Raw genomic sequence first — 57,671 nt, forward strand, 5'->3', positions numbered from 1 at the left:
CTCGCTCGGCCTGTCGATGCTCGGCTTCGCGCTGGCGCGTCTGGCCTGGCGCCTCGCCGATCCGCCGCCGGTGCCCGAAGCGACCAGGTTCGGGACCTGGACCGTGCACGCAGGCGAGATCGTGCATCTCCTGATCTACGGCATCATGTTCGCGATTCCGGTCCTCGGCATCCTCACCCAGTTCGCGAGCGGCGAGGCGCTGCCGGTGTTCGGCCTCGTCGAGATCGCCTCACCCTGGTCCGCCGACCGGGGCTTCGCCCATGACCTGAAGGAGATGCACGAGGCGCTCGCCAACGGCCTGATGATTCTGATCGGGCTGCATGCCGCCGCTGCCCTGCTGCATCATTACTGGCTGCACGACCGGACCTTGAAACGGATGGTGCCGGGACTGCGATGAGGAGGGTTGCGGTGATGATTGCTGCGGTCATGATTCATGTCATCGAGACGGTGGCCGACTCCGCCTAAAGGGACTCCATCAGCGATCCCATCGGAGGTCCCATGCCGGCCACGCCTCATGTCGAGAAGCACTTCACCGCCTCCGAGAGCGTCCGCGACGTCGTGATCGGCATGGCCGACGGCCTTACCGTGCCGTTCGCGCTTGCCGCCGGCCTGTCGGCGGCGGTCACCACGACCGACGTGATCGTCACCGCCGGCCTCGCCGAGGTCGTGGCCGGCGCGATCGCGATGGGGCTCGGCGGCTATCTCGCCGCCCGCACCGATGCCGAGCATTATGCCGCGGAGGAGAAGCGCGAGCATGACGAGGTCGAGCGCCTGCGTGGCCGCGAGATCGAGGAGGTCGCGGAGATCTTGCGCGGCTACGGCCTCGAAGGCCAGGCCCTGACGACGGTGGTCGAGTCCATCGCGGCCGACCGCAAGCGCTGGGTCGATTTCATGATGCGCTTCGAGCTCGGCCTCGAGCGCCCGGATCCGAAGCGCGCGCCGGTCAGCGCCGTGACGATCGGCGGCTCCTATGTGATCGGCGGCCTGATCCCGCTTGTGCCCTACATGCTGGTCCACGACATCGCGCCGGCGATGCGCATCTCGGTGGTCGCGACCGGCATCGCGCTCCTGATCTTCGGCGCCATCAAGGGCCACTTCACCGGCGTCAGCAAGATCAAGTCCGCCCTGCAGACCGCCCTCGTCGGCGGCCTCGCCGCCGGCGCGGCGTTCTGGCTGGCGCATCTGTTCGGGTAGGGCGGATGCATCTGAGTGCCGGGCAGCTTCGCCGCGTGCCCAGCGCGCGCGTCGGGCAATGGGCGGGTCCTGGACTCGTCAACGGGACGTGTCGGGATTGTTCCCTGAAGCAGAAGGACGAGTCAGATGATGGCCCGCACCACGACCATCGCGGCCGCAAACATGCTCAGAAAGAGCAGGGCAACACCGGGCGTGTCCCACTTCGGAAAGCGCTCGAAGATGCCGCTCTCCCGGTAGCGAATGAGTTCATTGATATTCATTGTCAGGATCAGGAGCAGCAGCAGCAGCGTGGTCAGCAGGATCGCGACGGGGGCGAAGCGGCGGAACACGTAAAGCGCGAAGCTTGGGTTCAGAAGAGGGATGCCGAAGAGAAGGGCCAACCATACGCTCGCGACGATGCCGTGATCGAAATCATGGGTTGTCAGGGCATCCCTATGGATCGTGAGCGTGATGCAAAGCAGGTTGGCGACCGCCGCGCCGGGCGGAAGTTCTGAGATGGGCCAGGAGGCACATCGCCCGCGACGGGAGCGACCTCAATTTTTGATGAAGGGCGGCCGTGAGAGTTGCCCTTGTGCTACTGTTCCATTGGACGTCGGAGAATGCCAATGGCTTGGTGGATTTTCGTAATCGTCTCGATTGGGTCTATACCGCTCGCGGGTGCCATGGCGCGCGAACGCAACAGATCATCCTGGCGATGGCTTTGGGCGGCCGTCGTGGTGGGACCGTTAGCGCCGTTAGCGATGCTAATACTCGGGGACGCGCATCGTCCGGCTCAAGTCAACTGAACCAAGTTGTTACGAGTAGTCCGGTTCGGGTCACAAGCGGCCCTCGAGCAGTCAAGCAAGGCTGGTCGGCTTCATACAGGAGGCAGACCTCAGCGGAGGCCCTGAGGCCGTCGGCGGGCTTATCCACCGGAGCAAGAGATGGTCACCTGACGGTGGGGATACCGAACCCGCCGCACCGGCAGATCAAGCCCGCACGGACATGGCCGCGCCAGCGGGCCTTTCGGATCGGTTAGCCTCGTGCCAAGATGTGCCATGATGCGCACGCTCCTCGTCACGGCTTCGATCACCTTGTTCGCGACCGTTCCAGCCGCGGCTCAACAGTTCGACGGCAAAGATCCCGTATGCCTGCAGATCTGGGAGTGGGGCGGCTCCACCACGATCTCATGCCAGTACCGGTCGTGGGAGGCGTGCAAGGTGGCGGCTGCAAGCCTGTCTGCCATGTGCCTGCTGAACCCTTATGTGCAACGCCCCACGGAGCAAAGTCCATCCGAGCGGCACCGTCGTTTGCCGCCCCGATAGGTGCAGTAGGGTGGGCAAAGAAGCGCACGCGGCACCGCCGCGTCGCATCGTGCCCACCGCGCGTTTCGGGCGAATGACGATGGTGGGGCCGCACGGGTCTTGCGCTCGCCGTGTCCCGACCCGGCGACCGACCTCGCCCAACTACGCACGGTGTGCAATACAGCGCCCTCTCCCCTTGCGGGAGAGGGCATGTACGGCCCACCCGCGCATGCGGTCGGGTGAGGGGTCTCTTTCCACGAGTGACGTCGTAGAGACAAACCCCTCGCCCAACCGAGCTTGTTGAGCCGTCCTACATGCCCTCTCCCACCCTGGCGAAGCTTCGCTTCGCCTTGGGGGAGAGGGCGCATTCACTGGCACCGCGGGGCGCATTCGCTGGTACCGCGCAACGGAATGACGGCACAGAGAGGCGGGCAGGCGCTTCTTTGAAAAATAAATATCTTGCTATTTTTCAGAATTCATGTTTTACTCCCGCCATCCCGTGCTCCTCGAGAGGGGCGCTTCGCGATCGTCACGGAACGTTGGGCGCGGGATGCGGTGGCTGCAGGCCTGTCGCAGCGTGGGGAGACCCGCGCGGACGAACGGCTAGCTTGCGGACGCAAAATCGCGTGGTCCTGGCGCCCCGATGCTGGCGTCAAGTCCGGGGGCGATGATCTCCGGGCGACAGTGGCTAGAAGCCGGACACTGGGGAGAGCGCGACATAAGCGTGAAAACCATCGCGCGGGGAATGCCGGGATGTCTCGGCTGAACCTGTGGTGACTGCCGCCTGCTTATTTTTCTGCAGGCGGGCCATGGGGCGGCCAGCTCCCGGCATTCCCTGCGCCCTCTGCTCGATCTCTGCTCGATCGGGGGCAACATCGCCAACATCACTCGGGCGGATGCCGCCGCGAGATCGACCTCGCACATCCGCAAAAGCTCGCCATGTCTGTTAAGCCCGCTCTCTGCAGCTCGCGTCCGCTTTGTCGCAGTGCGGCTTCCCATGGGAACCAAATTCCAGAGCGGCGGTTGACCTCTTGCAGGAGGAGCCCCATGCGCCGTCCCAAAATCCAGCCCATCCGCAACAAGCTCGATCTGACCGACAAGGTCCAGGTGCGCATCGTCACGCGCCGGCTTCGCGTCACCCAGGCTGAGCTCGCCGAAATCGTGGGCCGCATCGGCAACTCCATCGCCGCGATCTCGAAGGAAGTGCATCTGCAGCGGACCAAGACGTCCGTGCCGGCCGATGTGCCTCCCGCCGAAATCATTGCCTCCGTGGCAACGGAGAGCGCTGCCGAGACCGTTGCAACATCCGAAACACACTAGCCGGCTCGACCGGGCAGGGGGCATCCATGGATCAACTCACTGACAGGGCCGACGCCCTGACGCAGGCCGCTTTCAATTTGCGCAAGGCCAAGATCAGCGAGGGGCGGCCGTTTCCGCTCGGCGCGACCTGGGATGGCCTCGGCGTCAACTTTGCCATTTTTTCCGCGCACGCCACCAAGGTCGAGCTCTGTCTATTCGACGAAACCGGCGAGACCGAGCTCGAGCGCATCGAGCTGCCGGAATACACAGACGAGGTCTGGCACGGCTACCTGCCGACTGCGCGCCCCGGCACCGTCTATGGCTATCGCGTGCACGGACCCTACGAGCCTGATGCGGGCCACCGCTTCAATCCCAACAAGCTGGTCATCGACCCCTATGCCAAGCAGCTCGTCGGCCAGCTGCGCTGGGGCCCCGAGCTGTTCGGCTATCAGCTCGACCATGCCGACAAGGATCTCTCCTTTGACGACCGCGACAGCGCGCCGTTGATGCTGAAGTGCCGGGTGATTGATCCCGCCTTCACCTGGGGCACCTCGCGCAAGCCGGAGATTCCGTGGGAGCGGACCATCTTCTACGAGATGCACGTCAAGGGATTTACCAAGCTGCATCCGCTGGTGCCGGAGGCCGATCGCGGCACCTTCGCCGGCCTCGCGCATCACGACATTCCGGCCTACCTGCGCTCGCTCGGCATCACCTCGGCCGAGCTGCTGCCGATCCACGCCTTCATCGACGACAGCTATCTGGTCGAGAAGGGCCTGCGCAATTATTGGGGCTACAACTCGATCGCCTTCTTTGCGCCGGAGCCGCGCTACCTCAAGACGCCGCTCGCGACCGAATTCAAGACCATGGTCAACCAGTTCCACGCCAACGGCATCGAGGTCATTCTCGACGTGGTCTACAACCACACCGCCGAGGGTAACGAGCTCGGTCCGACCCTGTCGTTCAAGGGAATCGACAACGCCAGCTACTATCGCCTGCTGCCGGACAAGAAGCGCTACTACATCAACGACACCGGCACCGGCAACACGGTGAACCTGTCGCATCAGCGCGTGCTCCAGCTCGTCGCGGACTCCTTGCGCTACTGGGCGACCGAGATGCGGGTCGACGGCTTCCGCTTCGACCTCGCCACCATCCTGGCGCGTGAGCCCTATGGCTTCGACGAGGGCGGCGGCTTCCTCGATGCCTGCCGCCAGGACCCCGTGCTGTCGGGTGTCAAGCTGATCGCCGAGCCCTGGGACATCGGTCCGGGCGGCTATCAGGTCGGCCAGTTTCCGCCGGGATGGGCGGAGTGGAACGACAAGTTCCGCGACACCACCCGCGCGTTCTGGAAGGGCGATGGCGGCACCATCGCCGATTTCGCCAAGCGCATCTCCGGCTCCGGCGACCTGTTCAACAAGCGCGGCCGCCGCCCGTGGGCCAGCGTGAACTTCATCACCGCGCATGACGGTTTCAACCTCAACGACCTCGTCTCCTACAATGACAAGCACAATGAGGCGAACGGCGAGGACAATCGCGACGGCCATAGCAACAACCATTCGTGGAATTGCGGCGTCGAGGGGCCGACCGACGATCCCGAGATCGTAGGTCTACGAGAACGGCAGAAGCGCAACATGCTGGCGACGATGCTGCTGTCGCACGGCACGCCGATGCTGCTCGCCGGCGACGAGTTCGGGCACACCCAGAACGGCAACAACAACGCCTATGCCCAGGATAACGAGATCAGCTGGCTCGACTGGATGGGCATCACCGCGCCGGGGCGGCAATTGCGGGAGTTCACGCGAAAACTGATCGCGATGCGCAAGGCGTTTCCGATCCTGTATCGCTCGCGCTTCCTGGTCGGCTCGCTCAACGAGGAGCTCGACGTCAAGGACGTGACCTGGCTGGCGCCCTCGGGCGAGGAGATGGCGACGGAGCAGTGGACCGATGGCAATGCGCGCTGCTTCGGCATGCTGCTCGATGGCCGCGCCCAGGAGACCGGCGTCAAGCGGCGCGGCTCGGATGCGACCTTGCTGCTGATCTACAACGCGCATTTCGACGTGGTGAACTTCACCTTGCCGGCGGTGCCCGAAGGTCACAACTGGCTGGCGCTGCTCGACACCAACCAGCCGGATGCCCAGGTGCAGTCGCTGCCGTTCGGCCATGTCTACGAGGTCACGGGACGTTCGATGCTGGCGCTCGGCCTATCCTCCGAGCAGCAGCCGATGCGCGGCCTCCGTCACGGCCTCGGCGCGCTGCTCGACATCGCGGAGTCGCCGCTGGGCTAAGGGTTTTGGGTTGCATTCAGCCGTCGCTGAATTAAGATTGTGGAGTTGGAATTGCACAACTTGAATGACATTCAGATGATTTGAGGCCGGAGGCCGTCATCGACGTCCTCCGGCAGGAATTGCCAGGAGGAATCGATGGTTGCGAACGGCAATGGGCCGCGCGGACGCGCGGCCGCTGGCTTCTCAATGGTGACGTCGACGCTTTCCGGATCAGCTTCATCCCCGTCATCCTCACGCGCCGCGTCTGCGCGCGTGTTGGCGATGGCTGCGCTGATCGCGGGCAGCCTCGCTCCCGGATCGGCGGCGGCGCAGTCGGCGCCGGAGATTGCCAATCCGCAGCTGTTGCCGGCGCGCCCGCCGGCAAACCGTCTTCAGACCCTGATGACGTTCGCCGCGCCACCGCCGACCGCGTCGCGGGCTGATCAGCGCGATATCGTCTACGATCTGCGCGTGACCTTCACGGACTCGCAGCTCTGGAATCCGGCCGAGAGCCGCTTCGACAAGGTAAGGCTGCGCAGCTATCAGGGGCCGGGCGTCAATCCGAATGCGCCCTATGTCGCGCCGCAGATCGAGGTCTATCCTGGCCAGACCGTGCGCATGACGCTGCACAACGAGCTGCCGGCAGATACGACCTGTCCGACCCGCGGCGGCAGCGTCAATACTCCGCACTGCTTCAACGGGACCAACCTCCACACCCACGGCCTGTGGGTCAACCCGAACGGCAACGGCGACAACGTCCTGATCTCGATCAATCCCGGCGTCTCGTTTCAATATGAGTACAACATCCCGCCCGATCATCCCGCGGGGACGCTCTGGTACCATTCGCACCGTCACGGCTCGACCGCGCTGCAAGTGTCGAGCGGCATGGCCGGCGCATTGATCGTGCGCGGCACCCGTCCGCCGACACCGCAGGGACATGGCGATCTCGATACGTTGCTGCGGCCGACCAGCGCCCAGCCCTTTCCCGAGCGGGTGATGGTGTTCCAGCAGATCCAGTATGCCTGTCGCGACAAGAACAACGCGATCGAGCGCAACGCCGACGGCACCTATGCCTGCAAGCCGGACGAGGTCGGGGGTGTCGACGATTACGACCAGTTCGGCCCGGGAAGCTGGCCTGCGTCCGGCCGGTTCACCAGCATCAACGGCGCCGTGCTCGGACGTCTTCCGGGCGCCGAGGCCGGGCGCGTCGAGCGTTGGCGCATGATTCACGGCGGCGTGCGCGATACGATCGCGCTACAGTTCCGCAAGCGCGCCGCCGGGGCGCCGGAGCCGGCAGGCGTACGCGCCGCGGCCGCGCAGCAGTATGTCGATACGAACTGTACCGGCGATCCGGTGCCCTATCATCTCGTGGCGGCGGACGGGCTGACCATGGCAGCAGCGACACGCACGCCGATCGCGGTGTTCCAGCCGGGCTATCGCTGGGATGCGCTGGTCGTCTTTCCGTCGGCCGGCGATTACTGCGTCATCAATGTCGACACCAGTGCGTCGGGCAGCGTCAACCAGAACATCAAGCCGACCCAGCTGCTCGGCGTGGTCGCCGTCGCAGCGGGCACGGCGGTCAGCGGCGATCTCTCGGACTATCTGAAGGCCCAGCTCGTGGCGGCTGCGGCCGCCAACATGCCGGCCGATGTCCGCGCCACGGTCACGGCCGAGCTGAACGACGGCATGAAGCTGACGAGCTTCGTGCCGCACCCGACCGTCAAGGATGACGAGCTCTCGGGCACCCAGACGCTGACGTTCAACATCGACGTCTCGCAGATCAACGAGGTGTTCTTCGAGGTCGACGGCCAGCCCTATGACCCCAACCGCATCGATCGGACCTTGCCGCTCGGCGGCGTCGACGAATGGACCCTGAGATCCAACTTCGTCAGCCACCCGTTCCACATTCATGTCAATCCGTTCCAGATCGTCAAGATCATCGCCCCGGACGGCAAGACCGATGTCAGCGCGCCCGGAGCGATCGACAATTTCGCCAAGGGTCAGAACGGCCAGCCCGTGGTCGATCCGCAATATCCCGGCCTCAAGGGCGTCTGGAAGGATACGCTGTTCGTGAAGAACATCGCGCCGGGGCAGGCGGGGCAGTACACCTTGGTGGTGCGCACGCGCTACGAGCGCTACATCGGCGACTTCGTGCTGCATTGTCACATCCTCGATCACGAGGACCAGGGCATGATGCAGAACGTCCGAATCGCACTGCCGGACGGCAAGGGCGGCGTGACGCATGGTCATCATTGAGGGCTGCGCGCGTCTCTGCAGGGCGGCCATCGCCGGCTTCAGCGCGGGAAGTCGGATGAGAGCGGAGGCGCCGTCGAGATAGGATGGGCTCGGGAGATCCGGATCACGCCCCGCGCGCATATTTCGCGAGCCGCGCGTCCAGCACGCCGAGCATCGCCTCGCGTGCGGGATCGCGCGAGCCGCGTAGCCACGCTGCCGCCAGCGGCAGCCTGCCGGCGGTGCCGCCGCGCCTCACGCGCAGCGGCACGAAGCGGACGCCGGACACCGTCAGCCGCGAGGTCCAGCGCGGCACGATGGCGATGCCGAGCCGTGCGGCGACGAGATGCACGATGGTCTGCTTCTCGTCCGCGACCTGCGCAACCTCGGGCGACAGCCCGGCCTGCGCAAACAGCTTCATCGTGAGGTCGTGGCTGTGCGGCCGCGACCGCCGGTCCGGCACGATCAGCGGCTCCTCGGCGATATCGGTCAGAGACACCGAGGCACGCGCGGCCAGCCGGTGGCGCTGCGGCAGCGCCACCACCGCGCTCTCGCTGAGCAGGGCGCGGAATTCGAGCTTGGTGTCGCGGCGCTCCGGCGGCCTGATGAAGGCGAGGTCGAGCGCGCCGGAGAGGATCTTCGGCAACAGCCGGATCGTCTTCTCCTCCGCGATCTGCACGGCAAATTCGGGATGCGCCTCCCGGAAATCGTGCAGCAGCTGCGGCAGCAGGCCCGCGGCCGCGCTGTCGATGGCGCCGACCCGCAGCCGCTGCGTCTTGCCAGCGCGGGCGCGGCGGCGGAAGCCGGTCTCGACCGCTTCGACCCGGGCCAGGATAACGCGCGCGTCGCGGAGCAACGCAGTGCCGTGCTCGGTCAGCGCCACCGCGCGCGTGGTGCGGGTAAACAGCCGGGTTGTGAGGTCATCCTCCAATAGCTTGATCTGCCGTCCGAGCGCCGAGGGCAGCATCTGCAGCCGCTGCGCGGCCTTGCCGAAATGCAGCTCCTCGGCGGCGGCGACGAAGCAGCGGAGCTGGTGCAATTCCATCAGGCTCGATCCCGGGTCCGACGATTATATCATTTTTTTGTATAATGATGCGGGCATTGAAGCCATCCCATACACTCTTCTACCGTCCTCCGATCAAAGCAAAACGGATCTGGGGAGGGTGACGATGGCCGGAGAGCTCGAAGCGCGCGTGCTGCGCAAGATCACGCTGCGCATCGTCCCTTTCATCATGCTGCTCTATTTCGTGGCCTTCATCGATCGCGTGAATGTCGGCTTCGCGGCGCTGACCATGAACAAGGATATCGACCTGTCCGCCTCGGCCTACGGCTTCGGCGCTGGGATCTTCTTCTGGGGCTATTTCCTGTTCGAGGTCCCCTCCAACCTCGCACTCGAGAAGTTCGGCGCCCGGATCTGGATCGCGCGGGTGATGATCACCTGGGGCCTCGTGTCGGGTGCGATGGCCTTCGTGCAGGGTCCGATGAGCTTCTACGCGCTGCGCTTCCTGCTCGGTGCGGCCGAGGCCGGGTTCTTTCCCGGCATCATCCTCTATCTGTCCTACTGGTTCCCGGCGCGGCAGCGTGCCGCCGTGACCGCTTTGTTCATGGCGGCGGCGCCGCTGTCGACCGTGCTCGGCTCGCCGGTTTCCGGCGCGCTGCTGGAGATGGACGGCATCCTCGGCTTCAAGGGCTGGCAATGGCTGTTCCTGATCGAGGCGCTGCCGGCCGTGCTGCTCGGCTTCGTCGTGCTGGGTTATATGACAGATCGTCCAGAGCAGGCGCGCTGGCTCGCCGATGACGAGCGCGACTGGCTGGTGCGCACCATGACTGCCGAGCTGGCCAGCAAGGCCGCGATCGCGGGTCACAGCATCTGGCGCGGTCTCGCCGACATCCGCGTGCTCGCGCTCGCGCTGGTCTATTTCGGCACCTCGGCCGGCCTCTACACGCTCGGCGTCTGGGCGCCGCAGATCATCAAGCAGTTCGGCCTGTCCTCGTTCGCGGTCGGCTTCCTCAATGCGGTGCCACCGACGATCGCGGTCGTGGTCATGATCCTGTGGGCGCGGCATTCCGACCGGACGGCCGAACGCACCTGGCACGTCGTGCTGGCCTGCGTGGTTGCCGCCATGGGCCTCTGGCTGGCCGGATTGTCGACCAGCGTCGCCGCCGTACTTGCCGCGCTCACGTTGGTCAATGTCGGCATCTCCTCGTCGAAGCCGCCGCTGTGGAGCATGCCGACCATGTTCCTGTCCGGCTCGGCCGCAGCGGCAGGCATCGCCACCATCAACTCGATCGGCAATCTCGGCGGCTTCGTCGGCCCGGCCATGATCGGCTGGATCAAGGACCAGACCGGCAGCTTCGATGGCGGCCTCTATTTCGTCGCCGGCCTGCTGGTGATATCGGCGGTGCTGACCCTGTTGCTGTCTCGATCACAAAGCGCGAAGGCCGAAGCGGCCACGCAGTCCTGACCCCTCACACGGAGCTCTTCACATGCGCACCCATTCCATCGCCGCCATCCCCGCCGACGGCATCGGCCCCGAGGTCATCTCCGCCGGCGTCCGCGTGCTCGAGGCGCTGGCCAGGCGGGCAGGCGACATCAGCTTCAACGTCAAAACCTTCGACTGGGGCTCGGACTACTACAAGAAGCACGGCGTGATGATGCCGGCCGACGGCTTGGCCGAGCTGAAGACGTTTGACGCGATCTATTTCGGCGCCGTCGGCGCGCCTGATGTTCCCGACCACATCACGCTGTGGGGCCTGCGGCTGCCGATCTGCCAGGGTTTTGATCAATACGCCAATGTGCGTCCGACCAAGATCCTGCCCGGCGTCGCCTCGCCGCTGCGCAATGTCGGCGTCGGCGACCTCGACTGGGTGATCGTGCGCGAGAACTCCGAAGGCGAATATGCCGGGATGGGCGGCCGCGCGCATCGCGGCCTGCCGGAGGAGGTCGGCACCGAGGTCGCGGTGTTTACCCGCGTCGGCGTCTCCCGCATCATGCGCTATGCCTTCAAGCTCGCGCAGTCGCGACCGCGTAAATTCCTCACCGTCGTCACCAAGTCGAACGCGCAGCGGCACGGCATGGTGATGTGGGACGAGATCGCCGCGGAAGTGGCACGTGAATTTCCCGATGTGACCTGGGACAAGATGCTGGTCGATGCCATGACCGTGCGCATGACCTTGCAGCCGAAGAGTCTCGACACCATCGTCGCCACCAATCTGCACGCCGACATCCTGTCGGATCTGGCGGGCGCGCTCGCCGGCAGCCTCGGCGTCGCGCCGACCGGCAACATCGATCCGGAGCGGCGCTTCCCGTCGATGTTCGAGCCGATCCATGGCTCTGCCTTCGACATCACCGGCAAGGGTATCGCCAATCCCGTCGCGACGTTCTGGACCGGCGCCCAGATGCTCGAGCATCTCGGCGAGAAGGATGCGGCCATCAGGCTGATGTCCGCAGTCGAGAAGGTCTGCGCCGCCGGCATTCTTACGCCCGATGTAGGCGGCAAGGCGACGACCAAGGAGGTGACGGATGCGGTGATCGACGCGATCCACGGCTCCAACGTGTGAGACGCGGTTGTGGCCCGTACAATCTCGGCGTGTCCCGGGTTGCGCTTGCAATGAACGCTGCGGGGCGTATATCAGCGCTTCCGCCGCGTCCGCGCATGATAATCATATGCGTGTCATCGAGACGTGAGAACGCGGGCTGGGGAGAAAGGACATAACATGCGTCGTCACCGTCGAGCCAAGATCGTCGCAACCGTCGGCCCCGCCAGTAATTCTCCGGAGATGCTGAAGGCGCTGTTTCTTGCTGGTGTCGACACTTTCCGCCTGAATTTCAGCCACGGCACGCAGGCCGATCATGCGAAGGTCCACGCCGCGATCCGCGCCCTGGAGAAAGAGGTGCAGCGGCCGATCGGCATCCTGATGGACCTGCAGGGGCCGAAGATCCGCGTCGGCACGTTGCGCGACAAGAAGATCCAGGTCGAGGCCGGCGAGACGATTCGATTCGTGTTGAATGGGACCGAAGGCGACAAGACGTCGATTCCGCTGCCGCATCCGGAGATCTTTGCGGCGGTCGCGCCCGGTCACGATCTTCTGATCGATGACGGCCGCGTGCGCGTGCGCGTCACCGGGCTCGGTGACGACTGGATCGAATCCAAGGTGATCGTCAGCGGCGCGATCTCCAATCACAAGGGCGTCAACCTGCCGGGCACGATCCTGGAGCTGTCGCCGCTGACCGCGAAGGACCGCTCGGATCTCGCCTTCGGACTCGAGCTTGGCGTCGACTGGGTGGCGCTGTCCTTCGTGCAGAAGCCCTCGGATGTGATCGAGGCGCGGGGGCTGATCAACGGCCGCGCCGGCATCATGTCCAAGATCGAGAAGCCGGCGGCGCTGGATCGGATCGACGACATCATCCAGCTGTCGGATGCGATCATGGTGGCGCGCGGCGATCTCGGTGTGGAAATTCCGAACGAGGACGTGCCGGGCAAGCAGAAGGAATTGGTCCGTGCCTGCCGACTGGCGGTGAAGCCGGTGATCGTGGCGACGCAGATGCTGGACTCGATGGTGGCCACGCCGACGCCGACGCGCGCCGAGGTCTCCGACGTCGCGACCGCGATCTATGACGGCGCCGATGCGGTGATGCTGTCGGCGGAATCCGCCAGCGGGCAATATCCGCGCGAGGCGGTGGCGATGATGGACAGCATCATCAAGGCGACCGAGAAGCATAAGATGTACGGCTCGATCATCCAGGCGACGCAGCCCAATGAGGAGCAGACGCCGCCGCATGCGGTGGCGACCGCCGCGGCCGATCTCGCGTCTGCTATCCATGCCAAGGCGATCGTGGCCTATACGTCGAGCGGCACCTCGGCCTCGCGCGTCGCCCGCAAGCGGCCGAGCCTGCCGATCCTCGCGATCACGCCGAACGAGGACACCTCGCGCCGGATGTGCCTGCTGTGGGGCGCGCACAGCGTACTGTCGCAGGACGTGCAGAGCTACGAGGAGATGGTCGAGCGCGCGACGTTCTTCGCCGTGCAGGAGGAGTTCGCCGACAAGGGCGATCTGCTGGTCGTCGTCGCCGGCATCCCCTTCGCGCAGGCCGGAACGACGAACAATCTGCGCGTCGTCACCGTGCCCAGATAGCAGGCAGCCGAATTCCCTGTGCGCGCCGCCTGCTTGTCGCCTGATTGTCGCACCCCGCTGGTATCGCGGGGCAGTGATGAAGACATCGTGAGTCGTCATGCGAACGATGTCAGTCGCGATCCGGCAGGATGGGTTCTGCCGGTGCGGCGTTCGTCATCGCCTTGTCATCAGGGACTGTTAGGTGGGCGCGCATGGGACTCGAGACTGCCGGTGAAGAAAGCCCGACGAAGCGCTTTCGCACGTTGTTCATCTCCGACGTTCATCTCGGAGCCCGCGGCTCGCAGGCCAATCTCCTCGTGGATTTCCTGCGCCACCATGATGCCGATACGATCTATCTGGTCGGCGACATCATCGACGGCTGGGCGCTGAAATCGAGCTGGCACTGGCCGCAGTCGCACAACGATCTCGTGCAGAAGATGCTGCGCAAGGCGCGCAAGGGCGCCAAGATCGTCTACGTGCCCGGCAATCACGACGAGTTCCTGCGCGGCTATTACGGCACGCATTTCGGCGGCATCGACGTCGTCGAGAACATCGTGCACACCGGCACGGACGGGAAGCGCTACCTCGTCATTCACGGCGACATCTTCGACCTCGTCGTCCAGAACGCCCGCTGGCTCGCCCATCTCGGCGACAAGGCCTATGACTTCGCGATCCAGATGAACCGTCTGGTAAACTTCTTCCGCCGCATGTTCGGCGTGCCCTATTGGTCGCTGTCGCAATGGGCCAAGCAGAAGGTCAAGAACGCGGTGAACTACATCGGCGCGTTCGAGACAGCGCTCGCCGCCGAGGCGCGGCGCCACGGCGCCGACGGCGTGATCTGCGGCCACATCCATTGTGCCGTCATCCGCGACCAGGACGGCATCCGCTACATGAATTGCGGCGACTGGGTCGAGAGCTGCACGGCGCTGGTCGAGCATGAGGACGGTCGGTTCGAGATCCTGACCTGGACGGATCCGCAGCGGCAGCCGGCCCCGGTTCCGCAACTGGCGGCCCGCGCGGCCTGATACCGGCTCCCTTGCCTCGCGGCGAGCGGGCGCGGTAAAATAGGGGCATGACAGCTCATGCTCCGATCCTGCCCGTAACCGTCGCCGACATCGATGCGGCGGCGCGCGTCCTCGCGCCCGTCGCGGTGCGGACACCGCTGCTGCCGGCTCCCGTGCTCAGCGACCAGTTCAAGGCGAACGTGTTCGTGAAGCCGGAGGTGCTGCAGCGAACCGGCTCCTTCAAGTTCCGCGGCGCCTACAACAAGCTGGCCTCAATTCCGGAAGCGGATCGCGCCAAGGGCGTCGTCGCCTTCTCCTCGGGCAATCACGCGCAGGGCGTCGCCCATGCCGCGACGCTGCTCGGCATGCACGCGACGATCGTGATGCCGTTGGATGCGCCGGTTGCCAAGCGCGAGCGCACCAAGGCCTTCGGCGCCGATGTCGTGCTGTATGATCGCGACCGCGAGGATCGCGAGGCGATCGCCCGCGACATCGCCAGCAAGCGCGGCTCGACGGTGGTGCCGCCTTATGACGATCCCTACGTGATCGCAGGGCAGGGCACCGTCGGCCGGGAGATCGCCGAGGATCTGTCGGCGTTCGGCCTCTCGCCCGACACGGTAATCGTGCCTGCGTCGGGCGGCGGCCTGCTCGCGGGTGTGTCGACGGCAGTCAAGGCGCGTTTTCCGAACACGCAGATGGTGGTGGCGGAGCCGAAGGGTTTTGACGACCACGCGCGCTCGCTGCGCGCCGGCCACCGTGAGGCGCACGAGGCCAAGGGGCGCACCATCTGCGATGCGCTGATGGCCGCGATTCCCGGTGAGATCACCTTCGCCATCAACAGCCGGCTGCTGTCGGCGGCGGTCGAGGCTTCTGATGAGGAGGTCGGTCGCGCCGTCGGTTTTGCCTTCCGCGAGCTGAAGCTCGTGGTCGAGCCGGGCGGCTCGGTCGGACTCGCGGCGCTGCTGGCCGGCCGGCTAGACGTCGTGGGCAAGACGGTGGTGATCGTGCTCTCCGGCGGCAATGTCGATGCGGATCTGTTTGCCAAGCTGATCGCCTGAGACACTCAGGCCTCAGCGAAAGCCGAGGCCGCTCTTGGCGAATCCGCCGCCGCCCATCCGCGGTCCGGACTGCGCGACCTGCGGCGTCCCGGGGCGCATCATCGGCCGGCCCTGCATCGGCCCCGGGCCACGCGCCATCGACGGATGCGGCCCATTGACGCTCGGCTTGAATGGCCCGGAATTGCCCGGGAACGGACGCCGCGCTTCGCGGGTCTCGAACGGGCGGCCCGGATTGCGCTTCAGCGGATCGCGCTGGATCTTCGCAGCCGGAGGCGGGGTCACCGGCGGTACGATCCGGTCGCGCATCTTGTTCTGCGCGACTGGCCTGGGGTCCACGACCTTGTTGGGCCCGCCATTGACACCGGTGTTCTTGGCGAGGATGGCCGGCGGCAGCGGCTGACGCGGTGGCAGGCTATTGGCCGGCAGTCTCGGCTGCGGGCCGGGCTGGCCTTGGATCTGGGCGCCGGGATTGAACGGACGTGTGGCCGGCGCCATTTGCGGCGGCATCATCAGGCGGCTCGGCTGCAGCACCGGGATTGGCCGCGGCTGACCCTGCAGCCGCAGTGCGACCAGCGCATAGGGGCTGTCGGCATAGGATTCACGGAAGCTCTGATAGGCCGCCGGCGAGTTCGCCAGCACGGTCTGATGCCATGCCGCCGCCTGCACCAAGCCGGCAAGCAGCGCGCGGATGCGGTCGGCCAGCGGATCGCGCGGGTACATCTCGACGAACTCGCGATAATATTGCGGGCGGTTCTCCGACAGCACGTAGTCATAGGCCTGCCGCACGGAGCGGCTCGGCAGGTCGGCGGCCATCTGGACCACGGGCGCTTTCTCCGGCGCTCGAGCGGCCGCAACCAGCGAATCGCCGAAGAAGGTGAAGTCGCTGGTGAGCGATGAGCTCTCCCACGGCGTCTGCCGTCCATCGGTCGATTGGTTGACCTGGAGACGAATGCGTTTGAACAGCTGCTCGATCGGCAGGTTCGGTTGTCGTGCGAGGTTGAGAAAGGCTTGAGCATAAGGGCTGTGCTCGCCGCGTCCGTCGAGCGCCTCCTCGCCGGGCGAGGTGGAATAGCCGACGATGGATCCGTTCGGGGCATCGACGATGGCCAATCCGCGGCCTGCATCGTTGACAGCGGGAAACGGATTGTTGCGACAGGCATCGAGCACCACGATCCGCATCCGGCTCGGAATGGCATCGAGCGTGGCCATGAGGTCGACCAGGCGGATCGTGCTGCTCGTGAGATCGGAGGGAGCAGAGATGCGTGCATCGATCGGGATGAGGTAGTTCTCGCCCGCGAGCTGAACGCCGTGGCCCGCATAGTACACCATCGCCACGGCATTCGGCCCATGCGCTGAGACGCGGCTCGAAAAATCCTGCACGACCTTGAGCATCTCGTTCTGCGTCAGGTCGGTCGCGGTGATCACCTCGAAGCCGGCGGAGTTCAGCAGTTTCGCCACGGCATGGGCGTCGTTGTCCGGGTTCTCCAGCACAGGCGCATTTTGGTAGCTCGAATTGCCGATCACGAGCGCGACGCGCGGCTCTGCGCCCTGAAGCGTGGCGGCCGGCGCGTTTTCCATCGTGGAAGCCGACGGCGCAGCCAGCGCGCGCGGTGGCGTCTGCAAAGGATCGATGTCGCTGCTGGCTGCCCCGCTGGAGGTGGTGCCTGCCGCTGTCATCAAGGCCAGCATTGCCGAGATGAGCAGGGCCTTCCAGGTGAGTCTGTCGGCGCGGAATAGCGGAACGGACACGGGCGTTCTCCTCGAGCATGCGCAAAGCGAATGGCTTGAGGATCAGGCTTAGGCGGATCATCTCCCGGTGTACGTGATGCGCGTCACCTCAGGAGCAGGACGTCCGTCAGGAGAAGAACGCGATCTTCTCAGGCTGGGTCATGCGCCGGATCGGCGACAGCGGATCGTTGGCCGGTGCCTGCGGACGCTGCAGGAGGCCATTCGAGAGCAAGGTCGATCCCAGCGACGGCTCGTAGGTCGGTTTCGGTATCGCAGAAGCCGTCGGGAGTGGAGCCACAGCGGCCATCGCATGAAGCGGCTGAGCGGGGGCGACCTCGGCGCGTACCGGCGGGGCCGGGGGCGGAGCGGCAACCGCTGCCGCGATGGCCGCCAGGGTTTCGACCGTGATGGCTTCGGACAGCGGCGCAGAAGGAGGGGCGCTGGGCATCGGAGCCGGCGCCATCGGGGGAGCTTCCACGGGCGGAGCGACCGGAGCTGCGATTGGCTCTGGGGCCGGTGCCTGAGCCGTCGTCAGTGCGACCTCAGGCTCGGACTCCGCCGGCGCCGGCTCGCGGAAGCTGGCGACGATGTCGTCATCCACCGACGTCGGCTCCTCAATGTCGAAACCGAGGGTACGTGCTCGGCTGAACTCCTCGTCCTCGATCGGATCGGGCGCGCCCATCTCGGCCGCGACCAGCTCCAGGATGGCTTCGTCATGGGCCTGCGCCGCTGCCGCATCATCCAGCTCGGCCGTGGCCTGCTGCTCGATCTCAACCAGCGCCTCGGCGATCGAAGGCTCCGCGAGCATTCCAGGCGGCGCCACGGAAACTGCGGCCGCAGCAGCGGCCGCGGCGCTCGGATCTTCCACGGCGATTTCGACCGCGGCGTCTGCCACGGTGACCGCGGCGTCAACCGATGCCTCGATCGCCTCGATGGCGGCCACCGCTGCGACGAGCGGGGTGGTGACCGCCGGGGCGGCTTGAATTGTCTCGGCCTGCTCAGGCGCTGGCGCCTGGAGTGACTCTGGTTCCGCCGCTGCCGGCGACTCGGCCATTGGTGATGTTGCAACGGTCTCGATCGGCGCAGCCGCCTCGGCCACGGGCGCGACCGCCTCGGCTTCAGGCGCGGCGGCCGCCTGCCGCTCGTCCAGCTCGTTGAGCCGCGTCTTGATGATGTCGAACGCCGCGAGCAGCGCGATCTTCGGATCAGCGCTGGCGAGCTGCTCGCAAGCGGACTCGATCGAGGTGACCTGGGAATCGATCAGGTCGCAAATCCGCGAGTCGGCGCCGATCTCGCGCCAGCGCCAGGAGATCTCCTTGATGATCCGGGTGCCCTTGCGCACCGGAGCGAGATTCTGCTCCAGCGCCATCTTGTCGACCGCAGAGGCTGCGGCAAGGGCAGCATCCTCGACCGCAGCGCGGATCGCCGCCAGCGCTTCGGGCAGCGCCTGGCTATCTGCCTGCTCGAGCTCCTGCTGCTGCTGACGCTGTGAGGCCAGCGCATGCTCGATGCGCGCCACCGCGTCGAGCACCATGCTGGTGTCGGCGTTGCGGTTGCGCTTGGCGTATTCGCCCAGGAACCAGCGGCCTCGCGCCGTCTCCATGAAGGCGTCGCGGATCGCCTCGTAATCGGCCTCGTTCGGCTGTGCCGCGCGGGCGGATATCGGCGAGAGGGCGAAGACTTCATCGACCATGGCAAACCCATCGCGCAAATTGCTGCGCGTTGGCATAACGATCACCATGATATTGATCGAATCGCAATTGAATTGATGCCACTGTCCCGACAAATCTCCGCCACATCGCCGGTATTGGCGCGCCAGTTCGCGGGGCGGTTGGGGCTGTTCTATGGCGCGGTGTTCGCGCTATCGGGGACGCATCTGCCGTTTTTCCCCGTGTGGCTACGGGCGATCGGGCTGGACGCTTCCTGGATCGGCGTCATCATCGCGGTTCCTGCCGTGACGCGCTTCACCGTCCTGCCGCTGATCACCGCGCTGGCCGAGCGGCGGCAGGCCTTGCGCGGGGCGTTGCGGCTGACGACGTTCGCAACCGCGTCAGGCTTTGCCGTTCTCGCCGTTCAACATCAGCCCTGGCTCGTCTTTCTAGTCTATGTCGGGCTCTGCAGCCTGTGGACGCCGGTTGTGCCGCTGACGGATGCGTATGCGTTGCGCGGCGTCATGAGCTATGGCCTGAACTACGGTCGCCTGCGGCTTTGGGGATCGGCGGCGTTCATCGTGGGCACGCTCTTGTGCGGCGGCTTGGCCGACATCGTGCCGTCGTCCGAGCTGATCTGGATCATCGTCTCGGTGGCGTTGTGCGGGGCGGCCAGCGGCCTGCTGCTCCTGCCGCTGCCGCCATTGCCGCGCAGCACGGGACCCGCTCAGGATGGCCGGAGCCTGCTGGTCAGTCCGCGCTTCCTGTGCATCATTGCAGCCTCGGCGCTGATCCAGGGCAGCCATGCCGCCTACTACACGTTCTCCTCCATCGAGTGGAAAGCGCAGGGTCTCAGCGGGCTCACCATTGCCTGGCTCTGGACCATGGGCGTGCTCGCCGAGATCATCATCTTCGCGCTGTCGCCGCGTTTCACGCTCTCGCCCGCCATCCTGGTCGTGATCGGCGCCATCGCGGCGGTGCTGCGCTGGACGTTGACGGCGCAGGAGCCGCACGCGATGGGCCTTGCGGCCGTCCAGATCAGCCATGGCTTCACCTTCGGGCTGACGCTGGTCGGCACCATGGGGCTGCTGGTCCGCGAGGTGCCGGCGCATCTAACGGCGCGCGGGCAGGGCTATTACTCCGCCGCCAGCGGCGTGGTCGGCTCGGCGGCGTCGATCCTGTCGGGGCCCCTGTATGCGGCCTATGGCCCGGGCGTGTACTACGCGATGGCCGCCATGGCGGCAGCCGGCGGCACGCTGATGTGGCTCGGCCGCGCGCGCCTGTCGCTTCAGCCCCACAGAGCGGCGTCGGGCGGATAGACCAGGCTGTCCTCGTAGTACAGCCCGTGCGCGCAGTCCTCGGCCAATAGCAGCGGGCCGTCGAGGTCGACATAGCGGGCCAGCGGCGTCAGCAGCATCGCCGGTGCCATGGACAGCGACGTCCCGACCATGCAGCCGACCATGATGTCGAAGCCGAGCACGCGGGCGGCATCGGCCATCGCGAGCGCCTCAGTCAAGCCGCCGGTCTTGTCGAGCTTGATGTTGACGGCGTCATAGCGTCCGCGCAGGCCATCGAGCGAGTTGCGGTCGTGCACGCTCTCATCGGCGCACACGGGCAGCGGACGCGCCATGTTGCCAAGCGCCTCGTCCTTTCCGGCGGGGAGCGGCTGCTCGACCAGCGTGACGCCGGCCTCCGCGCATGCGGCGAGATTGGCTTCGAGATTGGCTTCCTTCCAGGACTCGTTGGCGTCGACGATGAGTTGCGACTGCGGCGCGGCCGCGCGCACGGCTGCGATGCGCGCCGGATCGCCGTCGCCGCCGAGCTTGACCTTCAGCAGGGGGCGATGCGCAGCCTTGGCTGCGGCCTTCGCCATGACCTCGGGCGCGGCGAGCGAGATCGTGTAGGCGGTCACGCAGGGCGCAGGCGCCCGCCGGCCGAGCAGGTCCCAGATGCGCCGGCCGCTGCGCTTGGCCTCCAGATCGAGCAGCGCGCAATCCAGCGCATTGCGTGCGGCGCCCGGCGGCATCGCCGTCTGCAGCGCGTCGCGATCGAGACCGGAGGCGATGGCGTCGCGCATCGCGAGCAGGGCGCTCAGCGCCCCCTCGGGCGTTTCGCTGTAGCGCGGATAGGGCACGCATTCGCCGCGACCAACGATGTCACCCTGTCGCAGCTCCGCGAGCACCGTGACCGCTTCGGTCTTGGCGCCGCGGCTGATCGTGAAGCTGCCTGAGATCGGCCAGTGGCCGATCTGGGCGTCCAGTATTGGAAAACCAGTAGAAGTCATTTGAAAGTCTGGCGATTTGTGAGCTGGAATGAGACGCTGGGGACTTGCGCGATGGGAGCGACTATGGCTGTTGATGGGGGTCTCCGGCAAGGTGGTGGCGACGCGGTGGGATTTTTCTCGTCAAGGAGCGGACATCGTCCGTTCCGAGGATGGTCGGCGTGAAGGGCGGCCCCGATCTGCAACGCAGCGGTGAGGGCAACGCGCTGTCGCTGCGTGCGACCGGCGCCTGGACCGCGCCGTTTGCGCCGTCGCTCGAGCGGCTGGTCGCCGAGGCCGAGAAGCTGGCGGGCAAGAAGATCGATGTCTCGATCGACGTGTCGCAGGTCTCCAAGCTCGATACGTTCGGGGCCTGGCTGATCGAGCGGCTGCGCCGCAGCTTCACGACGGGAACCGTGGAGGCGCGGATCGACGGCCTGTCCGCCCAACTACGCGAGCCTGGTGGATGAGGTCCGCCGCGTCAGCCTCGCGCCCGGGGACGATGCCGCCAACGTGACCATCACCGGCATGCTCGGGCAGATCGGCCGCAGCGTCGCCGGCATCGTCGGCACGGTCGCGGCGCTGATCGACATGCTCGGCGCCGTCATCGTCGCCAGCGGCCGAGTTGTCATTCATCCGCGCAGCTTCCGCCTGACCTCGACCATCCACCATCTCGAGCAGGTGTGCTGGCGCGCGGTGCCGATCGTCGTCCTCATCACCTTCCTGATCGGCTGCATCATCGCCCAGCAGGGCATCTTCCATTTCCGCCGGTTCGGCGCCGACATCTTCGTCGTCGACATGCTCGGCGTGCTGGTGCTGCGCGAGATCGGTGTGCTCCTGGTCGCGATCATGATCGCCGGTCGCTCGGGCAGCGCCTACACGGCCGAGCTCGGCTCTATGAAGATGCGTGAGGAGATCGATGCGCTCAGGACCATGGGCTTCGATCCGATCGAGGTGCTGATCCTGCCGCGCATGCTGGCATTGGTGATCGCGTTGCCGATCCTGGCCTTCCTCGGCGACATCGCCGCGCTCTATGGCGGCGGGCTGGTGGCCTGGTTCTATGGCGGCGTCGATCCCGAAGCCTTTCTGCTGCGCTTGCGCGATGCGATCTCGATCGATCACTTCACGGTCGGACTCCTGAAGGCGCCGGTGATGGCGGCCGTGATCGGCATCGTCGCCTGCGTCGAGGGCCTGGCGGTGCAGGGCAGCGCCGAATCGCTCGGGCGCCACACGACGTCCTCGGTCGTGAAGGGCATCTTCTTCGTGATCGTCATGGACGGCGTGTTCGCGATCTTCTTCGCCGCGGTCGGGATGTGAGCTGAGATGGCGCAGGAGGTGTCCGATCCGATCATCCGCGTGCGCGACGTCACCGTGCAGTTCGGCAAGACGCGCGTGCTCGACGGCCTCGATCTCGACGTGAAGCGCGGCGAGATCCTCGGCTTCGTCGGTCCGTCCGGCGCTGGCAAGTCGGTGCTGACGCGCACCATCATCGGCCTCGTGCCGAAGCTGTCGGGAAACATCGAGGTGTTCGGGGTCGATCTCGACGCCGCCGATCGCGCCGGCCGCCGGGCCGTCGAGCGGCGCTGGGGCGTGCTGTTCCAGCAGGGCGCGCTGTTCTCCTCGCTGACGGTTCGGCAGAACATCCAGTTTCCGGTGCGGGAGTATCTGAAGGTCTCGCAGCGGCTGCTCGACGAGATCATGGTCGCCAAGCTCGTGATGGTCGGATTGCGGCCGGATGTTGCCGATCGTTTCCCGAGCGAATTGTCCGGCGGCATGATCAAGCGCGTCGCCCTGGCGCGGGCGCTGGCGCTCGATCCGGAGCTGGTCTTTCTTGATGAGCCAACCTCCGGGCTCGACCCGATCGGCGCCGGCGATTTCGACGAGCTGGTGCGCACCTTGCAGCGGACTTTGGGCCTGACGGTTTTCATGGTAACCCATGATCTCGACAGCCTGTACACGGCCTGCGACCGCATCGCCGTGCTCGGCAATGGCAAGATCATTGCCGCGGGGTCGATGGCCGACATGCAGGCCTCGGAGCATCCGTGGCTGCGGCAGTATTTCCACGGCAAGCGTGCACGCGCCGTGATGGGGTAGCCTCAAGCGCCCCTGAGACGAATATTTGTGAGCGGGAGTGGGGACTTCCGCGACTAAGGTGATGGGGTGGGTGCCGCAGTCTGGCGCCAACCGAGAGCGCACGGAAGCGGCGGCTGGGATCGCCGCCGCGACGTGCCGGTACCGGAGTTGGTAATGGAAACGCGGGCGAATTACGTCCTGATCGGATCGTTCACGCTGGCGGTGCTCGCCGCGGCGGTCGGGTTTGTCCTGTGGTTCCAGAGCCTGCACACGACCAAGCAGCGCAGCCCGCTGCGCGTCGTGTTCGAGGGGCCGGCCGCGGGCTTGCGCAACGGCGGCAGCGTCAATTTCAACGGTATCCGCGTCGGCGAGGTCATCTCGGTGAAGCTCGACAATCCGCGCCGCGTGGTGGCGCTGGCGATGGTCGAGAACAACGCCCCGATCCGCAAGGACACCCTGGTCGGCCTGGAGTTCCAGGGCCTCACGGGCGTCGCTGCGATCTCGCTCAAGGGCGGCGAGGAGGCTGCGCCGCCGGCACCGCTCGACGAGGACGGCGTGCCGGTGCTGCGCGCCGATCCGACCCGGCTGCAGGACGTCACCGAGGCGATCCGCGCCACCTTGCAGAACATCAACAAGGTGGTGGCCGACAATCAGGAGGCCGTGAAGAGCTCGATCAAGAATCTCGAGGTCTTCACCCAGTCGCTCGCCCGCAACTCCGAGCGCATCGACGGCGTCATGAGCCGCGTCGACGGCATCATGGGCAAGGCGGACACCTTGATGCTGGGCCTCAATACGCTGGCCGGCGGCAAGGACGGCGGCGAGCTGTTTCTGACGGTGAAGTCGATCCGCGAGCTCGCCGAGGATTTCGACAAGCGCTCCGGCGCGCTGATGGCCGACGGGCGGCGGACGCTCTCCGACATCAGCCGCGCGGTGAACAATTTCGACCGCAACCCCACCCGCGTCCTGTTCGGCGCCAGCAGCTCCAGCCCCAGCAACGCCCAGGCCTCGCAGCCGGCCCCCGCCGCACCCGCCACCAGCGGTCGGCGCTGAGGCGCTGGCGAATAGCGGGTTCGGAGGAGCGAGGAGGGGGCGGGAGCTTTGCTGCAGCAAGCCGACGGCTGTCGGCTCGGCGCAGCTCTGTCCGCTCTGACGTGTAATCGTCGTCCGCATGCTGCGCGGGACTGAGCGCGGGACTCAGTGGCCATCTCTTAGTGTTGCCGGGAGTCAGCGCGGGCGTCGGGCTGACACGGGCAAAGCCGAAGACGTCTGCATTGCACCCCCAAAAGCGAAACGGAGGCCTCGCGGCCTCCGTTTGTTTGTTCATCGCTGCTTGGCTGCTCGCCATCCGCTACTCGTTCTTCGTCTCTCCCATCACGCCAGCCGGCCGGCGGCGTGGGCGAGGAGGGTGTAGACGAGGCCGGTCTCCGAGGTGAGCTGCGCGCGCAGCGCCTGCGGGTTGCGGTCGTCGCGGGCGACCTCGTCGAGCAGGCGCTCGAACTCGGTGATGTAGCGGTCGACCGTCTGCTTGAAGGTGCGGTCGGCGCGATACTTGCGGGCGACCTCGTCGAACGCCTTCTGGCCGGCGGGGGTGTAGAGCCGCTTGGAGAAGGCCTTGGTCTCGCCGCGCTGGTAGCGGTCCCACATCTCGGCGGCGAGCGTGCGGTCCATCAGCCGGGCGATGTCGAGCGACAGCGACTCCAGCGGATTGCCGGGCTGCTGCGCCGGCCCGCGGCCGCGCGGGGCGGGAGCCTGCGGCTGGCCGGCGGTGCTGCTGTCGGCGCGGTTGAGCAGGTCCGACAGCCAGTTGTCGCTGCGCTGGTCGGCGACCGGGCCCATCGGCGGCGCCTCGACCCGGCGCGGCTGTGGCGGCGGCGGGGCAGGCGGCTGCATGCCGAGATCCGGCGGCGGCAGGTTGGTGACGCTGGTCGCCGCGGATTCGCGCAGGCGCATGTCGGGACGGCCGCCGACCGCTGCGGCTGCCACCACCGGCACGACCGGCTCCTCTTGACGGATGACGGCGGCCGGCGCGGCAACCGGACGAGAGGCGCTGACGACGTCGAGGCCGCGGCCGTGATGGGCGACGATGCGGTTGAGCTCGGCCAGCGCCTCGATCTGGTCGACGATGACCTTGCGCATCTGCGCGGTGCTCTCGGCCGCCTCCTGCGGCATCTCCAGCACGCCGCGGCGCAGCTCGTTGCGGGTCGCATCGAGCTCGCGCTGCATCTCGGCCGTCATCTGCTTCATGCTCGAGACCAGCGAGGCGAACTTCTCCGCCGACTGCTTGAACATCGCATCGGCTTCCTGCGTGCTCTGCTGGTAGATCTCCTGCATCTGCGAGGTGGTGAGGCGACGCTCCTCCTCGGCATTGGCGCGGATGGCCTCGAACTGCCGGCTGAGCGCAGTCGAGCCGGCGCCCGCCGTCTCCGCCACCACGCGCGCGATGTCGCGCGCGCGCTCCTCGGCGGCCGCCAAGGACTCGTCGAGCAGGGTGGTGAAGCGCGTCAGGCGCTGGTCGAGATCGGCGGTGCGCAGGTCGATGGTGGTGACCAGCGATTCCAGCGTCGTCTTGCGGTCCGAGATCGACACGGTCGCGTCGCGGTTGCTCTGCTCGACGATGGCGGCGGCCTCGATCAGGGCCTTGCCATGGGCGTCGAACTGGCTCGACAGCGAGCTGAGATCCTCCAGCGCCCGCGACGTCTTGGAATTGAAGACGTTGAGCTGGTCTTCGAGGGTCTGCGTCGCCGTCCCGTTGCGCGAGGTGACATCGTTCATCGCGGTGACGAAATCGGCCACGCGGGCGACCAGCGCACGCTCGAGCGAGTTGAGGTTGTCGTGCGCTCCGGTCAGCACCTCCTGCAGCAGGATGTTGCCTTCGCGCAGACGCTCGAACAAAGCGACGGTGTCGGTGCGCAGGATCTTGCTCGTCTCCTGCATCTCGGTGACGGCCGCCACCGAGACCTGGCGCGACTGCTCGATCGCCGCACGCGAGGCCTGCTCGAGATCCTTCAGCGACTTGGTGATCGCCGTCGTCGCCATCTCGCCGGCCGAGGTGATGGTGCGGGCGACCTCGGAGCCGTTGCCGTTGACGGTGTGGGCGAAGGTCTGGCCGCGCACCTCGATCTGCTTCAGCGCCTCGGTGGTGACGCGATCGATCTCGATCGTGAGCTGGTTGGTCTTGGAGTTGAGCGTCTCGACCAGCGTACCGCGCTTGCCGTCGAGGAACTGCGACAGCCGCTCGGTCTGCTGCTGCACATAGGTGACGATCTCGTCGGTCTTGCCGGTCATCGCCGAGCCGAACGAATTGCCGGCGGCGAGCACGGAGCGCTCGATCTCGGTCGAGGTCGACTTGACGCGCGTGGAGACCTCGTTGGAGGCGGCGACCAGCGCACTCTGCGCGTTCAGCGCACTGCTCTGGATCGCATCCGTGGTGTTGGCCGCGACCGTGTTGATCGAGCGCTCGATCTCCGAGGAGATCGCCTTGAGCTGGCCGGCGGTGTCGGTGGAGGTCGCCGTCAGCACGCTCTGGGCCTCCCGCGCGCCGCCCACGATCACCGCGACCGACTCGGTCGTGGTCGTGGTCAGCAGCGCCTGGGCTTCGCGCGCGCTGCCGACCAAGGTCGCCGCCGTGTCCGCCGAGGTCGCGGTCAGCGACATCTGCGCCTGGCGTGCGCTGTTGAGGATCGAGGTCGCGGTGTCGGCGCCGACCGACGACAGCGTCCGCTCGACGTCCACCGCGAGCGACTTGACGTGCTCGGCCGCCTCGGTCGAGCTCGTGATCAGCTTGGACTGCACCTCGCGGGCGCTGTCGATGATCACGGTCGCGGTGGTGGTGCCGACCGCGGCCAGCGTCCGCTCGACATCGATCGCCAGCGACTTGACGTGGTCGGCGGCTTCGGTCGAGGCGCTGACGAGCTTGGACTGCACATCGCGTGCGCTGTCGACGATAACAGCCGCAGTGCTGGTGCCGACGGCCGCGAGCGTGCGCTCGACATCGGCGGCGAGCGACTTGACGTGGTTGGCCGCTTCCGAGGACGCGCTGATGAGGGTGGTCTGCGCCTCGCGGGCCCCGCCCGTGATCGCTTCCGCGGTGGTCGTTCCGGCGATCGACAGCGAGCGCTGCACGTCGACGGTCAGCGCCTTCACCTGCTCGGCCGCCTCATGCGAGGCCGCCAGCATGGCGCTCTGGGCTTCGCGGGCGCCGGCCGTGATCGTCTCGGCGGTCTCGGTGCCGGCTGACGTCAGCGAGCGCTGCACGTCGGCGGCGAGCGACTTCACGTGATCAGCCGCGTTGGAAGAGGCGGACACCAGCGTGTTCTGGACCTCGCGTGCGCCGGCGAGGATCGAGGCTGCGGTGGCCGAGCCGGCCGCCGTCAGAGCCTGCTCGACGTCGGTGGCGAGCGACTTGACGTGGGTGGCGGCGTCGGACGAGGCCGACACCAGGGTGTTCTGGACCTCGCGGGCGCCGGCGAGGATGGTGGCTGCGGTGGTCGAGCCGGCCGCCGTCAGCGTGCGCTCGACGTCTGCCGACAGCGACTTGATCTGCTCGGCGGTGTCGCTCGAGGCGGTGACGAGGGTGGTCTGAGCCTCGCGGGCGCTGGAGAGGATCGAATTGGCTGCCGTGTTGCCGGCATCGGTGAGGGCGCGCTCGACCTCGGCCGAGGTGGTCTTCAGCTGCGCGCCGACATCGGTCGAGACGGTGAGCAGCGCCTGCTGCGCGGTGCGCGCCCCGGTTTGGATGGTCTCGCTGGTGTTGACCACGAGGTTGGTCAGCGAGCGCTCGGCGTCCTCGACATGCGACTTGATGCTGGCCGACAGCAGCTCGGCGCGGGTCATCAGCTCGTCGCTGGCCTGGCGGCCGCTGCTCTCGATGCGGCCGGCAACGGCCTCGACGCGCGAGCCGAGCAGGTCCTCGAACTGCGAGACACGGTGGTCGATCTCGGTGGCGATCGAGCCGACGCGCGTCTCGATGCCCTGGTGGATGTCCTGGAAGCGGGCAGTGACGGCTTCGGTCAGCTCGAAGCTGCGGCCGTCGATGATGTTCGACAGGCTGACGATGCGCGCATCGATCGCCTCCAGCGCCTTGTCGGTGCCGTCGGTGAGCGAGGAGGTGAGGATGTTGAGGCGGGAGTCGATCGACTGGATCGCCTGCGCCGAGCCCTCTGTCAGTGACGAGGTCAGCACGGTCAGGCGCGAGTCGATCGCGTGCAGCACCTGGGCTGCGCCGTCGGTCAACGAGTTCGACAGCGTGCCAAGCCGGCCCTCGATGGTCGAGGTCACCGAGGTCGTGCGGCTGTCGAAGCTCTCCTCGAGCGTCTTGAGGCGGCCCCCGACGGTGTCGTCGAACGACTTGATCTTCGAATCCAGCGAGGAATCGAACGTGGTGATGCTGGCCTGCAGATTGGTCTCGAACTGGTTCAGCCGCTGGTCCAGCGTCGCCGTGATCTCGCCGCTGTTGGACGACAGCCGGGTGTCGAACGTGTCGACATAGCTCTTGAGATTGTCCGAGATCTCCTGGGTCCGCTGCCCCATGCGCTCGACGATCTCGCCGCCATAGGTCTTCACGGTGCGATCGAACTCGGTGATGTGCCGGGTGATCAGCGCGCCCAGGGTCGAGCTGTCACGCGCGAAGCGCTCGGCGAGCTCGGTGCCCTGGTTCTTCACCAGCTCATCGAACGCGCTGATCTGCATCGACAGCGTGTCGTGGGTGCTCTCGGTCTGGCTGACGACCTTGGCGACCAGCGAGTTCACGGTCGCGTCCAGCGACTCGCTCGCCTTCTCGCCGGAGGTGACGATGTGGCCGGACAGGCGCTGGCTCGCCTCGTCGATCTTGGTGACGAGATCGCCGCTGCGCAGCTCGAGCTCGAGCAGCAGCGAGTCACCGGAGGCCTTCAGTGAATCGTGGACCTGCTCGGTGCGCACCGAGATGCCGTCGACGATCGCCGCCGTGCGCTGCTCGAACTCGTTGGTGATGCGGTCGATGCGCTCGTTGAGCATCTCGTGGACGCGGTCCGACAGGTCGGCGAACTCGTCGTGGACGTGGCCGGTCTTGAAGTTGAGGCTGGTGGTCAGGCGCTCGGAGGCGTCGAGCACCGCGCGGGTGGTCTCGGCGCTGGCCTCCTCGAGACGATCGAGCAGGTCGCCGCCGCGCTCGCCGAGCGCGAGGATCATGTTGTCGCCGGCGTTGCTGAGTGCCGCCGTGATGTGGGCGCCGCGCTCTTCCAGAGCGCCGGTGATGCTCTTGGCGACCTCGTCGACGCGCGAGGCGATCGCATCCGAGATCAGCGCGATGTCGTGGCGCAGGTCGATCTGCACGCCCGAAATGGCGCTGCGGACCTGCTCGGCCTGGCCGACCAGGTTGTCGCGCTGATGCGCGATGTCCTGGAGCAAAGCGCGGATGCGGACCTCGTTGTCGCTATAGGCGCGCTCGAGCGCCGCGACCTCGTTGGCGACCAGCATTTCGAGCTCGCCCGCGCGCGCGATCGCACGCTCGACGCCGTCGCCCATCGCCGCGACCTCGCGGCGGATGGCCTGGCCGACGGTGACGATGGAATCGCTGACGGCGCCCTCGGGCTCGGAGAAGCGGATGGCGACCTGGGCCATCGACTGCGCGATCATGCGCAGCTCCTGGCCGCGCCAGGCGAGGCTCGCCAGGAAATAGAACAGCAGCACCGGCGCAAAGAACACGGCGGCAAGGCCGGCGAGCACGAGCGCGCCGCCGCTCTGGCCGATCAGCGCCTGCAGCGACGGCAGAAAGCCGATCGTGAGTAGCACGCAGCCGACGATCCAGATGCCGGCAAAGGCGGTCGCGAGCGTATAGACCCCACGCGACGGGCGACCCTTCTGGATCGCCTGCAGCAGCTGGCCGATGGTCTCGCGGTCGTCATTAGCCGGACGCCGCTTGGCGAGCGGCGGGGGCTCGATCTCGTCCAGGCTGCGGTTATCGACGCCCGGACGGTTCTCAAAGGAATCGAACGCCGATCCGCCGGTCGGCATGACCGGCGGAGCCCCGTCAGCGCGGACCGGGCCCTGGGTCTCCGCGGGCGCGGACGTGTCGCTGATGTTCAAAGCCTCCTGAATGGCGGACAGCGCAACTTCAGTCGGGTCTTTGACCTTTTTGGGGGTGTTCGCCATGTTGAGTCCGAGCCCTCGTCTTAATTTCGTTCCGGCAAGCCGCGTACGAGTACCCCCTCGCCGCGCTCGAACCGGACGTCATCCCTCGCAGGCACCAGGGGTGGCAAATTCCGCCGGGTGACCCACTCCATCCGGGGATCATCCTATTGGCTGTGCCTGTTGAAAGAAATGGCCGTGGTTAAGAGATTCTTAATCATCGTTAACAGCAGCCGCCGTTAACCTTTTGAAGTTCTGCGAATTCCCGTTTCCGCCGCGATTAGGGCGGAGCCGGGCCCAAATCACGGCAAACCCGCGGCAATCGCCTGGTAACGATACATTAACCATTGTTGTGCTTGGGTTACCACAGGGGCGCGCGGAGCGTGCCCATCGGACCGGATAGCCGCCATGATTCCCGACCTGTCACGGATCGAATGGATGCCCTCGCCACCGCTGGTGCCCGATGACGGGCCGATCAGCCTCGACCTTCTCAGGCGGATGACCCTCGGCGACAGCGCGCTCGAGCGCGAAGTGCTCGAAATGTTCTCCAGCCAGGCCGTTCGCCTGCTGGAGCGGCTGCAGGTGATGCCTGAGGATGCGGCGACCGTCGCCCACACGCTCAAGGGCTCCGCCCGTGCGATCGGCGCGCTCGACGTCGCCGACGCCGCCGAGGGCCTGGAGACCGCGTTGCAGGCCGGCGATCCGGCCGATGCGCTGGCCTGGCTCGCCACCGCCGTGGCGCAGGCGCGCGCGGCCATTTCGGACATGCTGGGCGCGGCCTGAGCCGCCATCCACGGCACTAGCGCGGAGCAGGGCGGTCCGTTATAGGACAGCCCGACCTCATTCCCTGCGCAGCACGAGCACACATGGCCAAGATCACCTTTGTCGACCACACCGGCGAATCCCGAACCGTTGACATCGAGAACGGCGCGACCGTGATGGAAGCGGCGATCCGCAACGCCATTCCGGGCATCGAGGCCGAATGTGGCGGCGCCTGTGCCTGTGCGACCTGCCATGTCTATGTCGACGAAGCCTGGCGCGAGAAGGTCGGCCCGCCGACCCCGATGGAAGAGGACATGCTCGATTTCGGCTACGACGTCCGCCCGAACTCGCGCCTCGCCTGCCAGATCAAGGTCTCCGACGAGCTCGACGGCCTGGTCGTCGCGACCCCCGAGCGTCAGGCCTGATCTTTCGCCTCTCGCAGGCATTCTCGCCACCTTCAGACTGTCGCCGCCCGGCCTCAAGCCGGGGGCGCTGCGATCGTCACACCGCGGCGGACCCAGGGCTGTAGCGCCGCGATCAGCTTCGGCGTCAGCGGCGCCGGCTTGCGCGTTACCTCGTCGATCAGCACCATCACCGCCGTGGCCGAGGCCACGCAGCGCCCGTCCGAGAACACGACCTGCTCGCAGGTCACCGACGTTCGCCCCAGCTTCACCACGCCCAGACCTAGCTCGATCGTACCCGGCCAGCGCAGCTCGGCGCGGAAATGCATGTCGAGCCGCACCATGATCCAGGCCAGCCCCTCCTGTGTGAGGCCATGGCGCGGGTCCTTCATCAGCGTCACCCGGCCGGTCTCGAAATAGGTCGCATAGACAGCGTTGTTGACGTGCTGGTTGGGGTCGAGATCGCCGAAACGGACATTGTCCGCGAGGTGGTAGGGGAAGTCCTCGAGCCGTGGCGCGTGGTCGTGGCGGGCCGTCTCTGTCACCGATTGATCTCCATCATTCCGTCGTCCCTTCAAACCTCGCTAGGCTTGATGCTGCAAGCGGCGGGCGCCGCGGACGGCCGGCTTTTGTGCCTTCCCTGCGACCGCCCCGTTGGCTACAAATTCGGAACCGCCATCTGCCGCCATCCTCCGAGCGGCGCCTCCAACGAGAAGAGCGACATGAGTGAAGCGATCAAGACCGATGTGCTGATCATTGGCGCGGGCCCCTGCGGACTGTTCGCCGTATTCGAACTGGGGCTGCTCGACATCAAGGCGCATCTGATCGACATCCTCGACAAGGTCGGCGGGCAGTGCGCCGAGCTCTATCCGGAGAAGCCGATCTACGACATTCCGGGCGTGCCGATGGTGACGGGGCAGGGCCTCACCGATCAGCTTATGGAGCAGATCAAGCCGTTCAGCCCGACCTTCCATCTCGGCGAGATGGTCGCGAGCGTCGAGAAGATCGGCGATCCCGGCTTCCGCGTCACGACCGATGCCGGCAAGGTGTTCGAGTGCAAGGTCGTGGTGATCGCCGCCGGTGGCGGCTCGTTCCAGCCGAAGCGTCCGCCGGTGCCGGGCATCGAGGCCTATGAAGGCACCTCGGTGTTCTATGCCGTGCGCAAGATGGAGCAGTTCCGCGACAAGAACGTCGTGATCGTTGGCGGCGGCGACTCCGCGCTCGACTGGACGCTCAACCTGCATCCGCTTGCCAAGCGCATCACGCTGATCCATCGCCGCGACGACTTCCGCGCCGCGCCGCATAGCGTCGAGCAGATGCGCGCACTTGTCGCAGGCGGCAAGATGGACCTGCGCATCGGCCAGGTCACCGCGCTCGAAGGCGCCAACGGTCAGTTGTCGGCCGCGACGATCAAGGGCAACGACAATGCGGTCGAGACCATCCCTTGCGAGATGATGCTGCCGTTCTTCGGACTGACGATGAAGCTCGGACCCGTTGCTGATTGGGGCATCGCGCTCGAGAACAATCTCATCCCGGTCGAGACCTCGGCGTTCGAAACCTCCGTGCCCGGCATCTTCGCCATCGGCGACATCAACACCTATCCGGGGAAGATCAAGCTGATCCTGTGCGGCTTCCACGAGGGCGCGCTGATGGCGCAGAAGGCGCACCGCTACGTCTATCCGGAGAAGCGGCTGGTGTTCCAGTACACGACGTCGTCGTCGAGCCTGCAGAAGAAGCTCGGCGTCAACTAATTTGTCGGCGGTGTGGAACTTTTCGCCGCAGCACCAACTCAAATGTGAAGAAATGTTTCCTGCGCGTGCCGGTTTCACCGGCGCGCCAGACCTGTTATGGGCTGGAACGATGCACGAAACGGCCGTACTGTGCGGCCATTCATTTTGTGACTTGGTCAAGGTGAGATGATGATGCGCAACGCGTTTCCCCGACTTCGGCTGCTGCCTGCTGTGACGACGCTCGCGCTCGGCGCGCTCGTCGCAGGCGGTGCGCTGCTGACGCGGCCGGCGCTGGCAGCAGAGCCGACCGCGGCCGGGCTGTGGCAGAAGGTCGAGGATGGCCGTCCCGTCGGCTGGTTTCTCTTCATCGATCATGACGGCGTGTTCGAAGGCGTAATCGCCAAGACGTTTCCGCGTCCCGGCGACAATCCCAACGAGGTCTGCTCGAAGTGCACCGACGACCGCAAGAACGCGCCGATCGTCGGCATCTCCTTCGTGCGCGACATGAAGCGCGAAGGCTTGAAGTACGAAGGCGGCAACGTCCTCAATCCGCGCGACGGTAACATCTGGAAGGCCAACATGCGGGTCACCCCGGATGGGCAGTCGCTGATCCTGCACGGCTATCTCGGCATCTCGCTGTTCGGCAAGGACGAGACCTGGACGCGTCTGCCGGATACCAACATGGCGCAGATCGATCCTGCGATCCTGGCCAAATATCTGCCGGCGCAGGCGACGACCGCCACCGCTCCGGCGACGAAGCAGGCGCCGATGATGAAGAAGCCGGCGGCGGTGAAGTAGTTCGTGGTCGAGTGGCTGATGCGTCCGCATCGCTCATAGACGTCGTGTCGCGATCTCGCGGCGCGTGGTGCCCGAGCTTTAACCTGAGCTGAGCGGTCGCCACTTACGATCCGAAGATAGTAACTCCGTCATGCCCGGGCTTGTCCCGGGCATCCACGTCGCTCTCAGCATGTCGACCGACGTGGATGGCCGGCACAAGCCCGGCCATGACGACGTGGAGAATCATTGGGCGCAAAGCTTCTATCGTCATTTGCGATAGCGCTGTTGTGTGGTGAGGGGCCGCTGAGCGCTTTGCAGCTATTGCTGCACGCCACCCGCCGGCGGCAGCGGTTGGCTCGAAATGCTCGGCTCGGCTGCGTCGAGGTTGAGCACCTCGGCGGCGGCCGGGAATGCGGCATCGGCCATCGCGGCGTGGCCCTCGGCGGTCGGATGCACGGCGCCGCCATAGACGGCCGACAGCACGCCCCAGCTTGCATCGTGGATGTCGGCCGGCTGCATCGCCGCCGGCAGCCCCTGGGGATAGGTCATCGCCGAAAAGTAGCTGTCATTGGCGTCGCGGATCCAGCGCGCGCGCGGCAGATAGGGGCGATATTCGCTGGCGCCGCGGCCGCACAGCAAGGGCTCGTTGGCGGCGGAGACGATGCTGGCATCGAAGCTCTCGCCATTGGCGGCGAAGCATTCGCGGTCGAACGGCGGATCCTGCGGCGAGCGCGCGCAGAAGCCGTGCTGCGCGAAGGCCGGCTGATGCGCATCGACGAAGGTCATGCGCTCGGTGCGAGGATCGCGGCACAGCACGCCCGCCGTGCACTGCGCGAGGCCGCGCAGTGCGGGCAGGAACTCGTTCTCGACGAAGCCTGCGACATTGGCGAGCCGCTGCGGATTGGCATTGAACGAGGGATGCACCTCGAAGCCGGCGGGGCCGCCAGGGCAGGGCGTGCCCGGGCCGCTCAGCGCCGGGTTGCCGTAGGAGGTGTAGATCACGTGCGAGAGATCGCCGACCATCGGCTTGAGCGCATCGCGCAGCTTGGCGAAGCCGCGCGGCAGATCGCGCGCGAGCTCGCCGCGGGACTCATCGACCGAGCCGATCACGCCGGAGCGCTTGAACAAGGTCCGTTCGGTCGCGGTGTCGACGATGACGTCGGCCACGAGGCCGGAGAAGTTGATGTCGTTGGCGCCGATCGACAGCAGCACCAGGTCGAGACGTCGATCCGGCTGGCGGCGCTGGGCGGCGGTCAGCGCCTCGCGCAACTCGCCGAGCTGGCCGTTGACGCCGCCGGCGCAGGTGGTCTGCGAGCGGCCCGGCAGGCACTCACGCGCGCGCTGGCTGCCGAACAGGCCGTCTGCGATGGTCGCGCCGGTGCAGGCGAGCGGGAGATAGGTGATCGCGACATGCGGATAGCGCACCGCGAGCGCCAGCGCCGTGCGGGTCTGATAGCTGTAGAGCGAGCGGTGGCAGGCGGCATTGAGCCACACCGCGCTGTGCTTCTGCCAGTTCTGCAACGTGTCCGGCGCCTCGCAGGCGCGGCCGCCTTTGAAGCCGGCGCGGCTCGGGCGATAATATTGCGCAGTGGGGCCGCCGAGATAGGAGCGGAAGCAGAAGCCTTCATCGGCAAGCGCGATCGGCCGGTCCGGATTGCCCTCGCCGGAGGCGATGCTGTCGCCGAGCCCGGCGATGAGAACGTCGCGGACCTGGATCCCGGTGGAGACCTGCCGCGCGCCTTCCGGGCTGGTGACGTCGACCCGGGCGACTGTCTCGCGGCCGTAGCGGACGCGCAGATTGACCGGCTCGGCGCAGTCGAAGGTGGAGGTCTGCGGCCCGTCGCCATCGTCGAACGACCAGGCACAGGTGGCGCCGACCGGCACCGGGCCGGTGAGGCGAACCGTGACCGGATGGTCGATCGGCGTCAGATAGCTTTCCCTGACGTTGTCGCGGGTGCACGGCTCGTTGACGCGGCCGGCGAGGTCGATGCACAGCCGGTTGACGATATTGCGTGCCCAGCCTCGGCCGTCGCTCTGGATGCCCAGGGCCTGCTCGGCGGCCAGGATCGAGCGGTCGCGCGTGCTCTCGACATGCAGCAGGAAGTCGCGCTCCTCGCGGAACAGGCGGAAGCGGTTGCGCACCTCCCAGCTGATCTGCAGCTGCGGCGATGAGCCGAACTGCGCAGCCGCCGGGCTGGCAGCGAGGGGAGCGAGCAGGCCGGCCAGCACGCAGGCGGCGAGCAGCGGACGAAGGGACATGGGGCTCATACGCAAGGATTCACGTCAGCGATGGGGCGGAAATAAGAGGACGCCGCGCGAGTTCAACCGGGTCAAAGGTCGAACGCGTGCGCTGTCTGGCGAAAGATCGTCGGCTCAGCCGTGTGATCGGCCCAGGGATCAACTCAGGGATCAACTCAAGGATCAACCCTGGGAGTGGCGCTTGATCCGCTGCGGGACGGCCGCGGGGGCGGTTGCGGCCGCGCGCTTGGCGGCGATCTCGTCGGAGACGGCGGTCTGCAGCCGGCGGCGTTCCTGCCACGGCTTGACGACATTGAGCCAGAGCTCCCGTACGCCCATGATCGAGATCGCCGTGGCGAAGGGGATCACGAAATACAGCACGCGGAATACGAGCAGGGTGGCGAGCAGCTGCTCACGGCCGAACTGCGGCAGCGCCACGAGCATCGCGGCGTCGAACACGCCGAGGCTGCCGGGCGCATGGCTGGCGAAGCCGAGCAGGGTGGCGAGGATGAACACCACCGACAGCGACAGGAAGTCGATCGGCGGATTCGAGGGCACCAGCAGGTACATCGCCAGCGCGCAGAAGCCGAGATCGACGACGCCGATCAGGATCTGCACCACCGTCAGCGGCGCGGAGGGCAGCACCACCTTCCAGCCGTTCTGGCCGAGCTGGCGGCGGTTCTTGCCGGCGTAGAGCCAGCCGAGATAGGCGAAGATGGCACCGAGGATGCCGATCGCGATTAGCTGGTTCACCGCCGGCGGCAACTGGTCCATCGCGGTGGCGGCCGCCGGATGCAGGGTCATGCCGATGCCGAGCACGAACAAATTGCCGAGCCAGAAGGTCAGTCCCGACAGGAAGCAGATCTTGGCGACGTCGATCGCCGACAGCCCGTAGTCCGAATAGATCCGGAATCGGATCGCGCCGCCCGTGAACACGGTGGCGCCGATGTTGTGGCCGATCGAATAGCTGGTGAAGGCGCTCATCGCCGCGATGCGATAGGGGACGTGCTTCTTGCCGATCGTTCGCAGCGCAAAATAATCATAGAAGGTCAGCGTGCAGAACGCGCCGACCACACACAAGGCCGCGAGCGCGATGTGACCGGGGGGAATCTCGGTCAGCGCCGTCAGGATGACGCCGCCGTCGACGCCCTTCAAGGTGCGCACGAGCGTGGTGATCGCGAAGGCGATGATCGCAAGGCTCGCTGCAATCCCCAGCCGCTTCCAGCCGATCCATTTCTTGAAGCCACGCGACAACGTGGTCAGCAGGCGCTGCATTCATCCTCCCGGCGGGGCGGCACTTGGGTCTGGAACACTTGGGTCTGGAACACTTGGGTCTGGAAAAGGAAAGAAACCATTGGTCGATGAGGGCGGGCAATCCGTGACAGCCTGTTCCTTAAGCTAAAACGTGCGCCTTGTGCAGTCCTTGACACAGCGCAGCTCCGGGTTCGCTTTGCGGGTCTGTCACACTCCAGTCACATAGCTGAGAGGCGGTCGCCTCAGTTCGGTCCAATTGGTTACCCGCGCAGGCTGATGCAACGGCGATGATCGAAACGTGTCGCCGGCATCGGGAGTTCCGAGCCGCATCGGCCACAAGTCCCGGAACAACCCCTCCCACAGCCGGTTAGCCGCGGGCGAAGCGAACATGGCCACGTCAGGTCGGGCGGGGACCCCGCCATGTTCCCAACCATGAGAACAGGTGGCAAATGGGACTCTTCACCAAGGACATCAAGACGATGAACGACCTGTTCGTTCATCAGCTGCAGGACATCTATTACGCCGAGAACCAGCTCATCAAGGCGCTGCCAAAGATGGCTGACAAGGCCACTGATCAGCAGCTCAAGCAGGGCTTTCTGACGCATCTGGAAGAGACGCGCACGCATGTGAAGCGGCTGGAGCAGGTGTTCGAGATGCAGGGCATTGCGGCCAAGGCGGTGGATTGCCCGGCGATCGACGGCATCATCGAGGAGGCCGAGGAGGTTGCCGGCGAGGTCGCCGACAAGACCGTGCTGGATGCTGCGCTGATCAATGCCGGCCAAGCGGCCGAGCATTACGAGATCACCCGCTATGGCAGCCTGATCGCCTGGGCCAAGCAGCTCGGCCGCAGCGACTGCGCCGCCGTGCTGCAGAAGACGCTCGACGAGGAGAAGGCGACCGACATGAAGCTGACCAAGCTCGCCGAGACCAGCGTCAATCTGCGCGCCGCTAGCTGACGTCTGCACCACTGATGAGGCAAAACGCCGCGCCTCCCGCGCGGCGTTTTCGATGCGAAGGTCAGCTCTTTCTCAGCGCAAAGTTGGCGCCGCAGAACGCCATCAGCGCGCCGAGGCAGAGCGCGGCGAGGCCGGCCAGCACGCCGGCCGCGGACGGCACCGGGCTCGGTCCGGAGATCGCCTGGCCGATGCCGGCCAGCATGAGCACGCCGACCACGACGAGGAAGTTGCGGGCGCGCTGCGGAATCTCGCCGGAGACGGCGCTGTGCATGATGTTGGCGATGAAATAGCCGCTATAGAAGCCGACGGTCGCGATCAGCCACCAGGCGATCGCCGAGCCCGCCGGCATGAACGCGCCCTCACTCTGCCAGAGGCCGCCGAGATCGAGCCCGTAGCGCGCGCCGAGCATGTGCACGGCCAGCGCCAGCAGCACGCCCGCGGCCATGGCGCCAGCGAGGATCAGGTGGCGGGGAAAATGGATCGTTTCGCTCATGCCCCGTTTGTAGGATAAGGCGCGTGACCTTCGCAACAGGACCGAGCCATTTCCGAGACTCTCACCACCGACGACGCCGTCATCAGCTACGCCTACAAGGCGTCGCTGATCGGCGCCGCGCAAGCCTTCGAGCTGACGGAGCAGGGCCTTTCGTGGCGGTTCGCCGGCCGCGGCGGGCTCTGGCCATACGCCGAGATCGCCGCGATCCGGCTGTCGTTCCGGCCGGTGTCGATGCAGGCCAAGCGTTTCCGCGCCGATATCACCCACCGTGATGGCCGTCGGCTGAGCGTCATCTCGACGTCCTGGCAGACCGCCACCCTGATGGCGCCGCAGAGCGAGGCGTACCGTGCCTTCATCCTGGCGCTGCATGCGCGGCTCGCCGCCAGCGGCAGCACGGCGCAGCTCAGCGCAGGCCTCGGCCGCATCACCTACGGCGCGGCGCTCGGCGCGATCGCGCTGTTTGCTGTTGCGATGGCCGACCTCCTGGTGCGGGCGCTGATCATAGCCGAGTGGACGGGCGCGCTGTTCCTGATCGGCTTCGCCGCGATGTTCGCCTGGTATGTCGGCGGCTTCATCACCCGCAATCAGCCGCGCAGCTACACGTTCGCGGACATTCCGGCCGCGCTGCTGCCGTGATCACGGCGTGACATGGTCGGTGTTCGAAAGTGACCGCGCGCCCCGTTTGGCCGTGCGAGGATGGTCAGCCGCTCTCGGAGATGGATGATGCAGGACCGCGCGCACCGTCTGCCCGATGCTGATGAGATCGCCGCGATCAATGCGCGGCATTTCGCCGACACGCCGCTGCGGCCGGCCGATCTCCTGTTCGTGTTCGGCACCCGTGTCGAGGAGGAGCTGCGCGCCGAGACCGCGGCCTTGCTGTGGCACCAGGGCTATTTCCGCCACGCCATCGTCAGCGGCGGCGTGACGCCGGGCGGAGATCTGTCGGAGTGCACGCTGATCAAGGCCGCCATGGTCAGGCGCGGCGTGCCCGCCGAGCGCATCCTCGAGGAGCACCAGGCGACGAACACCGGCGAGAACGTCCTGTTCGCGCTGCCGGTGATCGACGCCGCGCTCGGTCTCGCCAACATCGAAACCGTGATTTGCCTCGGCAATAGCTGGACCGCGCGGCGCTATGCGATGACGGTGCAGCGGCATTGGCCTGAGGTCGAGAAGATGCTGCTGACGGTCGATAGTTTCGGTGTGCCGCGCCATCTGTGGCACACGCATCCGGAGTTTCGCCGCCGCGTGCTGAGCGAATGGGACAAGATCGAGCCGTACAAGGCAATGGGCTTCATTGCGGAGTGGCCGTGATAGTTTGTAGGGTGGGCAAAGACATCGTGCGGCGTAAGCCGCGCGATGGCGTGCCCACCGAAAGATTTCTCAGCGAAAGACGGTGGGCACGGCGCGATCAGGCTGTCGGGACTAATAAGTTTATCCGGGCGCGCCTTTGCCCACCCTACGAATCAGAACTTCCAGCGCGCCGTCAGATACAGCGCCCTCTCCCCTTGCGGGAGAGGGCATGTACGGCCTATCCATTCACTCGATTGGGTGAGGGGTATGTCTCCGCGAACTGCGCTCGTGGAGAGATACCCCTCACCCAACCGAGCTTGCGGAACGTTCCTACATGCCCTCTCCCGCAAGGGGAGAGGGCGCAGTCATGAGCACCGGCTTATCGGCTGAGATCCAAAACACTGCGGTCATGCTCGATAGCTGCTAGGGCCTCACCACCAGCACCGAACACTTCGCGTAGCGCACGACATGCCCGGCATTGCTGCCGAGGAAATAGGTCCGCATCGCCGGGCGGTGCGAGGTCATGACGATCAGGTCGGCCTTGACCTTGGCCGCTTCCTCCAGAATCTCATGATAGATGCCGCCTTGGCGAACCGTGTAGCTGATGCGCTCGGTGGGGATGCCGGACTCCCGCGCCACGATCGACAGCGCCTCCTCGGCGGTCTCGCGCTGCTGCGCGTCGAAATCGGCCGGCACGTATTCGGCGAGCATCACCGGGGTCATCGGCATCACGTTGAGCAGATGCACGGTGCCCTGCCACGTCTCCGCCAAGGTGGCGGCTGTCGCGATCGCGGGCTTGGCTAGGTCGGTGTCGGCCAGATCGATGGGAACCAGGATCGATTTGAACATCGCGAGGCCTCCTGTTCGGTCCGCCGCATTACGCGTCGGCCGCCTCAGCCTGTCAATCGACCGAGCCCTGCTTGAGCAGCTTCGGCGTGACGAAGGCCAGCAGATGGCCGCGCGCGAAGCTGACATCGCCCCAATCATCGGTGTCGAAGTCGAAGATGGCGAGGCCCGATGTCGGCATGTTGCGCATCAGCTCCTGGCGGGCGTCGGCATCGCCCTGGCCGATCAGCGCCAGCGCCAGCTCGTGCATGCCGGGATTGTGGCCGACGACCAGCAGCCGCTTGGGATCGAACGCGGCGGCGAGGCGGATCTGATGCAGGATCTGCATCGGCTCGGCGGCGTAGAGCTCCGGCACGGATTCGACCTGCGGGGCGACGATACGGTCCTGCATCGCCGCCAGCGCGAGCTCCCAGGTCTGCTGCGCCCGCACGGCGGTCGAGACCAGCACGAGCTCCGGCCCCGGCGGGTGGCTCGCGATGAAGTCGCCGGTCATGGCGGCATCCTGGTGCCCGCGCTCGTCGAGACGGCGGTCCTGGTCGCGGCCCGAGGGCGCGTCAGTCTCGGTCTTGGCGTGGCGCAGCAGCATCAATCGGCGCATGGATTCCGGTCTCGAATCGGTCAGGATGGATCAGGCTGTACCACGTCTCTTTATCGCCATTAAAAGCGTCATGACGTCCGGCACAGGGTTCGCTAAGAAAACGCCATGAGCGAGACTTTCACAAGCGCGAACGATGACGCGGATGCCGCAGCTGCGATCACCCGCACAAGGCTGAACTTCGACCTCGACGTCGATGTCTGCGTGGTCGGGGCGGGGCTGGCCGGGCTGACGACGGCGCTGTGTGCCGCGCGGCAGGGCGCCAGCGTCGCGGTGCTGGAAGGCCGCCAGGTCGGCTGGAACGCCTCCGGCGCCATGGTCGGCACGGTGCTGCCCGGGTTCGACCTGGCGCTGCCGGACCTGATCGAGCGCGTCGGGTTGGAGCGGGCGCGGGCGCTGTGGGCGCTGTCGTGGGACGGGGCCGAGTTCATCCGCGCCCAGGCCGCGGCGATGCCGGGCATCGGACTGAGCGAGGGCGCGCTCGAGGTCTCCAACGTCGATGCCGGCGATGCGCTGATCCGCCGGCTGCAGATGCTGCATGAGGATTTCGATACCGAGGTCGAGGGCTGGCAGGTCGAGCGGGTCCGCAGCGAGCTCAAGACCAACCGATACTTCCATGGCGTGTATTACCCGCGGGCGTTCCAGCTCGACGGCCGCAAATATGTTCATGCGCTGGCGCGGTTGGCGCACAAGGCCGGGGCGCGGATCTTCGAGGACACGCCGGTGGTGAGCATCGACGCGTCCGGCGTGCGCAAGCGCATCGTGACGCCGTCGGCGCGGATGCGGGCCTCGCACATCGTGCTGGCGGGGAACATTCATCTCGGCGCCCCCTTGCAGAAGCTGTCGGACACGCTGCTGCCGGTGTGGCGCTATGGCGGCGTCACCGCGCCGCTCGGCGAGCAACTCGCCGAGGCGATCGTCTTCAAGGGCTCCGTCGGCGATACCGACGGCGTTGATCATTTCCGCATCGTCGACGGCAACCGGCTGATGTGGGCGAGCCCGGAGACGACCTGGGACGCGCGCCCGAGTGGCTTTGCCTCGGCCTTGCAGCGCCGTATCCGCACCGTGTTCCCGCAGCTCGGCCGAGTCGAGATCGCCGAGACCTTCGGCGGTGTCACCGGTCAGACCGTGCACGGCATGCCGCAGATCGGCCAGCTCCGCAAAGGGCTGTGGGTGGCGAGCGGCTTCGGCCGGCAGGGCATGAACACCTCGGCGATGGCCGGGCAATTGATCGCGCAAGGCATGTTCGCCGGCGACGAGCGATGGAAGCTGTTCTCGCCGTTCGAGCTGGTCTGGGCCGGCGGCGTCAGCGGCCGGGTGGCCGGCCAGGTCGTCAATCTCTGGGTCCGCGGCCGCTCTGCCGCGGCCGGCACCTTGGCGCGGCATCGCGAGCGGGCGAGGGCGCAGGAGCGCCTCCGCGAGATCCGGGCGGCCGAAGCGCGGCAAAGGGCGGCGCAGCGGCCGGGCTCGCGGCTGCCGCTGCGGCCGCAGCCCTCCGATCTCACCCGCCGTCCGGATGCCGGGGAGGGCGGCTAGCTCGCAAGAAAGTGAGCCGGAGGCCCCGCGGCCGACGTAACTTCGCGGACTCTCATCCGTAAATCCGGTAACCCACCGCCGTACGGAGACAACCATGATCGACCGACGCATGATGCTCACGACCACAGCCGGCCTGCTCGGCTTCGCCGCCCTGCGCTGGTTCGGCGGCTCCGCACCGGCCCGCGCCGCCGAGAAGTTCGAGATCGAGAAGACCGAGGCGGAGTGGCGCGCGCAGCTGACGCCGGAGCAGTTCGACATCCTGCGGAAAGAGGGCACCGAGCGGCCCTGGACCAGCCCGCTCTTGAAGGAGCACCGCAAGGGCACCTTCGCCTGCGCCGGCTGCGACCTGCCGCTGTTCTCGTCGGACACCAAGTTCGACAGCGGCACCGGCTGGCCGAGCTTCTTCAAGCCGCTCGACAATGCGGTCGGCACCCGCCAGGACAAGACCTATGGCATGGTCCGCACCGAGGTGCATTGCCGGCGCTGCGGCGGCCATCTCGGCCACGTCTTCGACGACGGCCCCAAGCCGACCGGCCTGCGTTACTGCATGGACGGCCTGTCGCTGGTGTTCCACCCCGCCAGCCCGTCGTCGACCTGACGAAAATTCCTCGCCTGAATTGTCGCGCGCGTCCGTTGAAGACCTGAAAAGCGGGTCTTCAGGACGCGCCGGCACCTGCGTGTAGCAGCCGAGCCGGAGCGCGACCGTGCGCGGCTGCCCCGGCAAGAACTGCCGGCTCGGCAATTGTTCACCACTTTCGATACCGCTTTTTTCACGTCGTTATTTTCCAAGTCGCTGATTTCACAGCGAAATGCCATCTGGCACGGTGATTGCGACACATCTCCACGAAAACGCGGCCCAGGGCGGACCGGCCGCCGGGTCAATGTGGAGAGAATGGTATGGGTATCTTCGACGCGATGAACACCTCGGTGAGCGGCCTGTCCGCTCAATCATTCGCGCTGCAGAACATTTCCGGTAACATCGCGAACGCCTCGACCGTTGGCTACAAGGGCATCGGCACTAGCTTCGAAGACCTCATCCCGAACGCCACCAACCCGACCCGGCAGAACGCCGGCGGCGTCACCGCCTTCGCCAAGGCGACCATCACCACCCAGGGCACGGTCTCGACCTCCTCGGTCGCCACCAACATGGCGATCAATGGCGACGGCTTCTTCAACGTGCAGAAGGCCTCGTCGGTGGTCGACAACGTGCCGGTCTTCACCGGCGTCACCAACTACACGCGCCGCGGCGACTTCCAGCTCAACGCCAACGGCAACCTGATCAATGGCGCCGGCTACTATCTGATGGGCGTCGCGGTCGATCCCAAGACCGGCAACGCCACCGGCAACGTGCCGACTGTGCTGCAGTTCGCCAACAACTTCGTGCCGGCCCAGGCGACCACCGCCGTTCAATACGCCGCCAACCTGCCGACGCAACCGAAGACCGGCGCCAGCGGCAACGCAGCGACCGGCACGCTGGTCGCGGCCGGCGGCCTCAACTCGGCCGACCTGTCGAACGTGCCGCTGCCGGTCGGCACCAACTTCTACAGCGATCGGACTCAGACCGTCACCACAGTGAACGCCAAGAACGGCTCACCGGTGACCGGGTCGACGCTGCTGTCCGGCGCGGCTGCGTCCAACTCGGTCGCCAGCGACTTTGTCGCTGGCGACACCATCACGCTGACAGGCAGCGCCGGCGACGTCGTCACCTTCACCTTCGTCAACTCCGGTGCGTCGGGCAACCAGATCAACGTGACCGACAGCGTCAACACGCTGATGGCCAAGATCGCTGCCGTCACCGGCGTCTCGCCGACGATCAGCGGCGGCGTCATGACGCTGCACTCGGGCAGCGGCGAGGATTGGAAGATATCCAGCCTCGCCAACGGCTCGACCACGACGGCCGCGCCCGGCTTTGTCTCGCTCGGCTTCACCGCCACGCAGATCAGCGCCGCCACCGGCTTCAGCCTGCCGCGCAACTCTGCCGCCGGCACCGGCATCGTGATCGGCAACGACCTGACCAATTTCAACAACGAAACCATCTCCGGCGGCGCCGTCACCACCTACAACTCCGCGGGCACGCCGGTGAACGTGCAGCTGCGCTGGGGCAAGATCGACAGCGCGACGCTGGGCACCGGCCACAAGGACGTCTGGAACCTGTTCTACCAGACCAACTCCTCCGCGACCGGCTCGACGGTGGCCTGGCAGAACGTCGGCACCAATTTCACCTTCGCCGCCGACGGCTCGCTGACCTCGCCGACGACCTCGGCGATTTCGGTGCCCAACGTGGTCGTCGACGGCACCACGCTCGGCACGATCAGCCTCAACATCTCCTCCGGCGCATTGACGCAATATGCCAGCACGGTCGGCTCTGCCACGATCAACCAGATCTCGCAGAACGGCTTCGCCGCCGGCCAGCTGCAATCGGTCGCCGTCAACAACAGCGGCATCGTGACCGGCACCTTCTCCAACGGCCAGACCATCAACCTGGCGCAGGTGACCTTGTCGCACTTCAACGGCACCAACTATCTGAAGGCGCTCGACGGTGGCGCCTATGAGGCGACCGACCAGTCTGGCCAGGCCATCATCGGCGCGTCCGGCAAGATCTCGGGCGGCTCGCTGGAAGGCTCGAACACCGACATCGCCGACGAGTTCACCAAGCTGATCGTGACCCAGCAGGCCTATTCGGCGAACACCAAGGTGATCACCACCGCCAACTCGATGGTGCAGGATCTTCTGAACGTGCTGCGCTAAACGCGCGGCCACGTGGCAGTTGAATTGACATAAGGCAAACGAACATGGGTTTGAGTTCAGCCCTCGCCACCGCGATGTCCGGCCTGCGCTCGACGCAGGCGGCGCTCTCGATCATCTCGTCGAACGTCGCCAACGCCAACACGCCCGGCTACGTCGCGCAGAACCCGAACCAGATCGAGGTCGCCTCCGGCGGCTTCGGCTCGACGGTGATGACGACAGGCGTCAACCGTCAGCTCGATTTGTTCGTGCAGAACCAGCTCCGCACCGAGACCTCGGGCGGAGCCTATGCCAATCAGATGGCCAATATCCTGACGCAGTTGCAGAGCGTGTATGGCACGCCCGGCGGCAGCGGCACGATCGAGACGGCGCTCAACAACTTCACCACAGCGCTGCAATCGCTGTCGAACAATCCAAGCAACCAGTCGGCGCAGTCGGTGGCGCTGTCGGCGGCGCAGGGACTGGCGCAGCAGCTCAACGCGACCACCAAGGGCATCCAGACGCTGCGCACCAATGTCGATCAGGACATCGGCAACTCGGTCACCCAGGCCAATGCGGCGATCAAGCAGATCGCCACCTTGAACACGCAGCTTCAGGGGCTCAGCCCGTCAGATCCGCTATCGGCGACGTTGCAGGACCAGCGCGATAACGCCATCGACACGCTGTCGAAATATGCCGACATCCGCGTCGTCTCGGACTCGACCAACGGCGTCAGCGTGTTCACCAATTCAGGCGTCCAGCTGGTGGGCGCAGGGCTGTCGTCGGAGTTCACCTTCTCCTCGCCGGGTACGCTCGATGCCACCTCGCTCTACAGCAGCAACCCGACCCAGTCCGGCGTCGGCCAGCTCAACATCAAGCTGTCGAACGGCGTGTCGCTCGACGTCGTCGCCAACAATCTGCTGAACTCCGGCCAGATCGCGGCCGACCTGAAGCTACGCGACCAGACGCTCGTGCAGGCGCAGACCCAGGTCGACCAGCTCGCGGCGACGATGTCGTCGGCGCTGTCCGACAAGACCACGGCCGGCACTGCGGTCACCGGTCCGCCGGCCGGTTTCGACGTCTCGACCACGGGCCTGCTCGCCGGCAACACCATCAATCTGACCTACACGGATTCGAGCAACGTCCAGCGCCAGGTCAAGATCGTCAACGTCAACGATCCCGCCGCGCTGCCGCTGCAGAATGCGACCGGCGCGAACCCATCCTATGTCGGCGTCGACTTCTCGCTCGGCATGGCCTCGGTGGTCACGCAGCTCAACAGCGCGCTGGGCTCGGCGCATCTGCAATTCGCCAATCCCTCCGGCACGACGCTGCGCATCACCGATGACGGCACCAGCCAGGCGACGGTGCGGGCGGCTTCGTCCACCACGACGGTGCAGACGCTGGCGAGCGGCAATGCGCAGCTGCCGCTCTTCACCGATGGCGGCGCGCTCTACACCGGCAAGATCACCTCGACCGGCATCCAGATGACCGGCCTGGCCGGGCGGCTCAACGTCAATCCGGCGCTGCTCAACGACGCGACCAAGCTGTCGACCTATTCGACCTCGCCACAGACGCCGGCGGGCGATGCGACGCGGCCGGACTTCCTGTTCTCGCAGCTCACCTCGGCCACCTTCAGCTACTCGCCGACGACAGGCCTCGGCTCGGCCGCGCAGCCGTTCCAGGGCACGGTGTCGGGCTATCTGCAGCAGTTCGTCAGCCAGCAGGGCAGCGCCTCCAATCTCGCGACCCAGCTCAGCCAGGGCCAGAGCGTGGTCGTGAGCACGCTGAAGGAAAAGTTCCACGCCACCGCCGGGGTCAACATGGACAGCGAGATGTCCAACCTGATCCAGGTCCAGAATACCTATGCGGCCAACGCTCATATCATGTCGGTCGTGCAAAGCATGATGCAAAGCCTGCTCCAGGCGTATCAGTAAGGCGCGTGTAAGATGACGATCACCAGTGTCAATTACGGAACGTCTCTGCTCGGCCTGTCCGTGCGGAACATCTCCAATCAGCTCGCCGACCTCTCGACGCAGCTCTCGAGCGGCGTCAAGTCGAACCAATATGCCGGCATGGGCCCGGACGAGGGCTTTGCGATCGCGGCGCGGGCGCAGCTGGCGAACATTTCGTCCTTCACGCTGACGATGACGCACGTCAACACGGTGATCGGCGCGGTCAACAGCTCGCTGCAATCGCTGTCGAAGATCAGCAGCCAGATCCAAACCGGCGCCGCGGCGACGCCGCAGAACCTCACCAGCACCGGCCAGACTACCGGTCAGCTGACGGCCTCGTCGAACCTGTCGGCGATCACCGGCATTCTCAACACCCAGGTCGGCGACCGCTTCATCTTCTCCGGCACCGCCACCGACCGGCCGGCGATCGCCTCGGCCGACGACATCCTCAACGGCACAGCCACTCAGGCCGGTCTGAAGCAGGTCATCGCCGAGCGGCAGCAGGCCGATCTCGGACTGAACGGCCTAGGTCGCCTCAATCTCTCGGCCTCGGCGACGATGCCGATTACGCTTGCGGAAGATGTTGCGGGCTCGCCGTTTGGCTTCAAGCTGAGCAACGTCAATTCGTCGCTGACCAACGCCACCGTGACCGGACCTTCGGGCTCGCCGGCCGGCATTTCGGTTGATCTCACCGCTGGCAATCCCAATGCCGGCGACCAGATCAGCTTCACCTTCAAGCTGCCCGACGGCACCTCGGAGGCGATCAAGCTGACGGCCTCGACGACGACGCCGGCGCCCGCCAACACCTTCGCGATCGGCGCGACGCCGGCCGCGACCTCTGCCAACCTCAATGCGGCGCTGAATACGGCGCTCACGACCCTGGCCAATACCTCGCTCGTCGCCGCCTCGGCGGTCACTGCGGGCGACAACTTCTTCAACACGGCAAGCTCCGTCTCCGGCACTGTCGTCAACAACAAGGCCGCGACCCCGGCACCGATCACCGGCGCGACCTTGCTGTCAGGCGCGGCGAGCACCAATTCGATCGCCACCAATTTCGCCACCGGCGACACGATCACGGTGAACGGACAGACGCTCACCTTCGTCGCCTCGGGCGCCAATGGCGCTAACCAGATCAACGTCACCGACACCGTGCAGACGCTGCTCGGCAAGATCGACGCGCTGAGCGGCACGTCGAACGCGTCCACGGTGAGCGGTGGCGTGATCACCCTGCGCACCGACAATGCTGCCGGCTTTTCGGTGACGAGCTCGAACGCCGGCGCGCTGTCCGCTCTGGGCTTCTCGGGCACGGTCACGGCTCCGACGCCGCCGTTGCGAGTGTCCGGCTCGCCGCTGGCGTCGGCGACCAGCCTCGTCAACGGCTCGGCCAACACCGTGAACTGGTACACCGGCAACAGCGGGCCGGGCTCGGCCAGGTCCAGCGCGACCATCCGCATCGACACCGCCCAGAGCATCCAGTTCGGCGCCCAGGGCAACGAGTTCGCGATCCGCAACCTCGTGCAGCAGACCGCGGTCTATGCCGCCGTCAACACTCCGCCTGCCGGCGCCAATGCGGGGCAGCAGATCGGCGCGCTCAGCCAGCGCATCGCCGCCAACCTGACGCCGCAGCTCGGCCAGCAGACGATCTCGGACATCCAGACCGACTTCGCCAACGCCCAGACCACGATGAAGGACGCGACGGCTCGCCAGACCCAGGCGAAGGCGGCGATGCAGGCCATGGTCGACCAGACCGAGGGCATCTCGCAGCAGGAGGTCGCGAGCCAGATTCTGCAGCTTCAGACCAATCTGCAGGCGTCCTATCAGACCACCGCGATGCTCGCCCAGCTTACGCTGGTCAAATATCTGTAAAACAACGGGAGAGGCGGCGGTTAGGCTTTCGTTAACCACGTCTCTTTAGCTTTTGTTCAGATCTGGGGCGAGAGCCTCTTTGTCTGGAGGCTGACGTGAGTGACGTGACGGACGAGCGGATCCACCTGGTGGTCGCCACCCCGTGTTTCGGCGGACAGGTGTCGAGCATCTATGCGAGCTCGATCTTCGCCCTGCAGCGCGAGCTGCGCGCCACCTCCAATGTCGGCCTGACCGTCCACATGCGTGATGGCGATGCGCTGATCACCCGCGCAAGGGCGAACCTGGTCACGCTGTTCCTCAACGATCCCACCGCGACGCATCTTTTGTTTGTCGATGCCGACATCGGCTTCACGCCGAAGCAGGTGTTTCGCCTGATCGAATCCGGCGGCGACATGGTCGCCGGCGTCTATCCGGTCAAGAAGGTCAATTGGACCAAGGCGCGCCGCGCCATCCAGTCCAACCGCATGGATGTTCCCGCCGCGTCGCTCGACTACGTGCTCGAGATCGACGATCCCGACCATGTCGCCGTCGTCAACGGCTTCACGCGGGTGCGCTATGCCGGCACCGGCTTCCTGATGATCCGTCGCCGCGTGATCGAGGCGATGATCGCGCACCCGGCCTACGCATCCTTGCAGTTCTTCCGCGAGCATTCGCAGGACGCGCTGGCCGGCAGCCCGAACCGCTTCGCGCTGTTCGAATGCATGATCGACCCGGAGACCGGCACCTATCTCAGCGAGGATTTCGCGTTCTGCAAGCGCTGGACCGATCTCGGCGGCGAGATCTGGGCCGACCTCGACAGCCGGCTCGACCATGTCGGACCGTCGGTGTTCCACGGCAATGTCGCCTCGCAATTCGCATCGGCCGTGAACGTCCCCACGGCCGCCGCAGACGCCGCGTGACGATCGCGCCATGACGCCGCCTGCAACCCGGCCGGAGCTTTCGACATCGTCCGCCGCCGATTGGCGCGGGGAGGGCGCAGCAAGCACAGGGCTGCGCGATCTCTTCGCCTTGCTCGGCGATCTCCTGATCGACGGCGGCGACACCCGCCTTTCGCTCGATCGTCCCTGGGGCCGCAATGCCTATGGCTGCGGGCCGTCGCCGGCGCCGGAGCTGCTGTGCTTCTCGTCGAGCACGGCCTCGCCGATTTCCGAGCGCGCCTATGCCCGCGCCGAGCTTGCGCGCGAGCGACTAATGCATGCGGCGATCTCGCTTCCGCTCAAGGAGGCGCTCGACCGCCGCACCGAGGAGATGCGCGGCGAGCTGCGCGTCCATCTGCAGCTCTCCGACGACATCGACATCATCTTTTCGCCGTCGGGCACCGATGCGCAGCTGCACGCGCTGGCGCTGGTGCGCGCGATGCTCGGCGACAATCTCACCAGCGTGATCGTCGGCAGCGACCAGACCGGCAGCGGCACCGCCGCCAGCGCGCGCGGACGCCATTTCAGCACGCGAACCGCGAGCGGCCTCGCCGTGACCAGGGACGCGTCGATCGAGGGTCTCTCGGGCGACGCGGTGTTCCTGCCGCTGCTCGAGGCTGCATCGATGCAGCCGCGCAGCGACGTCGACGCCGCGGTGATCGAGACCGTCGACGCGTTGGTGCGCGTTGGGCGCAACGTCCTGCTACAGGCGATGGACGCCTCCAAGCTCGGCTGGCGCGCGCCGGGACTGGCGTGCCTGGACGAGGTGGCGCGGCGCTGGCCGGGCCGTGCCCGGATCGTCGTCGATGCCTGCCAGATGCGCCTCGATCCGACCCGGCTGCGCGATCATCTCGATCGCGGGCATCTGATTCTGATCTCCGGCTCGAAATTCTTCGGCGGACCGGCCTTCAGCGGCGCACTGCTGGTGCCGCGCGATGTGGCAGCTATCATGCGCCGCGGGCCGGCGCTGGCGGCAGGCCTGTTCGGCTACGTCAATCGCAGCGACTGGCCGATGGCCTGGACGGATCTGCGGGCGCGATCAGTGCCGCGCGCCAATATCGGACAATGGCTGCGCTGGGAGGCTGCGCTCGAGGAGATCGCGGCCTATCACGCGGTGCCCGAGGTGTTCCGCCGCATGGCGATCCGGCAGCTCGGGGAGGCGATCGAGAGCCTGCTGATGCTGTCGCCAGTGCTGCGTCCGCTCGCAACCGGCGCGACCACCGATCAGGCGACCAGCGAATTCGGCTTCCCCACGATCTTTCCGTTCACGCTTCAGCGCGACGGCCATCTGCTCGATCTCGGCGAGACCCAGGCGGTCTATCGCGCGCTTCAGCAGGATCTCAGCGACCGCTTCAGCGGCCGCGATGCCGCCGTGGCCGGCCGTCAGTGCCTGATCGGCCAGCCGGTGCGCATCGACCGCGACGGTGCGCCGCCGGCCGCGGCGCTGCGGCTGTGCATCGGCGCGCGCGAGGTGACGGAGGCGTGGTGCGACGATGTCACCACCGCGCGCGTCAATCTCGAAGCCGACATCGACCGCATCGCCGACGTGGTCGCCAAAACAGAGCTGCTCGTCACTGATCTGAGCAGCCAGGATCTCAGGGATATCTGTCATGCCAACTGATTTGCTCGCTCTCGCCGAACCGGCCGGCGCAGACTGCGCCGAGCGCATCGGCATGGCCAAGATCGCCAAGGCCGCCTTCGACGGCCAGGATCTCAAGCCCCTATGGGCCGCGCTGCTCGGCAAGCTGCTCGACGGCACCGCGACGCCGGGCGAGGGGCTCGATCTCGCGCTGGTCGCGCAGCTGATCGGCGAGAAATCCTCCGGACTCGCGATCCAGCATGACGTGCTGCAGGCGCAGCAGCTCTATCGCGTGACGGGCAAGAGCCCGACGCCGCGGCTGCGCGTGCTCGCGCTGGCGGCGGCAACCGACATGGGCAGCAATACGCCGATCGAGTTTCTGCTCGAGGACAGCGATATCGAGCTGCTGCTGCTCTACGTCGTCCCGGGCGCGGAGCTTCCGGCGCCGCTGCCGGCGCACGACATCGCCATCGTCATCGCCTCCGATTCCGAGGATTGCCAGCACGCGCTGCACGAGATCAATGCCGTCGCGGCGCGCTGGCCGCGCCCGCTGCTCAATTCACCCGAGCGGATCTGGCATCTCGACCGCGACAAGCTGCACACGCTGCTCGCCGGCATCGAGGGGCTGGCGATCCCCGCGACTGTTCCGGTCGACCGTGAGCGCCTGGTTGAGGTCGCGGACGAGCGCGAGCTGATCGAGGACGTCAATGGCGCGCTCGGCTTTCCGATCATCGTCCGGCCGCGCGGCTCCCATGCCGGCGTCGGCCTCGAGAAGGTCGAGGAGCCGATCGAACTGTCGCTGTATCTCGACGAGCGCGACGAGCAGGAGTTCTTCGTGTCGCGCTTCGTCGACTATGCCAGCGAGGACGGACAGTTCCGCAAATATCGCGTCGTGTTCGTCGATGGCGTGGCCTATGCCTGCCACATGGCGATCGCGAAGCGCTGGGACATCTGGTACCTCAACGCCGGCATGGCCGCGAGCGAGAGCAAGCGCCTCGAAGAGGCGACGTTCATGCAGACCTTCGACATCGGCTTCGGCCGGCGTCATCGCAGCGTGCTCTCGGCGATCGCCGAGCGCATCGGCCTCGACTATTTCATCATCGACTGCGCGGAGACCAAGGACGGCGCGCTGCTGGTGTTCGAGGCCGACAACACGGCGGTCGTGCACAACATGGATCCGCCGGATGTCTTCCCCTACAAGCCGCCGCAGATGCAGAAGATCTTCTTAGCCTTTGCCGACATGATCGCAAAGCGCGCCGCCTCGCGGGCGGAGCAGGCGGCGTGAGCGACGCCGCGCGTATCGATCCGTCGCTGCGGAAGACGGACACGCTCGATCCGCAGGACTGGAGCGAGGTGCGCGCGCAAGGTCATCGCATGCTCGATGACATGATCGACTACATCGCCGGCATCCGCGACCGCCCGGTCTGGCAGCCGATGTCACGTGAGACGCGGCAGCGCTTTTGCAGTCCGCTGCCGCACGCGCCGACCGATCTCGCCGAGGTCTATCGCGATTTCAGCGAGCTCGTCGTTCTCCATGCCACCGGCAACGTGCATCCCGGCTTCATGGGCTGGGTGCATGGCGGCGGCACAGTGGTGGGCATGCTCGCCGAGATGCTGGCGGCCGGGCTGAATGCCAATCTCGGCGGCCGCGACCACGCGCCGATCGAGATCGAGCGCGAGGTGGTCGGCTGGACGCGGCAGCTGTTCGGCTTCCCTGAAAACGCCAGCGGCATCTTCGTCACCGGCACCTCGATGGCCAATCTGATGGCCGTGCTGGTGGCGCGCCGTGCCGCCCTCGGCGCCTCCGTTCGCAGCGAGGGTCTCGGCGAAGTCGGCCTGCGCCTGCGCGCCTACACGTCGAAGGCCGCGCATGGCTGCATCGCCAAGGCGATGGACATCTGCGGCCTCGGCAGCGACGCACTGCGCAGCATCGCGGTCGACGCCTCGCACCGCATCGATGTCGCAGCGCTCCGCGCCGCGATCAGTCGGGACCGTGCTGCGGGCCTGCACCCGTTTCTCGTCGTCGCCTCCGCCGGCACCGTGGACATCGGCGCGATCGACGATCTCGCTGAGCTGGCCGAGCTCTGCCGCAGCGAGGGCCTGTGGTTTCACGTCGATGGAGCGTTCGGCGCGCTGGCGATGTTGTCGCCGGAACTCGCGCCCAAGCTCGCCGGAATCGAGCGGGCGGATTCGATCGCGCTCGACTTCCACAAATGGGGGCAGGTGCCCTATGACGCAGGATTCCTGCTGGTGCGCGACGGCGCACAGCATCGCGACGCCTTCGCTTCGCCCGCGGCCTATCTACGCCGCGAGACGCGCGGCCTCGCGGCCGGCGCGGAATGGCCGTGCGACCTCGGTCCCGATCTGTCGCGCGGCTTCCGGGCGCTGAAGACCTGGTTCACGCTGCGGACCTACGGCGCGGACCAGCTTGGACGCATGATCGCGCAGAGCTGCGCGCTGGCGCGACATCTCGAAGCATGCGTGCGTGCCGAGCCTGAGCTGGAATTGCTGGCTCCCGTCAATCTCAACATCGTCTGCTTCCGCTACCGCTGCACGGATGCCGACGCGATCAATGGCGCTGTCGTCGCCGACATCCATGAATCCGGCATCGCCGCACCCTCGACCACGATGCTGGAGGGCCGCGTGGCGATCCGCGCTGCGATCGTCAATCATCGCACGCAGGCGCACGACATCGATCGGCTGGTGGCGGCGGTCCTGATGTTCGGCCGGCAGCGCGCGGCCGGCCTCTCGCCATTGATCGAATTGGAGGCGCCGCCGCTCGCGCCGTGATGGTAAACACCTCCCACCACCTCAGGTCGATCACCCGATCATGCGGATCACCTGATAGGACGGCGTCAACCTTTCCGAAGTTGGTTGACGCGTGGTGAAGACGCGCGCGCACACCTAAATCTGCGTGTGATTTCAACGCGTGCGCTCATCGGCTGCGGCCACGATACAACCGCATGCACAGCCGCTGGCCGGATTGAACCGGGCCGGCGCCACAACCGCTTCAGCGTTTGTTAGCCACTGCCATTCACCGTGACGCCGCTGTCCAGGACGCGAAGTCGACCTGAGCGGCAGCCTGATCTCGAAGGGATCGGGTTCTTGTTTCACACCAGAAGGGTATGAAAATGTCAGGTATCGTCCTCTCGGCTTCGGTGCGCCAGAATCTGCTGTCGCTCCAGTCGACGGCTCAGCTCCTCGCCACCACCCAGAACAACCTCTCCACCGGTAAGAAGGTCAACTCGGCGCTCGACAATCCGACCAACTTCTTCACCGCCCAAGGCCTCGACAACCGCGCTTCCGACATCTCCAATCTGCTCGATGGCATCGGCAACGGCGTGCAGGTGCTGCAGGCTGCCAACACCGGCATCACCTCGCTGCAGAAGCTCGTCGACAGCGCCAAGTCGATCGCCAACCAGGTCCTGCAGAGCGCGGTGGGCTATTCCACCAAGTCGAGCGTGACCTCGACGGCCCTGACCGGCGCCACGGCCACCAGCCTGTTGGGTGCCAGCAACACGGCGGTGACCGGCACGGCCGTGCTGAACGACAACACGACTGCCGTGGCGATCACCGGCAGCACCAAGCTGTCGGGCACCGCCGGCACCTCGTCGAACGACCTGGCCACCGGCATCACCTCGGGTGAGACGCTGGTCGTCAACGGCACGACCTTCAGCTTCGTCACCGGCACGTCCTCGACCGGCACCAGCATCGGCATCGGCGACACCGTGTCGAACCTGCTGTCGGCGATCCAGACCGCGACCGGCGTGAGCTCGTCGATCACCGCGGGTGCGATCACCCTGACGCCGCCAGCGGCTGGATTGACGCTCTCGGGCAGCAGCGGCACCTTGGCCAAGCTCGGGCTGAGTGCTGTCGGCGACGGCTTGGCTGGCAAGACGCTGACGATCGGTGCCACAGGAGGTGGCACCGCCACGAGCATCACGTTCGGGCTAGGGACAGGGCAGGTCAACTCGCTGAACGATTTGAACACAGCGCTCGCCGCCAACAACCTCCAGGCCTCGATCGACTCCTCGACCGGCAAGATCTCGATCTCCACCACCAACGACGCGGCCTCGGCCACGATCGGTGCGATCAGTGGTACGGCTGCTGGCTCCAGCCAGGCCTTCAACGGCCTGACGGCGGCGGCTCCGGTGGCGGATGCGACGGCGCAGACGCAGCGTGCGAACCTGGTCGCGCAGTACAACAACGTGCTGACGCAGATCAATCTCACGGCGTCGGACGCCTCGTTCAACGGCGTCAACCTGCTCAACGGCGACACGCTGAAGCTGACGTTCAACGAGAACGGCAAGTCGACGCTGTCGATCACCGGCGTGACCTTCAACACCGCGCGGTCTCGGCCTTTCCAACCTGACCTCGGGCACCGACTTCCTCGACAACAACTCGGCGAACAAGGTGATCGGTCTGCTCACCACCGCGAGCTCCACGCTGCGGTCGGAAGCCTCGACCCTGGGTTCGAACCTGTCGGTGGTGCAGATCCGTCAGGACTTCAACAAGAACCTGATCAACGTGCTGCAGACCGGCTCGTCGAACCTGACGCTGGCCGACACCAACGAGGAAGCGGCCAACAGCCAGGCGCTGTCGACCCGCCAGTCGATCGCGGTGTCCGCGCTGTCGCTCGCCAACCAGTCGCAGGCGAGCGTGCTGCAGCTGCTGCGCTGATCCGCGGACCTCTCAAAATCAGAAGGCGGCGGGGGAAACCCCGCCGCCTTCGCGTCTTGAAGGGCAGGGGACGAGGCGATGCTGCGCCTCAAACGAAGAGCCCGGCTCTGCCTACGCAGAGCCGGGCTCTTCGTTGTGCGCTGAGGCTGCGCGGCTCAGGCCGCGGAGCTGACCGGCTTCGCCTCTTCGGCCTGCTGCTCGGCGAGCTGTTCGGCTTGCGCCTGCTCGAGCAGCTTCTTCTCGAACGCGACGAGCTTCTTGGCTTCCTTCAGCGCCTGATAGAGATCGCCGTTGAGGATGTGGCCGTTAATGGCCTCGATGATCGGCCAGGCGCTCGGCACCGTCGTGATGATGTCGCGCAGCAGGTTGAAATAGGTGCCGTGATCCGCATCCGCGCCGGGCGAGATGTACATCAGTTGGACGGCGAGATAGACGAGCTTGGCCGGCGTGTCGGCGGTCTCCGGCGTGAGAATGTCCTTTTCGCGCAGGATCGGGATGTTGTCGCCGTCGATCAGCAGACGCGCCCGCTGGTCGGTGTTGGTGATCACGCACGAGCCGATGATGATTCGCTCATGCGGCTTCAGTTCGACTTTCAGGGCCATTCTCGTCCTCCGTTGCCGCGATCGGCGCGGCGCCGAACCTGCTCCGGCGAGGCCGCAACTCAGTGGGCCAGTCTAAAATCGCGCGAACAGTCTGCGCGCTCGATCGGTCGGCGCGCAGCGATCCTTTCCGAACATGGTTAACGCCGGGTAAATGCTCGGCCGGTTTGGTAAATGTCAGGTGTTTTCAATGTGATCGCCTGATCATTCGCG

Annotated in this window: 43 protein-coding genes and 2 pseudogenes (1 of these 45 cut by a window edge); 32 read left to right on the top strand and 13 right to left on the bottom strand. The window is 66.3% G+C overall.

Features of this window, described 5'->3' with window-relative positions:
• Together ACVILH_RS17540 and ACVILH_RS17545 are read left to right on the top strand one after the other, a co-directional pair.
• Nucleotides 1-397, top strand: partial view of a cytochrome b gene (locus ACVILH_RS17540; protein WP_456714006.1) — the 3' portion only. The gene continues 152 nt to the left of window position 1, outside the view; 397 of the gene's 549 nt are visible here — the last part of the coding sequence; its start codon lies off the left edge, out of view; its stop codon occupies nt 395-397.
• A 101-nt stretch (nt 398-498) separates the two neighbouring features.
• Complete coding sequence (locus ACVILH_RS17545; RefSeq protein WP_456714007.1) at nt 499-1,194, top strand: VIT1/CCC1 transporter family protein; 696 nt, start codon at nt 499-501, stop codon at nt 1,192-1,194.
• Nucleotides 1,195-1,316: 122 nt separating this feature from the next.
• Here the strand turns inward: ACVILH_RS17545 and ACVILH_RS17550 are convergent, their stop codons facing one another.
• Nucleotides 1,317-1,574 carry a hypothetical protein gene (locus tag ACVILH_RS17550; RefSeq protein WP_456714008.1) on the bottom strand — a complete coding sequence of 86 codons (258 nt, stop codon included), beginning with the start codon at nt 1,572-1,574 and terminating at the stop codon, nt 1,317-1,319.
• 660 nt (nt 1,575-2,234) lie between these two features.
• Between ACVILH_RS17550 and ACVILH_RS17555 the strand changes: the two genes are divergently transcribed.
• From ACVILH_RS17555 to ACVILH_RS17570, 4 genes are all read left to right on the top strand, one after another.
• Nucleotides 2,235-2,498, top strand: coding sequence for a DUF3551 domain-containing protein (locus ACVILH_RS17555; protein ID WP_456717010.1), 264 nt, complete (start codon nt 2,235-2,237; stop codon nt 2,496-2,498).
• Between the two features lie 1,026 nt (nt 2,499-3,524).
• Nucleotides 3,525-3,797 carry a DUF3606 domain-containing protein gene (locus ACVILH_RS17560; RefSeq protein WP_456714009.1) on the top strand — a complete coding sequence of 91 codons (273 nt, stop codon included), beginning with the start codon at nt 3,525-3,527 and terminating at the stop codon, nt 3,795-3,797.
• Between the two features lie 26 nt (nt 3,798-3,823).
• Complete coding sequence (glgX, locus tag ACVILH_RS17565; protein ID WP_456714010.1) at nt 3,824-6,058, top strand: glycogen debranching protein GlgX; 2,235 nt, start codon at nt 3,824-3,826, stop codon at nt 6,056-6,058.
• A gap of 381 nt (nt 6,059-6,439) precedes the next feature.
• Nucleotides 6,440-8,293 carry a multicopper oxidase family protein gene (locus ACVILH_RS17570; protein WP_456717011.1) on the top strand — a complete coding sequence of 618 codons (1,854 nt, stop codon included), beginning with the start codon at nt 6,440-6,442 and terminating at the stop codon, nt 8,291-8,293.
• A 103-nt stretch (nt 8,294-8,396) separates the two neighbouring features.
• On the opposite strand, the gene ACVILH_RS17575 is transcribed toward ACVILH_RS17570, so the two are convergent.
• Nucleotides 8,397-9,314, bottom strand: a complete 918-nt coding sequence (locus ACVILH_RS17575) for a LysR substrate-binding domain-containing protein (RefSeq protein ID WP_456714011.1) — start codon at nt 9,312-9,314, stop codon at nt 8,397-8,399.
• A gap of 124 nt (nt 9,315-9,438) precedes the next feature.
• Between ACVILH_RS17575 and ACVILH_RS17580 the strand changes: the two genes are divergently transcribed.
• From ACVILH_RS17580 to ACVILH_RS17600, 5 genes are all read left to right on the top strand, one after another.
• The gene (locus ACVILH_RS17580) at nt 9,439-10,734 is read left to right on the top strand and encodes an MFS transporter (RefSeq protein WP_456714012.1); all 1,296 of its coding nucleotides are present in this window, start codon (nt 9,439-9,441) and stop codon (nt 10,732-10,734) included.
• Nucleotides 10,735-10,756: 22 nt separating this feature from the next.
• Nucleotides 10,757-11,830 (top strand): tartrate dehydrogenase, encoded by a 1,074-nt coding sequence (locus ACVILH_RS17585; RefSeq protein ID WP_456714013.1) that lies wholly within the window; start codon nt 10,757-10,759, stop codon nt 11,828-11,830.
• 156 nt (nt 11,831-11,986) lie between these two features.
• Nucleotides 11,987-13,405, top strand: coding sequence for a pyruvate kinase (gene pyk / locus ACVILH_RS17590; RefSeq protein WP_456714014.1), 1,419 nt, complete (start codon nt 11,987-11,989; stop codon nt 13,403-13,405).
• Between the two features lie 191 nt (nt 13,406-13,596).
• Nucleotides 13,597-14,409: a UDP-2,3-diacylglucosamine diphosphatase gene (locus tag ACVILH_RS17595; protein ID WP_456714015.1), complete on the top strand. Its 813-nt coding sequence runs from the start codon at nt 13,597-13,599 to the stop codon at nt 14,407-14,409.
• Nucleotides 14,410-14,456: 47 nt separating this feature from the next.
• On the top strand, nt 14,457-15,446 hold the full coding sequence (locus ACVILH_RS17600; RefSeq protein ID WP_456714016.1) for a threonine ammonia-lyase: 990 nt from the start codon (nt 14,457-14,459) through the stop codon (nt 15,444-15,446).
• A gap of 12 nt (nt 15,447-15,458) precedes the next feature.
• Here the strand turns inward: ACVILH_RS17600 and ACVILH_RS17605 are convergent, their stop codons facing one another.
• Nucleotides 15,459-17,195 carry a caspase family protein gene (locus ACVILH_RS17605; protein WP_456714017.1) on the bottom strand — a complete coding sequence of 579 codons (1,737 nt, stop codon included), beginning with the start codon at nt 17,193-17,195 and terminating at the stop codon, nt 15,459-15,461.
• A gap of 106 nt (nt 17,196-17,301) precedes the next feature.
• Complete coding sequence (locus ACVILH_RS17610) at nt 17,302-18,867, bottom strand: hypothetical protein (RefSeq protein WP_456714018.1); 1,566 nt, start codon at nt 18,865-18,867, stop codon at nt 17,302-17,304.
• A 75-nt stretch (nt 18,868-18,942) separates the two neighbouring features.
• Here ACVILH_RS17610 and ACVILH_RS17615 point away from each other — a divergent pair, with 75 nt between their 5' ends.
• Nucleotides 18,943-20,142 (top strand): MFS transporter, encoded by a 1,200-nt coding sequence (locus tag ACVILH_RS17615; RefSeq protein ID WP_456714019.1) that lies wholly within the window; start codon nt 18,943-18,945, stop codon nt 20,140-20,142.
• Here the strand turns inward: ACVILH_RS17615 and dgcA are convergent.
• Entirely contained in the window at nt 20,112-21,107 is a 996-nt protein-coding gene (dgcA, locus tag ACVILH_RS17620; protein ID WP_456714020.1) for an N-acetyl-D-Glu racemase DgcA, read from the bottom strand. The two genes, ACVILH_RS17615 and dgcA, sit on opposite strands and share 31 nt — an antisense overlap.
• A gap of 158 nt (nt 21,108-21,265) precedes the next feature.
• Here dgcA and ACVILH_RS17625 point away from each other — a divergent pair.
• The 3 genes and pseudogenes from ACVILH_RS17625 (at nt 21,266) to ACVILH_RS17635 (ending at nt 24,206) form a co-directional block, all read left to right on the top strand.
• Nucleotides 21,266-22,400 (top strand): annotated as a pseudogene (locus ACVILH_RS17625) (MlaE family ABC transporter permease).
• A 6-nt stretch (nt 22,401-22,406) separates the two neighbouring features.
• Nucleotides 22,407-23,177 carry an ABC transporter ATP-binding protein gene (locus ACVILH_RS17630; RefSeq protein WP_006609833.1) on the top strand — a complete coding sequence of 257 codons (771 nt, stop codon included), beginning with the start codon at nt 22,407-22,409 and terminating at the stop codon, nt 23,175-23,177.
• A 153-nt stretch (nt 23,178-23,330) separates the two neighbouring features.
• Nucleotides 23,331-24,206 (top strand): MlaD family protein, encoded by an 876-nt coding sequence (locus ACVILH_RS17635; RefSeq protein WP_456714021.1) that lies wholly within the window; start codon nt 23,331-23,333, stop codon nt 24,204-24,206.
• Between the two features lie 321 nt (nt 24,207-24,527).
• Here the strand turns inward: ACVILH_RS17635 and ACVILH_RS17640 are convergent, their stop codons facing one another.
• Nucleotides 24,528-30,287 (bottom strand): apolipoprotein A-IV repeat region-like domain-containing protein, encoded by a 5,760-nt coding sequence (locus tag ACVILH_RS17640; protein WP_456714022.1) that lies wholly within the window; start codon nt 30,285-30,287, stop codon nt 24,528-24,530.
• 384 nt (nt 30,288-30,671) lie between these two features.
• Here ACVILH_RS17640 and ACVILH_RS17645 point away from each other — a divergent pair, with 384 nt between their 5' ends.
• Nucleotides 30,672-31,046, top strand: coding sequence for an Hpt domain-containing protein (locus ACVILH_RS17645; RefSeq protein WP_456714023.1), 375 nt, complete (start codon nt 30,672-30,674; stop codon nt 31,044-31,046).
• A gap of 83 nt (nt 31,047-31,129) precedes the next feature.
• Nucleotides 31,130-31,450: a 2Fe-2S iron-sulfur cluster-binding protein gene (locus ACVILH_RS17650; RefSeq protein WP_012028715.1), complete on the top strand. Its 321-nt coding sequence runs from the start codon at nt 31,130-31,132 to the stop codon at nt 31,448-31,450.
• Between the two features lie 53 nt (nt 31,451-31,503).
• On the opposite strand, the gene ACVILH_RS17655 is transcribed toward ACVILH_RS17650, so the two are convergent.
• Complete coding sequence (locus ACVILH_RS17655; protein ID WP_456714024.1) at nt 31,504-31,971, bottom strand: acyl-CoA thioesterase; 468 nt, start codon at nt 31,969-31,971, stop codon at nt 31,504-31,506.
• A gap of 177 nt (nt 31,972-32,148) precedes the next feature.
• On the opposite strand from ACVILH_RS17655, the gene ACVILH_RS17660 reads away from it, so the two are divergent.
• Both ACVILH_RS17660 and ACVILH_RS17665 read left to right on the top strand, forming a co-directional pair.
• Nucleotides 32,149-33,177, top strand: a complete 1,029-nt coding sequence (locus ACVILH_RS17660) for an NAD(P)/FAD-dependent oxidoreductase (RefSeq protein ID WP_456714025.1) — start codon at nt 32,149-32,151, stop codon at nt 33,175-33,177.
• A 171-nt stretch (nt 33,178-33,348) separates the two neighbouring features.
• Nucleotides 33,349-33,954, top strand: coding sequence for a DUF2147 domain-containing protein (locus ACVILH_RS17665; protein ID WP_456714026.1), 606 nt, complete (start codon nt 33,349-33,351; stop codon nt 33,952-33,954).
• Between the two features lie 297 nt (nt 33,955-34,251).
• Here the strand turns inward: ACVILH_RS17665 and ACVILH_RS17670 are convergent, their stop codons facing one another.
• Both ACVILH_RS17670 and ACVILH_RS17675 read right to left on the bottom strand, forming a co-directional pair.
• Nucleotides 34,252-36,201 (bottom strand): hypothetical protein, encoded by a 1,950-nt coding sequence (locus ACVILH_RS17670; RefSeq protein ID WP_456714027.1) that lies wholly within the window; start codon nt 36,199-36,201, stop codon nt 34,252-34,254.
• Between the two features lie 153 nt (nt 36,202-36,354).
• Entirely contained in the window at nt 36,355-37,446 is a 1,092-nt protein-coding gene (locus tag ACVILH_RS17675) for a lysylphosphatidylglycerol synthase transmembrane domain-containing protein (protein WP_456714028.1), read from the bottom strand.
• 428 nt (nt 37,447-37,874) lie between these two features.
• Here ACVILH_RS17675 and ACVILH_RS17680 point away from each other — a divergent pair, with 428 nt between their 5' ends.
• Complete coding sequence (locus tag ACVILH_RS17680) at nt 37,875-38,381, top strand: YciE/YciF ferroxidase family protein (RefSeq protein ID WP_006609843.1); 507 nt, start codon at nt 37,875-37,877, stop codon at nt 38,379-38,381.
• 61 nt (nt 38,382-38,442) lie between these two features.
• On the opposite strand, the gene ACVILH_RS17685 is transcribed toward ACVILH_RS17680, so the two are convergent.
• On the bottom strand, nt 38,443-38,874 hold the full coding sequence (locus tag ACVILH_RS17685) for a hypothetical protein (protein ID WP_456714029.1): 432 nt from the start codon (nt 38,872-38,874) through the stop codon (nt 38,443-38,445).
• A gap of 48 nt (nt 38,875-38,922) precedes the next feature.
• Here ACVILH_RS17685 and ACVILH_RS17690 point away from each other — a divergent pair, with 48 nt between their 5' ends.
• Both ACVILH_RS17690 and ACVILH_RS17695 read left to right on the top strand, forming a co-directional pair.
• Nucleotides 38,923-39,510 carry a hypothetical protein gene (locus ACVILH_RS17690; protein ID WP_456717012.1) on the top strand — a complete coding sequence of 196 codons (588 nt, stop codon included), beginning with the start codon at nt 38,923-38,925 and terminating at the stop codon, nt 39,508-39,510.
• 87 nt (nt 39,511-39,597) lie between these two features.
• Nucleotides 39,598-40,185: a YdcF family protein gene (locus ACVILH_RS17695; protein ID WP_456714030.1), complete on the top strand. Its 588-nt coding sequence runs from the start codon at nt 39,598-39,600 to the stop codon at nt 40,183-40,185.
• 402 nt (nt 40,186-40,587) lie between these two features.
• Here ACVILH_RS17695 and ACVILH_RS17700 read toward each other — a convergent pair whose 3' ends face one another.
• A complete protein-coding gene (locus ACVILH_RS17700; RefSeq protein WP_456714031.1) occupies nt 40,588-41,013 on the bottom strand; it encodes a universal stress protein in 426 nt (141 codons plus the stop codon).
• Between the two features lie 52 nt (nt 41,014-41,065).
• On the bottom strand, nt 41,066-41,608 hold the full coding sequence (locus ACVILH_RS17705) for a SixA phosphatase family protein (RefSeq protein ID WP_456714032.1): 543 nt from the start codon (nt 41,606-41,608) through the stop codon (nt 41,066-41,068).
• Nucleotides 41,609-41,713: 105 nt separating this feature from the next.
• Here ACVILH_RS17705 and ACVILH_RS17710 point away from each other — a divergent pair, with 105 nt between their 5' ends.
• The 10 genes and pseudogenes from ACVILH_RS17710 to ACVILH_RS17755 all read left to right on the top strand — a co-directional run bounded on the left by ACVILH_RS17710 (nt 41,714) and on the right by ACVILH_RS17755 (nt 56,859).
• Entirely contained in the window at nt 41,714-43,141 is a 1,428-nt protein-coding gene (locus ACVILH_RS17710; protein ID WP_456714033.1) for an NAD(P)/FAD-dependent oxidoreductase, read from the top strand.
• Between the two features lie 94 nt (nt 43,142-43,235).
• Nucleotides 43,236-43,739: a peptide-methionine (R)-S-oxide reductase MsrB gene (gene msrB / locus ACVILH_RS17715; protein ID WP_456714034.1), complete on the top strand. Its 504-nt coding sequence runs from the start codon at nt 43,236-43,238 to the stop codon at nt 43,737-43,739.
• A 299-nt stretch (nt 43,740-44,038) separates the two neighbouring features.
• Complete coding sequence (locus ACVILH_RS17720) at nt 44,039-45,889, top strand: flagellar hook-basal body complex protein (protein ID WP_456714035.1); 1,851 nt, start codon at nt 44,039-44,041, stop codon at nt 45,887-45,889.
• Between the two features lie 44 nt (nt 45,890-45,933).
• Nucleotides 45,934-47,799, top strand: a complete 1,866-nt coding sequence (flgK, locus tag ACVILH_RS17725) for a flagellar hook-associated protein FlgK (RefSeq protein ID WP_456714036.1) — start codon at nt 45,934-45,936, stop codon at nt 47,797-47,799.
• A 12-nt stretch (nt 47,800-47,811) separates the two neighbouring features.
• Nucleotides 47,812-49,683, top strand: coding sequence for a flagellar protein (locus tag ACVILH_RS17730; RefSeq protein WP_456714037.1), 1,872 nt, complete (start codon nt 47,812-47,814; stop codon nt 49,681-49,683).
• Nucleotides 49,684-49,778: 95 nt separating this feature from the next.
• The gene (locus ACVILH_RS17735) at nt 49,779-50,582 is read left to right on the top strand and encodes a hypothetical protein (protein ID WP_456714038.1); all 804 of its coding nucleotides are present in this window, start codon (nt 49,779-49,781) and stop codon (nt 50,580-50,582) included.
• Nucleotides 50,583-50,592: 10 nt separating this feature from the next.
• Nucleotides 50,593-52,221 carry a hypothetical protein gene (locus ACVILH_RS17740; RefSeq protein WP_456714039.1) on the top strand — a complete coding sequence of 543 codons (1,629 nt, stop codon included), beginning with the start codon at nt 50,593-50,595 and terminating at the stop codon, nt 52,219-52,221.
• A 52-nt stretch (nt 52,222-52,273) separates the two neighbouring features.
• Entirely contained in the window at nt 52,274-53,464 is a 1,191-nt protein-coding gene (locus tag ACVILH_RS17745) for an ATP-grasp domain-containing protein (RefSeq protein WP_456717013.1), read from the top strand.
• Nucleotides 53,461-54,969, top strand: a complete 1,509-nt coding sequence (locus ACVILH_RS17750; protein ID WP_456714040.1) for a pyridoxal phosphate-dependent decarboxylase family protein — start codon at nt 53,461-53,463, stop codon at nt 54,967-54,969. Before ACVILH_RS17745 ends, ACVILH_RS17750 begins: the two co-directional genes overlap by 4 nt.
• A gap of 341 nt (nt 54,970-55,310) precedes the next feature.
• Nucleotides 55,311-56,859 (top strand): annotated as a pseudogene (locus tag ACVILH_RS17755) (flagellin N-terminal helical domain-containing protein).
• A gap of 155 nt (nt 56,860-57,014) precedes the next feature.
• Here ACVILH_RS17755 and flbT read toward each other — a convergent pair.
• Nucleotides 57,015-57,461, bottom strand: a complete 447-nt coding sequence (gene flbT, locus ACVILH_RS17760; protein ID WP_456714041.1) for a flagellar biosynthesis repressor FlbT — start codon at nt 57,459-57,461, stop codon at nt 57,015-57,017.
• Nucleotides 57,462-57,671 lie beyond the last annotated feature (210 nt).

The organism is Bradyrhizobium sp. USDA 4353 (genome assembly GCF_054063215.1).

Excerpts from the sequence above, each read along its gene's own strand:
- ACVILH_RS17650 (WP_012028715.1), top strand. The coding sequence starts at position 31,130 with ATGGCCAAGATCACCTTTGTCGACCACACCGGCGAATCCCGAACCGTT.
- ACVILH_RS17710 (WP_456714033.1), top strand. The coding sequence starts at position 41,714 with ATGAGCGAGACTTTCACAAGCGCGAACGATGACGCGGATGCCGCAGCT.
- ACVILH_RS17640 (WP_456714022.1), bottom strand. The coding sequence starts at position 30,287 with ATGGCGAACACCCCCAAAAAGGTCAAAGACCCGACTGAAGTTGCGCTG.
- ACVILH_RS17740 (WP_456714039.1), top strand. The coding sequence starts at position 50,593 with ATGACGCCGCCTGCAACCCGGCCGGAGCTTTCGACATCGTCCGCCGCC.
- ACVILH_RS17645 (WP_456714023.1), top strand. The coding sequence starts at position 30,672 with ATGATTCCCGACCTGTCACGGATCGAATGGATGCCCTCGCCACCGCTG.
- ACVILH_RS17680 (WP_006609843.1), top strand. The coding sequence starts at position 37,875 with ATGGGACTCTTCACCAAGGACATCAAGACGATGAACGACCTGTTCGTT.
- ACVILH_RS17610 (WP_456714018.1), bottom strand. The coding sequence starts at position 18,867 with ATGGTCGATGAAGTCTTCGCCCTCTCGCCGATATCCGCCCGCGCGGCA.
- ACVILH_RS17685 (WP_456714029.1), bottom strand. The coding sequence starts at position 38,874 with ATGAGCGAAACGATCCATTTTCCCCGCCACCTGATCCTCGCTGGCGCC.
- ACVILH_RS17595 (WP_456714015.1), top strand. The coding sequence starts at position 13,597 with ATGGGACTCGAGACTGCCGGTGAAGAAAGCCCGACGAAGCGCTTTCGC.
- ACVILH_RS17700 (WP_456714031.1), bottom strand. The coding sequence starts at position 41,013 with ATGTTCAAATCGATCCTGGTTCCCATCGATCTGGCCGACACCGACCTA.
- ACVILH_RS17660 (WP_456714025.1), top strand. The coding sequence starts at position 32,149 with ATGAGTGAAGCGATCAAGACCGATGTGCTGATCATTGGCGCGGGCCCC.
- ACVILH_RS17720 (WP_456714035.1), top strand. The coding sequence starts at position 44,039 with ATGGGTATCTTCGACGCGATGAACACCTCGGTGAGCGGCCTGTCCGCT.
- pyk (WP_456714014.1), top strand. The coding sequence starts at position 11,987 with ATGCGTCGTCACCGTCGAGCCAAGATCGTCGCAACCGTCGGCCCCGCC.
- ACVILH_RS17615 (WP_456714019.1), top strand. The coding sequence starts at position 18,943 with ATGCCACTGTCCCGACAAATCTCCGCCACATCGCCGGTATTGGCGCGC.
- ACVILH_RS17730 (WP_456714037.1), top strand. The coding sequence starts at position 47,812 with ATGACGATCACCAGTGTCAATTACGGAACGTCTCTGCTCGGCCTGTCC.
- ACVILH_RS17745 (WP_456717013.1), top strand. The coding sequence starts at position 52,274 with ATGGCCAAGATCGCCAAGGCCGCCTTCGACGGCCAGGATCTCAAGCCC.
- ACVILH_RS17705 (WP_456714032.1), bottom strand. The coding sequence starts at position 41,608 with ATGCGCCGATTGATGCTGCTGCGCCACGCCAAGACCGAGACTGACGCG.
- ACVILH_RS17630 (WP_006609833.1), top strand. The coding sequence starts at position 22,407 with ATGGCGCAGGAGGTGTCCGATCCGATCATCCGCGTGCGCGACGTCACC.
- ACVILH_RS17675 (WP_456714028.1), bottom strand. The coding sequence starts at position 37,446 with ATGCAGCGCCTGCTGACCACGTTGTCGCGTGGCTTCAAGAAATGGATC.
- flgK (WP_456714036.1), top strand. The coding sequence starts at position 45,934 with ATGGGTTTGAGTTCAGCCCTCGCCACCGCGATGTCCGGCCTGCGCTCG.
- msrB (WP_456714034.1), top strand. The coding sequence starts at position 43,236 with ATGATCGACCGACGCATGATGCTCACGACCACAGCCGGCCTGCTCGGC.
- ACVILH_RS17545 (WP_456714007.1), top strand. The coding sequence starts at position 499 with ATGCCGGCCACGCCTCATGTCGAGAAGCACTTCACCGCCTCCGAGAGC.
- ACVILH_RS17560 (WP_456714009.1), top strand. The coding sequence starts at position 3,525 with ATGCGCCGTCCCAAAATCCAGCCCATCCGCAACAAGCTCGATCTGACC.
- ACVILH_RS17600 (WP_456714016.1), top strand. The coding sequence starts at position 14,457 with ATGACAGCTCATGCTCCGATCCTGCCCGTAACCGTCGCCGACATCGAT.
- ACVILH_RS17635 (WP_456714021.1), top strand. The coding sequence starts at position 23,331 with ATGGAAACGCGGGCGAATTACGTCCTGATCGGATCGTTCACGCTGGCG.
- ACVILH_RS17580 (WP_456714012.1), top strand. The coding sequence starts at position 9,439 with ATGGCCGGAGAGCTCGAAGCGCGCGTGCTGCGCAAGATCACGCTGCGC.
- ACVILH_RS17665 (WP_456714026.1), top strand. The coding sequence starts at position 33,349 with ATGCGCAACGCGTTTCCCCGACTTCGGCTGCTGCCTGCTGTGACGACG.
- flbT (WP_456714041.1), bottom strand. The coding sequence starts at position 57,461 with ATGGCCCTGAAAGTCGAACTGAAGCCGCATGAGCGAATCATCATCGGC.
- glgX (WP_456714010.1), top strand. The coding sequence starts at position 3,824 with ATGGATCAACTCACTGACAGGGCCGACGCCCTGACGCAGGCCGCTTTC.
- ACVILH_RS17555 (WP_456717010.1), top strand. The coding sequence starts at position 2,235 with ATGCGCACGCTCCTCGTCACGGCTTCGATCACCTTGTTCGCGACCGTT.
- ACVILH_RS17570 (WP_456717011.1), top strand. The coding sequence starts at position 6,440 with ATGACGTTCGCCGCGCCACCGCCGACCGCGTCGCGGGCTGATCAGCGC.
- dgcA (WP_456714020.1), bottom strand. The coding sequence starts at position 21,107 with ATGACTTCTACTGGTTTTCCAATACTGGACGCCCAGATCGGCCACTGG.
- ACVILH_RS17695 (WP_456714030.1), top strand. The coding sequence starts at position 39,598 with ATGCAGGACCGCGCGCACCGTCTGCCCGATGCTGATGAGATCGCCGCG.
- ACVILH_RS17575 (WP_456714011.1), bottom strand. The coding sequence starts at position 9,314 with ATGGAATTGCACCAGCTCCGCTGCTTCGTCGCCGCCGCCGAGGAGCTG.
- ACVILH_RS17585 (WP_456714013.1), top strand. The coding sequence starts at position 10,757 with ATGCGCACCCATTCCATCGCCGCCATCCCCGCCGACGGCATCGGCCCC.
- ACVILH_RS17670 (WP_456714027.1), bottom strand. The coding sequence starts at position 36,201 with ATGAGCCCCATGTCCCTTCGTCCGCTGCTCGCCGCCTGCGTGCTGGCC.